The sequence below is a fragment of the Streptomyces sp. NPDC085944 genome, assembly GCF_040686295.1.
Taxonomy (GTDB): Bacteria; Actinomycetota; Actinomycetes; order Streptomycetales; family Streptomycetaceae; genus Streptomyces; species Streptomyces salinarius.
The window spans coordinates 110,937-166,333 of sequence record NZ_JBFBJX010000011.1; the positions used below are offsets into that span (position 1 = coordinate 110,937).

Annotated in this window: 54 protein-coding genes and 1 tRNA gene (1 of these 55 only partly in view); 18 read left to right on the forward strand and 37 right to left on the reverse strand. The window is 71.4% G+C overall.

Features of this window, described 5'->3' with window-relative positions; all coding sequences use genetic code 11:
* From topA to bldG, 7 genes are all read right to left on the reverse strand, one after another.
* A protein-coding gene (topA, locus tag AB0P07_RS22440) for a type I DNA topoisomerase (protein WP_365553108.1) crosses the window boundary here: on the reverse strand, positions 1–2,429 show its 5' portion. It extends 481 nt beyond the left edge of the window; only the first 2,429 of its 2,910 coding nucleotides appear in the window; the start codon lies at positions 2,427–2,429; its stop codon lies beyond the left edge, outside the window.
* 268 nt (positions 2,430–2,697) lie between these two features.
* Positions 2,698–2,895 carry a hypothetical protein gene (locus AB0P07_RS22445; RefSeq protein ID WP_365553110.1) on the reverse strand — a complete coding sequence of 66 codons (198 nt, stop codon included), beginning with the start codon at positions 2,893–2,895 and terminating at the stop codon, positions 2,698–2,700.
* A gap of 226 nt (positions 2,896–3,121) precedes the next feature.
* The gene (locus AB0P07_RS22450; RefSeq protein WP_365553112.1) at positions 3,122–4,639 is read right to left on the reverse strand and encodes a methyltransferase; all 1,518 of its coding nucleotides are present in this window, start codon (positions 4,637–4,639) and stop codon (positions 3,122–3,124) included.
* A gap of 61 nt (positions 4,640–4,700) precedes the next feature.
* The gene (locus tag AB0P07_RS22455) at positions 4,701–5,291 is read right to left on the reverse strand and encodes a small secreted protein (RefSeq protein WP_365553114.1); all 591 of its coding nucleotides are present in this window, start codon (positions 5,289–5,291) and stop codon (positions 4,701–4,703) included.
* 227 nt (positions 5,292–5,518) lie between these two features.
* Complete coding sequence (locus AB0P07_RS22460; protein WP_365553116.1) at positions 5,519–7,924, reverse strand: sodium-translocating pyrophosphatase; 2,406 nt, start codon at positions 7,922–7,924, stop codon at positions 5,519–5,521.
* A 302-nt stretch (positions 7,925–8,226) separates the two neighbouring features.
* Positions 8,227–8,658, reverse strand: coding sequence for an ATP-binding protein (locus AB0P07_RS22465; protein ID WP_164419823.1), 432 nt, complete (start codon positions 8,656–8,658; stop codon positions 8,227–8,229).
* 109 nt (positions 8,659–8,767) lie between these two features.
* A complete protein-coding gene (bldG, locus tag AB0P07_RS22470; protein ID WP_003975386.1) occupies positions 8,768–9,109 on the reverse strand; it encodes an anti-sigma factor antagonist BldG in 342 nt (113 codons plus the stop codon).
* A gap of 82 nt (positions 9,110–9,191) precedes the next feature.
* On the opposite strand from bldG, the gene AB0P07_RS22475 reads away from it, so the two are divergent.
* On the forward strand, positions 9,192–11,648 hold the full coding sequence (locus tag AB0P07_RS22475) for a DEAD/DEAH box helicase (RefSeq protein ID WP_365553118.1): 2,457 nt from the start codon (positions 9,192–9,194) through the stop codon (positions 11,646–11,648).
* Here AB0P07_RS22475 and AB0P07_RS22480 read toward each other — a convergent pair.
* From AB0P07_RS22480 to ssd, 7 genes are all read right to left on the reverse strand, one after another.
* The gene (locus tag AB0P07_RS22480; protein WP_365553365.1) at positions 11,611–12,072 is read right to left on the reverse strand and encodes an Rv3654c family TadE-like protein; all 462 of its coding nucleotides are present in this window, start codon (positions 12,070–12,072) and stop codon (positions 11,611–11,613) included. The genes AB0P07_RS22475 and AB0P07_RS22480 overlap by 38 nt on opposite strands.
* An 11-nt stretch (positions 12,073–12,083) precedes the next feature.
* Positions 12,084–12,542: a TadE family type IV pilus minor pilin gene (locus AB0P07_RS22485; RefSeq protein WP_365553120.1), complete on the reverse strand. Its 459-nt coding sequence runs from the start codon at positions 12,540–12,542 to the stop codon at positions 12,084–12,086.
* The gene (locus AB0P07_RS22490) at positions 12,529–12,768 is read right to left on the reverse strand and encodes a DUF4244 domain-containing protein (protein ID WP_365553122.1); all 240 of its coding nucleotides are present in this window, start codon (positions 12,766–12,768) and stop codon (positions 12,529–12,531) included. Before AB0P07_RS22490 ends, AB0P07_RS22485 begins: the two co-directional genes overlap by 14 nt.
* 105 nt (positions 12,769–12,873) lie before the next feature.
* Positions 12,874–13,671, reverse strand: coding sequence for a type II secretion system F family protein (locus AB0P07_RS22495; protein WP_365553124.1), 798 nt, complete (start codon positions 13,669–13,671; stop codon positions 12,874–12,876).
* Positions 13,668–14,633 carry a type II secretion system F family protein gene (locus tag AB0P07_RS22500; RefSeq protein WP_365553367.1) on the reverse strand — a complete coding sequence of 322 codons (966 nt, stop codon included), beginning with the start codon at positions 14,631–14,633 and terminating at the stop codon, positions 13,668–13,670. The genes AB0P07_RS22495 and AB0P07_RS22500 overlap by 4 nt, the downstream gene beginning before the upstream one ends.
* Before the next feature lie 20 nt (positions 14,634–14,653).
* The gene (locus tag AB0P07_RS22505) at positions 14,654–15,823 is read right to left on the reverse strand and encodes a TadA family conjugal transfer-associated ATPase (RefSeq protein ID WP_365553369.1); all 1,170 of its coding nucleotides are present in this window, start codon (positions 15,821–15,823) and stop codon (positions 14,654–14,656) included.
* A 473-nt stretch (positions 15,824–16,296) separates the two neighbouring features.
* Positions 16,297–17,490: a septum site-determining protein Ssd gene (gene ssd / locus AB0P07_RS22510; RefSeq protein WP_365553126.1), complete on the reverse strand. Its 1,194-nt coding sequence runs from the start codon at positions 17,488–17,490 to the stop codon at positions 16,297–16,299.
* A 710-nt stretch (positions 17,491–18,200) separates the two neighbouring features.
* On the opposite strand from ssd, the gene AB0P07_RS22515 reads away from it, so the two are divergent.
* On the forward strand, positions 18,201–19,058 hold the full coding sequence (locus AB0P07_RS22515) for an HAD-IB family hydrolase (protein WP_365553128.1): 858 nt from the start codon (positions 18,201–18,203) through the stop codon (positions 19,056–19,058).
* 388 nt (positions 19,059–19,446) lie between these two features.
* On the opposite strand, the gene AB0P07_RS22520 is transcribed toward AB0P07_RS22515, so the two are convergent.
* The gene (locus tag AB0P07_RS22520; RefSeq protein WP_365553129.1) at positions 19,447–20,271 is read right to left on the reverse strand and encodes an oxidoreductase; all 825 of its coding nucleotides are present in this window, start codon (positions 20,269–20,271) and stop codon (positions 19,447–19,449) included.
* Positions 20,272–20,382: 111 nt separating this feature from the next.
* Between AB0P07_RS22520 and AB0P07_RS22525 the strand changes: the two genes are divergently transcribed.
* Positions 20,383–21,363 (forward strand): ATP-binding protein, encoded by a 981-nt coding sequence (locus tag AB0P07_RS22525; protein WP_365553131.1) that lies wholly within the window; start codon positions 20,383–20,385, stop codon positions 21,361–21,363.
* A gap of 34 nt (positions 21,364–21,397) precedes the next feature.
* Here AB0P07_RS22525 and AB0P07_RS22530 read toward each other — a convergent pair whose 3' ends face one another.
* On the reverse strand, positions 21,398–22,693 hold the full coding sequence (locus AB0P07_RS22530; protein WP_365553133.1) for a hypothetical protein: 1,296 nt from the start codon (positions 22,691–22,693) through the stop codon (positions 21,398–21,400).
* A gap of 255 nt (positions 22,694–22,948) precedes the next feature.
* Between AB0P07_RS22530 and AB0P07_RS22535 the strand changes: the two genes are divergently transcribed.
* The 6 genes from AB0P07_RS22535 (at position 22,949) to AB0P07_RS22560 (ending at position 31,180) form a co-directional block, all read left to right on the forward strand.
* Complete coding sequence (locus AB0P07_RS22535; RefSeq protein WP_365553135.1) at positions 22,949–25,459, forward strand: SulP family inorganic anion transporter; 2,511 nt, start codon at positions 22,949–22,951, stop codon at positions 25,457–25,459.
* A 277-nt stretch (positions 25,460–25,736) separates the two neighbouring features.
* On the forward strand, positions 25,737–27,692 hold the full coding sequence (gene acs, locus AB0P07_RS22540; RefSeq protein ID WP_365553137.1) for an acetate--CoA ligase: 1,956 nt from the start codon (positions 25,737–25,739) through the stop codon (positions 27,690–27,692).
* Positions 27,693–27,896: 204 nt separating this feature from the next.
* Entirely contained in the window at positions 27,897–29,321 is a 1,425-nt protein-coding gene (nhaA, locus tag AB0P07_RS22545; RefSeq protein WP_365553139.1) for a Na+/H+ antiporter NhaA, read from the forward strand.
* A 64-nt stretch (positions 29,322–29,385) separates the two neighbouring features.
* Positions 29,386–29,874 (forward strand): phage holin family protein, encoded by a 489-nt coding sequence (locus tag AB0P07_RS22550; protein WP_365553141.1) that lies wholly within the window; start codon positions 29,386–29,388, stop codon positions 29,872–29,874.
* Entirely contained in the window at positions 29,871–30,845 is a 975-nt protein-coding gene (locus tag AB0P07_RS22555) for an alpha/beta hydrolase (protein ID WP_365553143.1), read from the forward strand. Before AB0P07_RS22550 ends, AB0P07_RS22555 begins: the two co-directional genes overlap by 4 nt.
* A gap of 149 nt (positions 30,846–30,994) precedes the next feature.
* Complete coding sequence (locus AB0P07_RS22560; protein WP_365553145.1) at positions 30,995–31,180, forward strand: hypothetical protein; 186 nt, start codon at positions 30,995–30,997, stop codon at positions 31,178–31,180.
* A 56-nt stretch (positions 31,181–31,236) separates the two neighbouring features.
* Here AB0P07_RS22560 and AB0P07_RS22565 read toward each other — a convergent pair whose 3' ends face one another.
* From AB0P07_RS22565 to nth, 3 genes are read right to left on the reverse strand one after another with little or no spacing between them, the layout of a single operon-like run.
* Positions 31,237–32,442, reverse strand: coding sequence for a MarP family serine protease (locus tag AB0P07_RS22565; RefSeq protein WP_365553147.1), 1,206 nt, complete (start codon positions 32,440–32,442; stop codon positions 31,237–31,239).
* Between the two features lie 45 nt (positions 32,443–32,487).
* Positions 32,488–33,237, reverse strand: coding sequence for a CoA pyrophosphatase (locus tag AB0P07_RS22570; RefSeq protein WP_365553149.1), 750 nt, complete (start codon positions 33,235–33,237; stop codon positions 32,488–32,490).
* 52 nt (positions 33,238–33,289) lie between these two features.
* Positions 33,290–34,171, reverse strand: a complete 882-nt coding sequence (nth, locus tag AB0P07_RS22575) for an endonuclease III (RefSeq protein WP_365553371.1) — start codon at positions 34,169–34,171, stop codon at positions 33,290–33,292.
* 498 nt (positions 34,172–34,669) lie between these two features.
* On the opposite strand from nth, the gene AB0P07_RS22580 reads away from it, so the two are divergent.
* The gene (locus AB0P07_RS22580; RefSeq protein ID WP_003975365.1) at positions 34,670–35,344 is read left to right on the forward strand and encodes a Crp/Fnr family transcriptional regulator; all 675 of its coding nucleotides are present in this window, start codon (positions 34,670–34,672) and stop codon (positions 35,342–35,344) included.
* 63 nt (positions 35,345–35,407) lie between these two features.
* On the opposite strand, the gene AB0P07_RS22585 is transcribed toward AB0P07_RS22580, so the two are convergent.
* The 5 genes from AB0P07_RS22585 to AB0P07_RS22605 form a co-directional block, all read right to left on the reverse strand.
* On the reverse strand, positions 35,408–36,250 hold the full coding sequence (locus AB0P07_RS22585; RefSeq protein ID WP_365553151.1) for an MBL fold metallo-hydrolase: 843 nt from the start codon (positions 36,248–36,250) through the stop codon (positions 35,408–35,410).
* Complete coding sequence (locus AB0P07_RS22590) at positions 36,247–37,176, reverse strand: NUDIX hydrolase (protein ID WP_365553153.1); 930 nt, start codon at positions 37,174–37,176, stop codon at positions 36,247–36,249. Before AB0P07_RS22590 ends, AB0P07_RS22585 begins: the two co-directional genes overlap by 4 nt.
* A gap of 59 nt (positions 37,177–37,235) precedes the next feature.
* Complete coding sequence (locus AB0P07_RS22595; RefSeq protein ID WP_365553154.1) at positions 37,236–38,255, reverse strand: alpha/beta hydrolase; 1,020 nt, start codon at positions 38,253–38,255, stop codon at positions 37,236–37,238.
* A gap of 164 nt (positions 38,256–38,419) precedes the next feature.
* Positions 38,420–38,887 carry a RidA family protein gene (locus AB0P07_RS22600; protein WP_365553156.1) on the reverse strand — a complete coding sequence of 156 codons (468 nt, stop codon included), beginning with the start codon at positions 38,885–38,887 and terminating at the stop codon, positions 38,420–38,422.
* On the reverse strand, positions 38,884–39,045 hold the full coding sequence (locus tag AB0P07_RS22605; RefSeq protein ID WP_003975360.1) for a DUF4177 domain-containing protein: 162 nt from the start codon (positions 39,043–39,045) through the stop codon (positions 38,884–38,886). The genes AB0P07_RS22600 and AB0P07_RS22605 overlap by 4 nt, the downstream gene beginning before the upstream one ends.
* Before the next feature lie 177 nt (positions 39,046–39,222).
* Here AB0P07_RS22605 and AB0P07_RS22610 point away from each other — a divergent pair, with 177 nt between their 5' ends.
* Both AB0P07_RS22610 and AB0P07_RS22615 read left to right on the forward strand, forming a co-directional pair.
* Entirely contained in the window at positions 39,223–40,200 is a 978-nt protein-coding gene (locus AB0P07_RS22610; protein WP_125629654.1) for an ArsA-related P-loop ATPase, read from the forward strand.
* On the forward strand, positions 40,197–41,567 hold the full coding sequence (locus tag AB0P07_RS22615; RefSeq protein ID WP_365553158.1) for an ArsA family ATPase: 1,371 nt from the start codon (positions 40,197–40,199) through the stop codon (positions 41,565–41,567). The genes AB0P07_RS22610 and AB0P07_RS22615 overlap by 4 nt, the downstream gene beginning before the upstream one ends.
* Positions 41,568–41,595: 28 nt before the next feature.
* On the opposite strand, the gene wblA is transcribed toward AB0P07_RS22615, so the two are convergent.
* On the reverse strand, positions 41,596–41,934 hold the full coding sequence (gene wblA, locus AB0P07_RS22620; RefSeq protein WP_176154443.1) for a transcriptional regulator WblA: 339 nt from the start codon (positions 41,932–41,934) through the stop codon (positions 41,596–41,598).
* Positions 41,935–42,393: 459 nt separating this feature from the next.
* Here wblA and AB0P07_RS22625 point away from each other — a divergent pair, with 459 nt between their 5' ends.
* The 3 genes from AB0P07_RS22625 (at position 42,394) to AB0P07_RS22635 (ending at position 45,827) form a co-directional block, all read left to right on the forward strand.
* The gene (locus tag AB0P07_RS22625) at positions 42,394–44,649 is read left to right on the forward strand and encodes a transglycosylase domain-containing protein (protein WP_365553160.1); all 2,256 of its coding nucleotides are present in this window, start codon (positions 42,394–42,396) and stop codon (positions 44,647–44,649) included.
* A gap of 204 nt (positions 44,650–44,853) precedes the next feature.
* Positions 44,854–45,360, forward strand: a complete 507-nt coding sequence (locus AB0P07_RS22630; protein WP_365553162.1) for a hypothetical protein — start codon at positions 44,854–44,856, stop codon at positions 45,358–45,360.
* Positions 45,361–45,536: 176 nt separating this feature from the next.
* Positions 45,537–45,827, forward strand: a complete 291-nt coding sequence (locus AB0P07_RS22635; RefSeq protein WP_365553164.1) for a LuxR C-terminal-related transcriptional regulator — start codon at positions 45,537–45,539, stop codon at positions 45,825–45,827.
* 84 nt (positions 45,828–45,911) lie between these two features.
* Here AB0P07_RS22635 and AB0P07_RS22640 read toward each other — a convergent pair whose 3' ends face one another.
* Positions 45,912–46,376 carry a GatB/YqeY domain-containing protein gene (locus AB0P07_RS22640; protein WP_365553166.1) on the reverse strand — a complete coding sequence of 155 codons (465 nt, stop codon included), beginning with the start codon at positions 46,374–46,376 and terminating at the stop codon, positions 45,912–45,914.
* A gap of 131 nt (positions 46,377–46,507) precedes the next feature.
* Between AB0P07_RS22640 and AB0P07_RS22645 the strand changes: the two genes are divergently transcribed.
* From AB0P07_RS22645 to AB0P07_RS22655, 3 genes are all read left to right on the forward strand, one after another.
* Positions 46,508–47,437 carry a metallophosphoesterase gene (locus AB0P07_RS22645; RefSeq protein ID WP_365553168.1) on the forward strand — a complete coding sequence of 310 codons (930 nt, stop codon included), beginning with the start codon at positions 46,508–46,510 and terminating at the stop codon, positions 47,435–47,437.
* A 154-nt stretch (positions 47,438–47,591) separates the two neighbouring features.
* A complete protein-coding gene (locus tag AB0P07_RS22650; protein ID WP_365553170.1) occupies positions 47,592–48,344 on the forward strand; it encodes a Pr6Pr family membrane protein in 753 nt (250 codons plus the stop codon).
* A 67-nt stretch (positions 48,345–48,411) separates the two neighbouring features.
* Positions 48,412–48,485: transfer RNA gene (locus AB0P07_RS22655), tRNA-Pro, on the forward strand.
* 77 nt (positions 48,486–48,562) lie between these two features.
* On the opposite strand, the gene AB0P07_RS22660 is transcribed toward AB0P07_RS22655, so the two are convergent.
* From AB0P07_RS22660 to AB0P07_RS22710, 11 genes are all read right to left on the reverse strand, one after another.
* Positions 48,563–49,729, reverse strand: coding sequence for a site-specific integrase (locus AB0P07_RS22660; protein WP_365553172.1), 1,167 nt, complete (start codon positions 49,727–49,729; stop codon positions 48,563–48,565).
* A complete protein-coding gene (locus AB0P07_RS22665) occupies positions 49,726–49,914 on the reverse strand; it encodes a helix-turn-helix domain-containing protein (protein ID WP_212730761.1) in 189 nt (62 codons plus the stop codon). The genes AB0P07_RS22660 and AB0P07_RS22665 overlap by 4 nt, the downstream gene beginning before the upstream one ends.
* Positions 49,911–51,290, reverse strand: coding sequence for a replication initiator protein RepSA (gene repSA / locus AB0P07_RS22670; RefSeq protein WP_365553174.1), 1,380 nt, complete (start codon positions 51,288–51,290; stop codon positions 49,911–49,913). The genes AB0P07_RS22665 and repSA overlap by 4 nt, the downstream gene beginning before the upstream one ends.
* Positions 51,283–51,465 (reverse strand): hypothetical protein, encoded by a 183-nt coding sequence (locus AB0P07_RS22675; protein WP_365553176.1) that lies wholly within the window; start codon positions 51,463–51,465, stop codon positions 51,283–51,285. The genes repSA and AB0P07_RS22675 overlap by 8 nt, the downstream gene beginning before the upstream one ends.
* Before the next feature lie 85 nt (positions 51,466–51,550).
* The gene (locus tag AB0P07_RS22680; RefSeq protein ID WP_365553178.1) at positions 51,551–52,102 is read right to left on the reverse strand and encodes a GGDEF domain-containing protein; all 552 of its coding nucleotides are present in this window, start codon (positions 52,100–52,102) and stop codon (positions 51,551–51,553) included.
* A gap of 97 nt (positions 52,103–52,199) precedes the next feature.
* On the reverse strand, positions 52,200–52,517 hold the full coding sequence (locus AB0P07_RS22685; RefSeq protein WP_109202812.1) for a SpdD-like protein: 318 nt from the start codon (positions 52,515–52,517) through the stop codon (positions 52,200–52,202).
* A gap of 12 nt (positions 52,518–52,529) precedes the next feature.
* On the reverse strand, positions 52,530–52,685 hold the full coding sequence (locus tag AB0P07_RS22690; protein ID WP_109202813.1) for a hypothetical protein: 156 nt from the start codon (positions 52,683–52,685) through the stop codon (positions 52,530–52,532).
* A 10-nt stretch (positions 52,686–52,695) separates the two neighbouring features.
* Positions 52,696–52,887 carry a mobile element transfer protein gene (locus AB0P07_RS22695; protein ID WP_053134673.1) on the reverse strand — a complete coding sequence of 64 codons (192 nt, stop codon included), beginning with the start codon at positions 52,885–52,887 and terminating at the stop codon, positions 52,696–52,698.
* A 22-nt stretch (positions 52,888–52,909) separates the two neighbouring features.
* Positions 52,910–53,584: a DUF2637 domain-containing protein gene (locus tag AB0P07_RS22700; RefSeq protein ID WP_365553181.1), complete on the reverse strand. Its 675-nt coding sequence runs from the start codon at positions 53,582–53,584 to the stop codon at positions 52,910–52,912.
* Positions 53,585–53,668: 84 nt separating this feature from the next.
* Positions 53,669–55,024, reverse strand: coding sequence for an FtsK/SpoIIIE domain-containing protein (locus AB0P07_RS22705; RefSeq protein ID WP_365553183.1), 1,356 nt, complete (start codon positions 55,022–55,024; stop codon positions 53,669–53,671).
* A gap of 2 nt (positions 55,025–55,026) precedes the next feature.
* On the reverse strand, positions 55,027–55,377 hold the full coding sequence (locus AB0P07_RS22710) for a hypothetical protein (RefSeq protein ID WP_107476561.1): 351 nt from the start codon (positions 55,375–55,377) through the stop codon (positions 55,027–55,029).
* Between the last annotated feature and the right edge of the window lie 20 nt (positions 55,378–55,397).

Genomic DNA, 55,397 nt, shown 5'->3' on the forward strand with positions numbered 1-55,397 from the left:
CGCGAGTCCGTGCCCTTCTTCAGGTACGGGCCGTAGCGGCCGTTCTGCGCGGTGATCTCGACGCCTTCGGCGTCGGTGCCGACGACGCGCGGCAGCGACATCAGCCGGAGGGCATCGTCGAGGGTCACCGTGTCGAGGGACATCGACTTGAACAGCGAGGCGGTGCGCGGCTTCACGGCGTTCTTGCCGGTCTTCGGGGTGCCCTCGGGGAGCACCTCGGTGACGTACGGGCCGTAGCGGCCGTCCTTGGCGACGACGGTGTGGCCGGTGGCCGGGTCGGTGCCCAGCTCGAAGTCGCCGCTCGGCTTGGCGAGCAGCTCCTCCGCCAGCTCCACGGACAGCTCGTCCGGGGCCAGGTCCTCGGGGACGTCGGCGCGCTGGTGGTTCTCGGCGTCCTTCTCGCCGCGCTCGACGTACGGGCCGTAGCGGCCGACGCGCAGCTTGATGTCGTTGCCGACGGGGAACGAGGACACCTCGCGGGCGTCGATCGCGCCGAGGTCGGTCACCAGCTCCTTGAGGCCGCCGAGGTGGTCGCCGTCGCCGTTGCCCGCGTCGGCCGCGCCGCCGCCTCCCGCGCCGTCGCCCTCGCCGAAGTAGAAGCGGCGCAGCCACGGCACCGCCTGGGCCTCGCCGCGGGCGATGGCGTCGAGGTCGTCCTCCATCTTGGCGGTGAAGTCGTAGTCGACGAGCCGCCCGAAGTGCTTCTCCAAGAGGTTCACCACGGCGAAGGAGAGGAACGACGGGACGAGTGCCGTGCCCTTCTTGAAGACGTAGCCGCGGTCCAGGATGGTGCCGATGATCGACGCGTACGTCGACGGGCGGCCGATCTCGCGCTCTTCCAGCTCCTTGACCAGCGACGCCTCGGTGTAGCGGGCCGGGGGCTTGGTGGCGTGGCCGTCGACCGTGATCTCCTCGGCCGTCAGCGCGTCGCCCTCGGTGACCTGCGGCAGGCGCCGCTCGCGGTCGTCCAGCTCGGCGTTCGGGTCGTCGGCGCCCTCGACGTAGGCCTTGAGGAAGCCGTGGAAGGTGATGGTCTTGCCGGAGGCGCTGAACTCGACGTCCCGGCCGTCCAAGGCGGCGCCGCCGATCTTCACGGTGACGCTGTTGCCGGTCGCGTCCTTCATCTGGGAGGCGACGGTCCGCTTCCAGATCAGCTCGTACAGCTTGAACTGGTCGCCGGTCAGTCCGGTCTCGGCGGGCGTGCGGAAGCGGTCGCCGGAGGGGCGGATCGCCTCGTGCGCCTCCTGCGCGTTCTTGACCTTGCCGGCGTACGTGCGCGGCTGGGGCGGCAGGTAGTCGGCGCCGTACAGCTGCGTCACCTGGGCGCGGGCGGCCGAGACGGCCGTGTCGCTCAGGGTCGTGGAGTCCGTACGCATGTAGGTGATGTAGCCGTTCTCGTACAGCTTCTGGGCCACCTGCATGGTCGACTTCGCACCGAAGCCGAGCTTGCGCGAGGCCTCCTGCTGCAGCGTCGTCGTACGGAACGGGGCGTACGGCGAGCGGCGGTACGGCTTGGACTCGACCGAGCGGACGGCGAAGCGCGTGTTCTCCAGCGCGGCGGCGAGCGCGCGGGCGTTCGCCTCGTCGAGGTGGAGGGTGTTCGCGCTCTTGAGCTGCCCCAGGGAGTCGAAGTCGCGGCCCTGTGCGACACGCCGTCCGTCCACCGTCTGGAGGCGGGCGACCAGCGACGACGGGTCGGAGGCGCCCCCTCGTCGCCCACCACCACCCTCAAACGAAGTCGCTTCGCTCCCCTTGAAATCCGCGCGGCCGGTGGCGAAGGTGCCGGTGAGGTCCCAGTACTCGGCGGAGCGGAACGCCATGCGCTCGCGTTCCCGCTCGACGACGAGGCGGGTGGCGACGGACTGGACGCGGCCGGCCGACAGGCGCGGCATGACCTTCTTCCACAGGACCGGCGAGACCTCGTAGCCGTAGAGGCGGTCGAGGATGCGGCGGGTCTCCTGGGCGTCGACGAGCTTCTGGTTCAGCTCGCGCGGGTTGGCGACGGCGGCGCGGATCGCGTCCTTGGTGATCTCGTGGAACACCATGCGCTTGACCGGGATCTTCGGCTTGAGGACTTCCTGCAGGTGCCAGGCGATGGCCTCGCCCTCGCGGTCCTCATCGGTGGCGAGGAAGAGTTCGTCGGACTCCTTCAGGAGGTCCTTGAGCTTCTTGACCTGGGACTTCTTGTCGGCGTTGACCACGTAGATGGGCTGGAAGTCGTGTTCGACGTCCACACCGAGGCGGCGGACCTCGCCGGTGTACTTCTCCGGCACCTCCGCCGCGCCGCTGGGAAGGTCGCGAATGTGCCCGACGCTCGCCTCGACGACGTAGCCAGGGCCGAGATAGCCCTTGATCGTCTTCGCCTTGGCAGGCGACTCGACGATGACGAGTCGGCGGCCGCCCTTCGCGGTCTCGCTGGTCGGGGACAACTTCGCTCTTCTCTCCGGTCGACGCTGGGCCTCCCCAGGGCGTGGTCCCGGGTCGGGTCGTTCTGTGTTTCGATCGTGACGCTGCGGAGTGTGACGGTACCTCCCGCCCCCGTGTCAAACGGGAAAAGCCCACAACGGCCACTCGAACGGTAACCCGACGAACCCTGTTCCTGCCGCCCGGAGTGCTCACCTGCCCCGACGCGGGTATCCGGAGCGCGATCCCCCGGTTACCCGGGCGGCGCTTCGGCGGAGGCCGCCAACCTGCTCTTCATGCCTGCGTCAGGCACCACGCCCCGACGCCCAGCGCGATCACCGCGGTGACGCTCGCGACGGTCGCGGATGCGACGGGGCTCACACCGAGCGCGACGGGCCGGCCGTGCCGCACCTGCGTCGTGGTCCACGCCAGCAGACCGGCCCCGAACAGGGCGAACACCAATCCCGCGAAGATCGCCGGCCCGCTCTCCATGGTCCCCGTCCCCCTTCTTCTCCGGCCCGCGCGAGCCGGTCCGCGTGTCCGGCCTCCCGGAGGCTGTCACCCACGGGAGGCGGGCAGGCGAACCCCAGGTGAACGGGGAGACGACGGGACTGCGGCACGCGTGCGGCACCGGCGACACGGGTGGGGCAGTACGGGCGGTACGGGGCGGCGCGCAGGGAAATGGGTGCGCGCACCCACACCCGGCGACCGGGCCGCCCTACGCCGGTTCGAGGAAGCCCTGCTCCACCAGCAGGCGGATCTGCGCGGGCGTGCGGTCGCGCAGGGCCACCGGGTCCTCGCCGACCAGCTGGGCGATGGCGTCCAGGATGCGGCCGGCACTCATGGTGCCGTCGCAGACGCCCGCGAAACCGGCGCCGACCGTGTCGACCCGGGTGGCCCGGCGCATGCCGCGGTTCTGGCGCAGGACGACGTGCTCCGGGTCCTCGGCGCCGGGCAGCCCGACCTGCTCCTGGACGACCTCGCCGGCGAGCGTGAAGTGGGCCTCCAGCAGTGCCGCGTCGTCGTGGGAGCGCAGGTAGTCGACCCGGTCGAAGTGCGCGCGCACGGTCTCGCCGAGCGGCTGCTCGATCGGGTGCGGCCACTCCTCGGCGACGACCGAGGGCTCGGCGGCCCCGGTCCGGCGCAGCGTGATCCAGCCGAAGCCGACGGCCTTGACCTTGCGCGCCTCGAACTCGTCCAGCCACGCGTCGTACCGCGCCTGGTACGTTGCCGGGTCGCCGCGGTGGTCGCCCGCGTCCCGCAGCCACAGCTCGGCGTACTGCGTGACGTCCTGCACCTCGCGCTGCACGATCCAGGCGTCGCAGCCGCGCGGCACCCAGGAGCGCAGCCGGTCCGTCCAGTCCTCCCCCTCCACGTGCTGCCAGTTGGCGAGGAAGTGCGCGAACCCGCCCTCGTTCAGGCGCTCCCCCGTCTGCTGAACGAGCGTGCGGCACAGATCGTCCCCGCTCATCCCGCCGTCGCGGTAGGTGAGCCGAGCGCCCGGTGAGATCACGAACGGCGGGTTGGAGACGATCAGGTCGTACGTCTCGTCGTCGGCGACCGGTTCGTAGAGGGAGCCCTCGCGCAGGTCGGCGGCCGGGGCCCCGGACAGGGCGAGGGTGAGCGCGGTGATGTGCAGCGCGCGCGGGTTGACGTCGGTGGCGGTCACGCGCGTGGCGTGCGCGGCGGCGTGCAGCGCCTGGATGCCGGAGCCGGTGCCGAGGTCGAGGGCGGCGGAGACGGGCGTGCGGACGGTGAGGCCCGCGAGGGTCGTGGAGGCGCCGCCGACGCCGAGGACGACGCCCTCGGCGTGGTTGCCGATTCCGCCCGCGCCGCCGACCGCGCAGCCGAGGTCGGAGACGATGAACCAGTCCTCGCCGCCGGGTCCGCCGTAGGGCCGCACGTCCACGGTGGCCGTGACCTCGTCGTCGCCCGCGCGCTCGAGCCATCCGCTTTCCAGGCAGGCGTCGGCGGGCAGCACGTCCGCCACGCGCGCGTGGGGCACGGGTTGCTGGAGCAGGAACAGCCGGACGAGCAGTTCCAGCGGCGTGTCGCCGCGGGTCGCCCGGAGCGCGGGCACGGTCTCGCTGCGCGACAGGGCCGCGTAGGCGGGGGCGCCGAGCAGCTCCAGCAGTCCGTCGGCGGTGAAGGACGCCCCGAGCAGGGCGTCCCGCAGCCGGGCGGTGACGTCGGGGCGGTCGGCGGCGGGCAGGGGGGACAGGCTGGCGTTACTCACACCCCCATTGTGGCCCGGCGGTCCGTGCTCCGCCCCGCGTCCGCGTGTTGGTGCCGCCCGGTCAGCCCTTGGCGGCCGACGGAGTCGCCGAGGCCGACTTGCAGCTGGGCTGCTTGGCCATCGCCTTGCCGACGTCGCCCTCCTCCAGGGTCTTGAGCGCGTCGTTGCCGCTCTTGCTGAGCTTGTTCAGCTCGGTGGCGATGTCCTTGAGGCCGTCGGCGAACTCGGCCTGGTCCTTGGTGTTGAGCTCCTCCACCTGCTTGCGCAGGGAGGCGTACGACGAGGAGAGGCCGTTCAGCTCGGTGACCGCGTCCTTCTGCTTCTTCTCGCCGTCGTCGACGTCCGGGGGGCCGGCCTTCTGGACGGTGGCGCCCATCGCCTTGTAGGCGTCGGACATGTCCTGGAACGCCTTCGCGTCGGTCTTCTGGACCTCGGCCGGCGTGCTGCTGTCCGAGGTCTCCTTCTGGATCGCCGCGTTGGCCGCCGCGATCTTCTTGGCCTGCGGCTGCACGCCCTCGCAGACCTCCTTGGCCCAGGAGTCCAGCTTCTCGTTGTCGTCGCTGCCGCCGCATCCCGTCAGCGCCAGTACCAGTACCGCACCGCCGGACAGTGCGACCGCGAGCTTCTTGTTCACCGGATGGGTCCCTTCCATGGCTCTCGGCCCCGGAACATACACGCCGGATGGGGGACATCCACCGGACGAACATCCGTTATGACGGTATTGAAGCCATTTGCACCAAGACGAACAAGGGAGAGAAGGCTCACGACCTGAGGGGCGCGCACACGCGAAACGGGCGGACGACGCGTCAACGCGCGCCGCCCGCCCGTCCTTTGCGTCCCGCCCCCGGCCAGGCCGTAGGGCGGTCCCGGGGCGGATGCCTACGAAACCACCGCCGGATCGGCCGACTTGGGCCTTTCGCCGGAGTCGTCCTCGTCGCCCATGGCGATCCCGCGCCGCTTGGACACGTAGACCGCCGCCGCGATGACGACGAACGCGACGACGGCGATCAGCACCCGTACGCCGACGCTCTTGTCGGCCCCGTACGAGAACTTGATGACCGCGGGCGCGATGAGCAGCGCCACCAGGTTCATGACCTTCAGCAGCGGGTTGATCGCCGGACCCGCGGTGTCCTTGAACGGGTCGCCGACCGTGTCGCCGATCACTGTGGCGGCGTGGGCCTCACTGCCCTTGCCGCCGTGGTGGCCGTCCTCGACGAGTTTCTTGGCGTTGTCCCAGGAACCGCCGGAGTTGGCGAGGAACACCGCCATCAGCGTGCCCGCGCCGATCGCGCCCGCCAGGAACGCGCCGAGCGCGCCCACACCGAGCGTGAAACCGATGAAGATGGGCGCCATCACGGCGAGCAGTCCGGGCGTGGCGAGCTCCCGCAGGGCGTCCCTGGTGCAGATGTCGACGACCTTGCCGTACTCGGGTTTCTCGGTGTGGTCCATGATTCCGGGCCGTTCCCGGAACTGCCGCCGTACCTCGAAGACGACCGCGCCCGCCGACCGCGACACCGCGTTGATCGCCAGCCCCGAGAAGAGGAAGACGACCGCCGCGCCGGCGATGAGCCCGACGAGGTTGTTGGGCTGTGAGATGTCCATCATCAGGTTCATCGGCGCGCCCTCGCCGCTGAGCTTTTCGCCCACGTCCGCCGCGCCGGTGGTGATGGCGTCGCGGTACGACCCGAACAGGGCCGCGGCGGCGAGTACGGCGGTGGCGATGGCGATGCCCTTGGTGATGGCCTTGGTGGTGTTGCCGACGGCGTCCAGGTCGGTGAGGACCTGCGCGCCGGCGCCCTCGACGTCGCCGGACATCTCGGCGATGCCCTGCGCGTTGTCGGAGACCGGACCGAAGGTGTCCATCGCGACGATCACACCGACCGTGGTGAGCAGCCCGGTGCCGGCCAGCGCCACCGCGAACAGCGCCAGCATGATCGACGTACCGCCGAGCAGGAAGGCCCCGTAGACGCCGAGGCCGATCAACAGGGCGGTGTAGACGGCCGATTCGAGGCCGAGGGAGATACCGGCGAGGACGACGGTGGCGGGACCGGTGAGCGAGGTCTTGCCGATGTCCTTGACGGGGCGCCGGGTGGTCTCGGTGAAGTAGCCGGTGAGCTGCTGGATCAGGGCGGCAAGCACGATGCCGATCGCCACCGCGACCAGCGCGAGGATCCGCGGGTCGCCGGCCTTGCCCGCGATCGCCGCGTCGGTGACGCCGTCCAGGTCGGCGTACGAGCCGGGCAGGTAGACGAAGACGGCGACCGCCACCAGCACCAGCGAGATCACGGCGGAGATGAAGAAGCCCCGGTTGATCGCGCTCATGCCGCTGCGGTCGGAGCGCCGGGGCGCCACCGCGAAGATGCCGATCATCGCCGTGATCACGCCGATCGCCGGGACCAGCAGCGGGAACGCCAGCCCCGAGTCGCCGAACGCGACCTTGCCCAGGATCAGCGCGGCCACCAGGGTGACCGCGTACGACTCGAAGAGGTCGGCGGCCATGCCCGCGCAGTCGCCGACGTTGTCGCCCACGTTGTCGGCGATGGTCGCGGCATTGCGCGGATCGTCCTCCGGAATGCCCTGCTCGACCTTGCCGACCAGGTCGGCGCCGACGTCGGCGGCCTTGGTGAAGATGCCGCCGCCGACCCGCATGAACATCGCGATCAGCGCCGCACCGAGGCCGAAGCCCTCCAGCACCTTCGGCGCGTCGGCCGCGTACACCAGCACCACGCAGCAGGCGCCCAGCAGGCCGAGCCCCACCGTGAACATGCCGACGACGCCGCCCGTACGAAATGCGATCTTCGTCGCCTTGTGTGCGACGAGAGTGAGATCCTTTTCCGGTTCGCCGGGCGCCGGTGTCGCTTCCCGCGCCGCCGCGGCGACGCGCACATTGCTGCGTACCGCGAGCCACATGCCGATATAGCCGGTGGCCGCCGAGAACGCCGCGCCGATCAGGAAGAAGATCGAACGTCCGGCACGTTGATTCCAGTCGTCCGCGGGCAGCAGCATGAGCAGGAAGAACACGACGACGGCGAATACGCCGAGCGTGCGCAACTGCCGGGCCAGGTAGGCGTTCGCACCTTCCTGAACGGCTGCCGCGATCTTCTTCATGCTGTCGGTTCCCTCGCCCGCCGCGAGCACTTGGCGCACCAGAACGCCCGCGAGCACCAGCGCGGCCAGCGCGACGACCGCGATGACCGCGACCAGGGCGCGGTTTCCGTCGGTCAGCACGGCGGCTGCGAGGTGGGAGGGATCGCCCAACTGATGAGGGGTGGAAAGCTCCGCCATTCGTCCTCCTTGACGCTTGGGCTGAGCTCAAGATGTGGACGGGATTGTAGGTACCGGAACCTGATCAAAACAGTGCACGACAAAAGGAATTGACCTGTCAACCACAAGGGAGCCGGAAGTAGTAATGCCCCTCCGGCATTAATGCCGCGATCCGTTTGCTGATCAATTTTCCATGCGATTGATCGTGAATGAATTCACTTAACGCCCGCACGGCACCAATGTATGTCCGCGCACGGCGAAGGGCCCCACCAGGTGGGGCCCTCCGGGTGACACAGGGGGTGACGCGGAAGTGACGCGGCGGGTCAGATCGGCGGCAGCACCGCCGGCGCGGTGGGCCAGGTCATGCGGATCAGCCCGCCGTCCTCGCCCGCCGAGACCTCCACGTCGTCGACGAGTCCGCTGATGACCGCGAGACCCATCTCGTCCTCCTCGGCCTCCAGCTCGTCGGCGGCGTCCCCGGAGGTCTTGACCCCTGGGACCGCGTGCGGCGCCTCGTCACCGACCTCGATGGAGAACTGCTTCTCCTCCTCGATCAGCGACACCTTGACCGGCGCCGTGATGCCGACGTGCTGATGCAAACCCACAGCCCGGGTGCAGGCCTCGCCGACGGCGAGCCTGACCTCGTCGAGGACGGCCTCGTCCACTCCGGCCCTGCGCGCCACCGCGGCCGCCACCAGACGGGCGGTGCGGACGTGCTCGGGCAGCGCGCTGAAGCGGAGTTCGACGGTGGCCATGCATCCCCCTCTGAACTACGGGCGTGCTTTCGAGGGTCCGGGCCGCCGACAGCCCGGACCCCCCTCGTTCTCCTTGCCGCTCCGGGCCCCGAGGGCCCGGAACCGGTCGTCAGTCGGTGGCCGCCACCGCTTCCTCGACCGAGGTGTGAATCGGGAACACCTTGGTGAGGCCGGTGATACGGAAGATCTTGAGAATGCGCTCCTGGTTGCAGACCAGCCGCAGCGAGCCCTCATGGGCACGCACCCGCTTCAGTCCACCGACCAGGACGCCGAGCCCAGTGGAGTCGAGGAAGTCCACGCCCTCCATGTCGACGACGAGATGGAAACTCCCGTCGTTCACCAGCTCGACCAGCTGCTCACGCAGCTTGGGCGCGGTGTATACGTCAATTTCGCCACCGACCTCGACGACCGTACGATCGCCGACGGTACGGGTCGACAGGGACAGGTCCACGGATCCTCCAGCACCTTGCTATCGAGCGGTCGTCCCTCGGGACACCTCGGCTTGAAGCCCCCAGGACGGTTCGCCAGCCGCGATGGCATTCAATCACTTACCGGCAGGCGTGCACGACGCCTTGGTCCCATTGTCCGTCACGCCAGTGACAGACTCGGTGCCGATGGCCAAGAATCACCGACCCGATCGATCCCCGGCGGAGCCCGGCTCCCGGCCGGAACCGGGCATGCTCCTGGACCGGCTCGCCGCGGGACCGAGCCGGGCTGCGCGCATCACTCATACGGAGCACTTGCCCCCGCGTGCGGGCCGTCATGCCGTCTGGCCGGACCGGATTCGGCCGGAGGTCCTCGCCGCGGTGCACGCCGCGGGGATCGAACATCCCTGGGCCCACCAGGCACGCGTGGCCGAGCACGCCCTCGACGGCGACTCGGTGGTCGTCGCCACGGGCACCGCGTCCGGCAAGTCCCTGGCCTATCTGGTGCCGGTCCTGTCGGCCCTCATGGACGGCTCCGAGGCCCCGAACGGGCGCGGCGCCACCGCTCTCTACCTGGCCCCCACCAAGGCTCTGGCGGCCGATCAGTGCCGGTCCGTGAAGGAACTTTCACAGCCCCTGGGCGCATCCGTCCGAACGGCTGTCTACGACGGCGACACGCCGTTCGAGGAACGCGAGTGGATCCGGCAGTACGGCACGTACGTCCTGACCAACCCGGACATGCTGCACCGCGGCATCCTGCCCTCCCACCCCCGCTGGTCGTCCTTCCTGAAGGCGCTGAAGTACGTCGTCATCGACGAGTGCCACACCTACCGCGGCGTCTTCGGCTCCCACGTCGCCCAGGTCCTGCGCAGACTGCGCAGACTGTGCGCCCGCTACGGCGCGTCGCCCGTCTTCCTGCTCGCCTCCGCCACCGCCGCCGAGCCCGCGGTAGCTGCCCGCCGGCTCACCGGGGTGCCGGTGATCGAGGTCGCCGACGACGCGTCACCGCGCGGGGAACTGGTGTTCGCCCTGTGGGAACCGCCGCTGACCGAACTGGAGGGCGAGAAGGGCGCGCCGGTCCGCCGTACGGCCACCGCCGAAGCCGCCGACCTGCTCACCGACCTCACCGTGCAGGGCATGCGCACGATCACCTTCGTACGTTCCCGGCGGGGTGCGGAGCTGATCTCGGTGATCGCCCAGGAACGCCTGGCCGAGGTCGACCGCTCCCTGGCCGGGCGCGTCGCGGCGTATCGCGGCGGTTACCTCCCCGAGGAACGCCGGGCCCTGGAACGCGCCCTGCACTCCGGCGACCTCCTCGGCCTCGCGGCGACGAACGCCCTGGAACTCGGCCTCGACATCTCCGGCCTGGACGCCGTGGTGATCGCCGGGTACCCGGGCACGCGCGCCTCGCTGTGGCAGCAGGCGGGCCGGGCCGGGCGGGCGGGTCAGGGGGCGCTGGCCGTGCTGGTCGCCCGTGACGACCCGCTGGACACCTTCCTCGTCCATCACCCGGAGGCCCTGTTCGACCAGCCGGTGGAGTCCACGGTCCTCGACCCCGACAATCCGTACGTCCTCGCCCCGCACCTGTGCGCGGCGGCGGCCGAACTGCCGCTGACCGAGGAGGACCTGAAGCTCTTCGGCCCCGCCTGCGAGGAACTGCTGCCCCAGCTGGAGGCGGCGAAGCTGCTGCGCCGGCGGACCCGGGCCTGGCACTGGACCCGCCGCGAGCGGGCCGCCGACCTCACGGACATCCGCGGCGAGGGCGGGAGCCCGGTCCAGGTCGTCGAGGCCGGCACGGGACGGCTGCTGGGCACGGTGGACGCCGGTGCCGCTCACACGACCGTGCACGAGGGCGCCGTCCACCTCCATCAGGGGCGCACGTATCTCGTCCGCTCCCTCGACCTGGAGGACTCCGTCGCGCTGGTCGAGCAGGCGACCCCCGCCTACTCGACCGTGGCCCGCGACACGACGGCGATCTCGGTCCTGGAGACCGACGTCGAGGTCCCCTGGGGCGACGGGCGCCTCTGCTACGGCTCCGTCGAGGTCACCAACCAGGTGGTCTCCTTCCTGCGTCGCCGCCTGATCACCGGCGAGGTGCTGGGCGAGACCAAGCTCGACCTTCCTCCCCGGACGCTGCGTACGCGCGCCGTGTGGTGGACGGTCACCGAGGACCAGCTGGACGCGGCCCGGATCAACCCGGAGATCCTCGGCGGGGCCCTGCACGCCGCCGAGCACGCCTCGATCGGCATGCTGCCCCTGTTCGCGACCTGCGACCGCTGGGACATCGGCGGCGTGTCGGTCCCCCTGCACCCGGACACGCTGCTGCCGACGGTCTTCGTGTACGACGGCCACCCCGGGGGCGCGGGGTTCGCCGAGCGCGCCTTCCACACCGCACGCGACTGGCTCACGGCCACCCGGGAGGCCATCGCCTCCTGCGAGTGCGACGCCGGCTGCCCGTCCTGCATCCAGTCCCCCAAGTGCGGCAACGGCAACGATCCGCTGCACAAGCGGGGAGCGGTGCGACTCCTCACGGTGCTGCTGCGGGGAGCGGCGGAAGCGGGGTAGGGGGTGCGAAGGACCTCGGCGGTGCCGGTGGCGCGGGTGGCGCCACCGGTCCCGGCGGTGCGAGTGGGACGATTGGCGTGGGGGGCATGGGCGAGGCCGGGCCCGCCCTGGCCCTGACCTCCGCCGTGAACGGCCCCGTGCCGGACGCCGCAGTCACGTCCGAGACCTGCCCGGTGAGCGCGCACCGCACCAACCGCACCCCTTGGGCCCGCGCGACCCGCTCCGCCCCGTCGCACGCCGCCGCGCCGCCCCCGGCCCAGCGGTCCGCCGCCGCGAGCGCCGCCAGATCGGCGCCACCGGCCGCACGATGACGGGCCACGACGGCCTGTCCCAGCGCGAGCACGACGCCGAACACCAGACACAGAACAGCGACGGCACCAACGCTCCACACGGTCGCCGAACCCCGGTCCGACGCGGCCCGCACGGCGTAGCGCCTCACGACTGCGCCCCCGCCGGCGCCGTCCCCACCGACTGCTCCACCGAAGCCACGGCCTCCTCGCGCACCTCGAAGGGCAGGCCGTGCAGCGCCGGCGGGTCGGCCACCACGACCACCCGGAGCAGGCCCGCCTCCCGGCTGATGGTGACCCGAGCTCCCCGGGGCGCCGCTTCGCGGGCGACCTTCACGACCGCGTCGGCCGGGTCCTGTCGTGCCGCCGCGCGGGCGCCCGTCCGGGCCGCGTCCACGCACTGGATCTGAGCGGCCACCACGAGCAGGCCCCACACCAACGCCATCGCGAACACCACCAGCACCGGAAGCACCACAGCCGTTTCCGCGGTCACGAAGCCGCCGTCCCGTCCACTGCGGGATTCGCCGTCCGGTCCGCTGCGCGGCCGGCGTCCGCGAACGCCCCGGGTCCACGCCTTCCTTCTCGCCGCCCGCTCACTTCCGCGCATCGAGCGCCTGCTTGACGATGCCCTGCAACTCCGCGCTGACCGCGTCGCTCGTCACGACCTTGTAGAGGATCACGGCGAAGCCCACCGCCGCGACGATCCCCATCGCGTACTCCGAGGTGACCATTCCCGCGTCCCGCTGGAGGGCCCGCCCCGCGGCGCGCCGCCGCAGTGCCGCACCCGCTCCGTTCACCAGGGCACGCAGCCGTGCCCGTACAACCTGATACATCACAACCCCCTTGAGGTTCGGTTCCGTTGCTCACTTGCTCGTCCGTCCGCCGCTCGTGCGTCGGACGCTCGCTCCCCGGTCCTGTCGCCGGTGTCTCCCGCTTCGTCAGCCACCACCTCCCCCGCGCGCCAGCACCCCTCCCGCCAGCCCGATGACCACCGGCAGCACGCCCACCGCGATGAACGCGGGCAGGAAGCACAGGCCCACCGGGGCGGTCACCATGACGGCCGCTCGACGGGCCCGGGCCGTCGTGGTGCGGGCCCAGTCGGCACGGGCCTGAGCGGCCAGCCGGGCAGCCGGCCCCGCCGCCGGCAGGCCGGACACCTCGGCCCGTTCCAGCAGCCGTGCCAGGGGCAACGCCCCCGGCACGGCCGCCAACCCTTTCCAGGCACCGTCCGGTTCACCACCGAGGCGCACTTCCGCGGCGCCGCGCCCCAGCGCGTCTCCGACCGGCCCGCCCAGGGCGTCGCCGACCGCCCGTGCGGCCGTGGCCGGGCTCGCGCCCGCCGCGATGCAGGCCGCGAGGAGGTCGGCTGCCAGCGGCAGTTGGCGGGAGGCCACCGCGGTGATCTCCTCCGCCGCCGATGTTCCAGCGGCCGAGCGACGGGCACTCCAACGCCACAGTGCTCCGGCGCCCACCAGGCCCATCAGGACTCCGGCCACACCGCCGATCAGGGCCCAGCCGGCGCCCACCGGGCCGAGCAGCGGCAACCACGGGCGGACGGTGCTCAGCACCTTGGTGTGGCGCGGGGCGGGAGGGGCCGGCTCCGGTGCCAGCAGGCCGGTGACCCTTCTGCGCAGCGCCCGCTCCCGCCGGGTGGCGGCGAGGCCGCGTGTCAGCCCGCCGACGAGCAACGCCGTCCCCACCACGATCCCGAGCCTGTGGACGAGGTCGCCGTTCACGACGCCGCCTCCGCTCCGCGCACGATCCGCGCCACCCACCAGACGCCCAGGCTCTCCAGCAGCCCGCCGGCCAGCAGGCAGCCCAACCCGGCCCCGGTGTGCAGCAGCACGTACAGGGGGTCGGCCCCGAGGGCGACGCCGAGCAGGAGGCCGAAGGCCGGAAGACCGGCGAGCATCACGGCTGTGGCCCGAGCCCCCGCCAGCTGGGCCCGCAAATCGGAGCGCTGGTCCCGCTCGGCGCGCAGCGCGCCCTCCAGCCGGTCCAGCCCGGCCGCGAGCCCCGCGCCCTGGTCGACCGCGACCCGCCAGCAGGCCGCGAGACCCCGCAGGCCCTCGGCACCGGGCTGCCCGGCGGCCGCCGCGAGCGCCCCGGGAACGTCCCCGCCGAAACGGGCCGCCGCCAGCACCGCCGCCTGCGCCTCACCGAGCCCGCCGGAGTCGTGCGCGGCGTGATGGTGCGTGACGGAATCGTGCACGGCGGAGTCCTGTACGGCACACAGCAGCGCCTCGCCCGGTTGCCGCCCCGACCGGACCTCCCCGGCGAGCGTCCCGCACAGCGCGATCGCCGCGTCCTGCCGGCGTTCCCCGGCCCGGCGCTGCCGGCCGGCCAGGCGGATCCGCCGCAGCATCGGCACCCCGGCCGCTCCCGCGACGATCGGCAGCACCGAGTCGCCCAGGAGCGCCAGGACCAGCCCGGCGGCCAGTGACGCCCACTCGGGCCTCAGCCGGCCACGGGCACGCCGCAGCCCGTCGGTCACCCGGCGCGCCGAAGACGGCGGCCCCGCACCGCCCCCACCGCCCCCACCGCCCGCTCCGGCGGTCCCAGCCGTCCGGCCGGTGCGGCTTTCGGCGAGCACCAGTCGCGCTCGCCGTACGCCGGAGTGCCATCCGCCGGCCAGCCACGCGGCCACGCCCAGGCACACCAGTGCCATACCCGTCGACGTCTCGCCCGTGCCCGTCATGAACGTCCCCGTCATGCCCGTCACCTCTGCGTCTCTCGTCCGGCGGCCCGCTCTTCGAGCCCTGCGGCGCGCAGCAGCTCCCGCAGCCGCGGCCAGCCGCGTTCGGCCACGAAGGCCTCCGTTCCCCAGCGCAGCGCCGGTACCGTCCGCACCAGCCCGGACGGGTCCCGTTCCAGTACGTGCACCTCGGCGATCCGGCGCCGGCCCGTGCGGTCACGGACCAGGTGGAGGACCACCGAGAGGGCCGCCGCGAGCTGGCTGTGCAGGGCCGCACGGTCCAGGCCGGCGGCCGTGCCGAGCGCCTCCAGCCGGGCCGGGACGTCGGCGGCCGCGTTGGCGTGCACGGTCCCGCACCCGCTGTGACCCGTGTTCAACGCGGCGAGCAGATGGGCCACTTCGGGGCCGCGGACCTCGCCCACGACGAGACGGTCCGGGCGCATGCGCAGTGCCTGCCGCACCAGGTCCTCGAGGGTGACCAGGCCCGCGCCCTCCTGGTTCGCCGGTCTGGCCTCCAGACGCACGACGTGCGCATGGTCGGGTCGCAGTTCCGCCGAGTCCTCGGCCAGCACGATGCGTTCGTCCGGTCCGACGAGCCCGAGCAGGGCGCTGAGCAGGGTCGTCTTGCCACTGCCGGTGCCGCCGCTGACGAGGAAGGACAGCCGGGCTCGCACCAGGGCGCACAGCACGCGGTCACCGCCGGGCGGCACCGTGCCCGCCGCCGCCAATTCGTCGAGCGTGAAGGCGCGCGGCCGCACCACCCGCAGCGACAGGCAGGTGCAGTCGACGGCGACCGGCGGCAGCACCGCGTGCAGCCGGGTGCCGTCGGGCAGCCTGGCGTCCACCCAGGGCCGGGCGTCGTCGAGCCGGCGCCCGGCAACGGTGGCGAGGCGCTGTGCGAGCCGTCGTACGGCCCCCGCGTCCGGGAAGGCGACCGGCGCCAGCTCCAGGCCACCGCCGCGGTCCACCCAGACCCGGTCCGGTGCGGACACCAGGACGTCCGTCACCGACGGGTCGGCGAGCAGCGGCTCGAGGGGGCCGCTGCCGACCAGTTCCGACCTGAGCTGCTCGGCGGCACCGAGGATCTCGGCGTCCCCGAGCACCCGCCCCTGTTCCCGCAGGGCCTGCGCCACACGCGCGGGTGTGGGGTCCGCTCCGCTCTCGGCGAGCCGGCGCCGCACGCCGTCGAGCATCCCGGCCACGGCCGGCGTTTCCGGCACGGCACCTTGGCGTCTCCGCACAGTCGCCGAGTTCGCCGAAGGGGTTGCAGGGGTTGAAGTCGTCGCCGAGGACCGCACGGGAGCCACGCCCAGCCCCAGCCCCGGCACCGGCCCCGGTGCCCGTCCTGAAGCCGCGCCCGGCAATCCGGCGGACGCCGGTCCCATCGACGGCCGGGCGACGCGGGGCGCAGCCCGCCCCGCAGACGCTCCGCCAGACAGGGCTCCGGACCGCCGAAAGGCCCAGCCCGGCGCCGCCCGCGCGGTCGGCTCCTCGCCCACCGCCGACGCCGTCTGCCCCACCGGCGTCCCGGGACTTGTCCCACCCGCTCCCTTCCCCGAAGTCGGCCCGGCGAGGACCCCCGACGCCCCGCCCGGCTCCCCCACACTCGTCACATCCATCTCGACCCGCCTTCCGTCCCTCGCGGCGACCACCCCGGCCATGTCCGTCATGCGGCGTTTCCTCCTCGCCCCTCGGTTTCCGCCAGCGCCCGCTCCCAGAACTCCCGGCAGAAGCGCGCCAGCGGGCCGCGGGAAGGCATGCCCGGGGGCCGTCTGCTCTCCGTGGCGCGCAGCAGCCCGGACTCGACCGGCACTTCACCCGCCAGGGGGAGGCCGAGCAGCCGGGCCACCTCGTGGTCGTCGAGTCCGGAGGCGTACGGCCCGCGTACCGCGACCCGGAGGTCGCGCAGGACCATGCCGACCGCGGCCGCCACCCGGCCCGCCGCCGCGACGGCCCGCAGTTCGGCGGGGACGACGAGGATCCCGACGTCGAGCTGCGCGAGGATCTCGGCGACGCCGTCGTCGATCCGGCGTGGCAGGTCCACCACGACCGTGCCGCCCCTTCGCCGGGCCGCCGCGAGCACCGCACGTACGGCCTGGGGCGGTACCGCGACACAGTCCCCCCGGTCCCAGCTGAGCACCCGGAGCGAATGCAGCTCGGGCAGCGACTCCTCCAGGGCGCCGCCGCCGACCCGTCCGCGGGAGGCCGCGAACGCCGGCCACCTCAACCCGTCCGCCGTCTCGCCGCCGAGAAGGACGTCGAGGCCGCCGCCCATCGGATCGGCGTCCACCAGCAGACTGCGCAGCCCCTCTCGCGCGGAGGTGACGGCCAGCGCGCAGGCCAGCGTGGACGCTCCGGCACCGCCCCGGCCGCCGATGACGCCGACGGTGAGGGCCGGGCAGCCGACGCCCTCGGCCACGTCGGCGATGCGGTCGACCAGCCACTGCTCGCCGTCGGGCAGCATCAGGACGTGGTCGGCGCCGATCTCGACCGCCCGCTGCCAGACACCCGAGTCGTCCTGGTCGCGGCCCACGAGGACCACGCCGCGTCTCCGGACGGCTCCGCGGACCCGGCGCGCCGCGTCGTCCCCGACGAGGACCAGTGGCGCGGCCTCCCAGCCGGCCGGCCGCGCGGACGCCGAGGGTGGCGGGGTCGTTGAGGACGTCGCCGCAGCGGTGAGCGCCGCGGGCGTCGAAGGAGACGCCCCGGGCAGCGAGTGGTACACCTCCGGCGTGGCGCCCGCGGCGGCGCACAGGCGCAGCAGGTCGTCGAGGAGGTCCGGGTCCTCGGTGACGATCAAGGGCCCGCCCTGTCGCCCTCCGGCGGCGGGCGGCGGGTCGTGCGTGATGGTTCCGGTCATGGTTCCAATCCCCCTTCGGCGCGACCCCCGCGGTCGCGCGGTGTCCGCGGCACCTCTTGATGCCGTGTCTCGTCGTCCCGTGATCTCGTGATCCCGTCGTCTCGTGATCTCGTCGTGTCCCGTCGCCGCGTCGGGCCCCGTCGTCTCTCGCTCAGGCGTGCGGCCCGCGAATCGCAGCCGTGTGAGGAACTCGAAACCGATCCCGCACGAGCGGCCGACATCACGCGTTCGGCAAACAGATCCGCCTGGAGAACTCGGCGCGGCCCGAACGCATGGGAATCACGGTGCAGCGATCCGGGAAATCGTGTGGATCTTGGTCAAAAACTGTGGACAACTCGATGGTTGTGAATATCGACTCACTCGAACCGGTGAGCCGTCCCCGGCCCCACTCCACTCCCCGTACGACTCCGCACGACCTCCGGAGAGCAGCCCGGCAGTCACACTGGGTAGTCGCACGCATCCGCGACGAGAGACGGGCCCCGCGCCGCAACGGCACGGGGCCCGATCATGGGAAGAACGCAGAAACCCACCCGGACATGCGACGACCCCCGCCGGGGGGGAGAGCGGGGGTCGTCTCCACGGCCGACTCGGGGGGGGAGGAGTCGGACCGGGTTAGCACGGTCGCGAACGATCCGTGACTTCCATGGTGTACCCGAGAGCCTTCTCAGGCAAACCCACGCGCCCCAGCTTACGCCGAATGGGCTGCGCCTATGCTCAGGCTTGTGGAAAACCACTCCTTGCCCCACTCCGCGCCCCACTCCATGCCCCGCACGGCGGCCTTCTTCGACCTGGACAAGACGGTCATTGCGAAGTCGAGCACGCTCACGTTCAGCAAGTCGTTCTACCAAGGCGGGCTGATCAACCGCAGGGCCGTGTTGCGCACCGCATATGCCCAGTTCGTGTTCCTCGCCGGCGGAGCCGACCACGACCAGATGGAGCGGATGCGGGAGTACCTCTCCGCGCTGTGCCGCGGCTGGAACGTCCAGTTGGTCAAGGAGCTGGTCGCCGAGACCCTGCACGACCTGATCGACCCGATCATCTACGACGAGGCGGCCTCCCTGATCGAGGAGCACCACACCGCCGGCCGCGACGTCGTGATCGTGTCCACGTCGGGTGCCGAGGTCGTCGAGCCGATCGGCGAGCTGCTCGGCGCGGACCGGGTGGTGGCGACCCGCATGATCGTGGGTGACGACGGCTGCTTCACCGGCGAAGTGGAGTACTACGCGTACGGACCGACCAAGGCGGAGGCCATCCGGGAGCTGGCCGGGTCCGAGGGGTACGACCTGGCTCGCTGCTACGCCTACAGCGACTCGGCGACCGACCTGCCGATGCTGGAGGCCGTCGGGCATCCGCACGCGGTCAACCCGGACCGGGCGCTGCGCCGGGAGGCCCTCGCGCGCGAGTGGCCCATTCTGGACTTCCATCGTCCGGTGCGGCTCAAGCAGCGGCTCGGGGGCTTGTCCGTGCCGCCGCGGCCCGCGCTCGTCGCCGCTGCCGCGATAGGCGCCGCGGCGGCCACCGCAGGCCTCGTCTGGTACGCGAGCCGACGCCGGTCCACGGCGGCCTGACGGCCTGACCCGCCGGGGCGGGCCCGACCCGGCCGCCAGCGGCCCGATCAGCCCTTTCACCGGCATATGAGCGCGAAGGTAAAGAAGTGCGGGGAAGCCTTCCGCTTCCTCGGGCCCAGGAGTAGAAAGGACTCAACGGCCCGCGAGACCAGGGACATCCGAAAGGATCACCCTAAACACGCATTTGGCCCCACGGACCGAGCACGGACACCGGGCACCCACGCGACGTCGACCCGTCGATTACGGGCCAGCCGCACCAGGTGACGGGCGAAGTTCCCGGCCTGATGGGCACATATCCGAGGACGCTTGGTAACCCGATGGTCGTGCCAGCGGCGGTACGAGCACTCGTACCGCCGCATTTCTGTCTGCCAGGCCTGCCCAGGGATCCCTAAGCCGCCCCGCGCTGGAGCGCCTCGCACACCGCCGTCGACTCGCGGGCACCCAGGGCGACCGCTTTGCCGCAGTGGGCGATCCAGGCGCCCATGCCCTCCGGGGTTCCGGACACGTAGCCGTGGAGCGCCGCGAGGTACGCCGCGCGTCCCAGCTCCGCGTACCCGACCTCGGCCGGGCACACCGACTTGGGGTCCAGTCCGCTGCCGACCAGGACGATGCGCTCGGCCGCGCGCGCGACCAGTCCGTTGTGGGAGGTGAAGGGACGCAGCGCCAGCAGTTCCCCGTGCACCACGGCGGCCGTCACCAGCGCCGGCGCGGAACCCCCGGCGGTGACGAGTCCGGCCAGGCCGTCCAGGCGGCCGTGCGCCTCCTCTGCGTCGGGCAGCGGCAGCTCGACGAGCGGTTCGTCCACCGGCTCACCCTTCCGGCGGGGCCGCCCCACCTCGTCGCCCTGGGCCGCGGCCGCCACCAGGTGCAGCCGTGCCAGCACCCGCAGCGGCGACTGGCGCCAGATGGACAGCAGCTGTCCCGCCTCGGCGGTGAGACGGAGCGCGGCGCCGACCGTGCGCGCCTCGGCGTCGCCGCTGAAGTCGCTGCGCCGCCGCACCTCCTCAAGGGCCCAGTCCGCCCCGGACAGCGCCGCCGAGCCCCGGGCGCCGCGCAGGGCCGCCTCGGAGGTGATCTCGTTGCTGCGACGCCGCATGATCCGGTGGCCGTAGACGCGGTCCACGGCCTTGCGTACGGACTCCACTGACTCGGCCACCCCGGGCAGGCCGCCCAGGGCCGCGAGCGGATCGGCGTTCGCGCCTGTCGTACTCATGGGTAAGACCCTACGCAAACCCGCGCCGCGCCCCACGAATGAGTGGTCTTCTTCACCCCGCACCACTCTCGTGTGCCACGTACAGCTATCAAACCACTACCGTTGGTGAACATGAAAATTGCTTTCGTCGGGAAGGGCGGCAGCGGCAAGACGACCCTGTCCTCCCTGTTCGTCCGCCATCTCGCCGCCACCGGCGCACCCGTCGTCGCGATCGACGCCGACATCAATCAGCACCTGGGGGCCGCGCTGGGCCTCGACGACGCGGACGCGGCCGCCCTGCCCGCGCTCGGCGAGCACCTGCCGCTGATCAAGGACCATCTGCGCGGCACCAACCCGCGCATCGCCTCCACCGAGCAGATGATCAAGACGACGCCGCCCGGCGAGGGCTCGCGCCTGCTGCGGGTGCGCGAGGACAACCCGGTCTACGACGCCTGCGCCCGGCCGGTGGAACTCGACGGCGGGGCCGTCCGTCTGATGGTCACCGGTCCCTTCACGGACGCCGACCTGGGGGTCGCCTGCTACCACTCCAAGACGGGAGCGGTGGAGTTGTGCCTGAACCACCTCGTCGACGGCCGTGACGAGTACGTCGTGGTGGACATGACCGCCGGTTCGGACTCGTTCGCATCCGGCATGTTCACCCGCTTCGACATCACGTTCCTCGTCGCCGAGCCGACCCGGAAGGGGGTCTCCGTCTACCGCCAGTACAAGGAGTACGCCCGGGACTACGGCGTCACCCTGAAGGTCGTCGGCAACAAGGTGCAGGGGCCGGACGACCTCGACTTCCTGCGCGACCAGGTCGGGGACGACCTGCTGGTCACCGTCGGGCACTCGGACTGGGTGCGCGCCATGGAGAAGGGCCGCCCGCCCCGGTTCGAGCTCCTGGAGGAGGTCAACGGCCAGGCGCTACACACCCTGCACACGGCCGCCGACGCGACGTACGAGCTGCGAGACTGGGCGCGTTACACGCGGCAGATGGTCCACTTCCACCTGAAGAACGCCCACAGCTGGGGCAACGAGCGCACCGGAGCCGACCTGGCGGCGCAGGTCGACCCCGGTTTCGTGCTCGGCGAGGAGGTCGCCGCCCCCGCGTGACCGTCCCCGCGTCCCTCACGGGACGCGGGCGGCGTTACTGCTTGGCGGCCGGCGCCCCGGGCACTCCCTTCGGCGCCGGTGCGGGCGCGGCGGAGAGGAACGACGCCCAGTCCTTCTTGGGAGCCTCCCCGACGCCGAGGGTGCGCAGCTTCTTCAGCACCTTCGGGTCCTGGGCGTCGAGCCAGTCCGCGAGTTGCCGGAAGGAGACACAGCGCACGTCCTTCTTGTTGCAGACCGTCTCGACGACCTCCTCGACGGCGCGCATGTAGGTGCCGCCGTTCCAGGACTCGAAGTGGTTGCCGATGATCAGGGGCGCACGGTTGCCGTCGTAGGCCCGTTCGAAGCCCTGGAGCAGGCTGTCACGCATCTGGTCGCCCCAGAACTCGCGCTTGTCGGGGTCGCCCTGGGTGGCGCTGCCCGACTGGTTGACCATGTAGTTGTAGTCCATGGTCAGCTGCTCGTAGGAGTGGCCGGGGAACGGCACGAGCTGCATCGACAGATCCCACAGGCCTTCCTTCTTCGACGGCCAGACCTGGTTGTTCACCCCACTGCTGTCGTAGCGGAAACCCATCTGGCTCGCGGCCTTGATGAAGTTCTTCTGGCCCTCCAGGCACGGGGTGCGGGCGCCGATCAGCTCCTTGTCGTAGTCGAAGGGGAGCGGCGCCGCGTTCTTCGTCCCGGTGTTGGTCTTCCAGGTCTTCACGAACTGCTTGGCCTGCTTGATCTCCTCCTTCCACTCCTCGACGGACCACTCTCCGACGCCCCCGTTCGCACCGCAGAAGTGGCCGTTGAAGTGGGTGCCGATCTCGTTGCCCTCCTGCCACGCCAACCGCAGCTGCTTGACGGTGTCGGCGATGCCCTGCTCGTCGTTGAAGCCGATGTCGGAGCGGCCCGGGGAGTGCTGGGGCGGGCTGTACAGGTCCCGCTTCTCGGTCGGCAGCATGTACACGCCGCTCAGGAAGTACGTCATGGTGGCGTTGTTCTCCTTGGCCACTTCGCGGAAGTGGGAGAACAGTTTCTGGCTGTCCTCGCCCGCGCCGTCCCACGAGAACACCACGAACTGCGGGGGCTTCTGGCCGGGCTTGAGGCGCTCGGGACGTGGCAGGTGCGGCTGGGCCCCGGTGTACGCGGTGGAACCGTCTCCGATCAGCCGGACCGCGTTCTTCGGCGCCGGCGCCGCTTTCCCCTTCTCCTTCTCCGGACCTTGCGTGCCTTCCCCGGAACCGGTGCCGTCGTCGATCGCGCAACCGGCGAGTGACGCGGCGCAGACCGCGGCGACCACGGCGCGCGCGGCCATCCTGCGGGAGGCCATTCTGCGGGTGGCGGCCATGTCCGCCCACCTTCTTCCTTCTCTCGGGCCAACGCCGACAAGGCGATGTCGGGTGCTGAGCCGGGCCGTTCCGTCAGCGCCGTCAAGGTGACACGAAAATGAGAAGGAATTAGTACGACAAGCCGATGAAATGCTCGATTCACTCGACTACGTGGGCCGTTACTCCATTCGCGCTAAAAGCCTATGCCTCCTCTTTACTCTGAATTACTCTCTATTTACTTGCTGTAATCGAACGAGCTCACAGGAGTCGGGAACATGTCAGCCTGCGTCCCCGCCCGCGCCGATTCGGCCCGGACCAAGCACGTCCACCCGCCCCACAGCCCGCCGCCCGGCGGCCGCCGGCGCTTCCGCGTCGCGGGCGCCGACGTCTCGGCCGCGATCGCGGTCTTCCTGATCGCCCTGCCCCTCTCGCTGGGCATCGCCCTGGCCACCGGCGCTCCCCTCCAGGCCGGCCTCGTCGCCGCCGCGGTGGGCGGGATCGTCGCCGGACGGATCGGCGGCTGCCCGCTCCAGGTCAGCGGTCCCGCCGCCGGACTCACCGTGGTCACCGCCGACCTCATCCAGCAGTACGGCTGGCGTACGACCTGCGCCATCACCGTGCTCGCCGGGCTGGCCCAACTCGGTCTCGGCTGCCTGCGCGTGGCCCGCTCGGCGCTCGCCGTCAGCCCCGCCATCGTGCACGGCATGCTCGCCGGCATCGGCGTCACCATCGCCGTCGCACAGCTGCACATCGTCCTCGGCGGCACCCCCCAGAGCTCGGTGCCGGACAACCTGGTCGCGCTGCCCGCCCAGTTGGCGAACGTCCACCCCGCCGACCTGGCCGTGAGCGTGCTGACCCTGGCCCTGCTGCTCCTCTGGCCCCGCATCCCCGGCCGGGCCGGGCAGTTGCTGGGCAAGCTGCCCGCCGCCCTGATCGCCGTCGCCGGCGCCACCGCGGTCGCCGCCCTCACCGGGCTCCTCCTGCCCAAGGTCGACCTGCCGTCCTGGAGCAGCCACGCCCTGGCCACCCTGCCCGACGGTCCGGTGCTGGGCCTCGTCGCCGCCGTTCTCACCACCACGCTGGTGTGCAGCGTTCAGTCCCTGCTCGGCGCCGTCGCCGTGGACAAACTGGTCGCCGCCCGGCCCGCCGCGACCGGTCACGTCAAGCGTTCCAACCTCGACCGCGAACTACTGGGTCAGGGTGCCGCCAACGTCGTCTCCGGGTCGCTGGGCGGGCTGCCCGTCGCCGGTGTGGCCGTGCGCAGTTCCGCGAACGTGGCGGCGGGCGCCGTCAGCCGGAACTCCACGATGCTGCACGGCGTTCTCGTAGTGATCGCCGCACTGCTGCTGGTCCCGGCCCTGGAGCTCATCCCGCTCGCCTCGCTCGCCGCCCTGGTCATGACCGTCGGCTTCAAGATGATCTCGCTGAACCACATTCGCACGGTGACCCGCCACCGTGAGGTGCTCGTCTACGCGGTCACCACCTGCGGCGTGGTGTTCCTCGGCGTCCTGGAAGGCGTCGCCCTGGGCATCGCCGTAGCCGTCGGTGTCGCCCTGCACCGCCTCACCCGCACCCGGATCACCCACGCCGACGCGGATGGAGTCCATCACGTACACGTGCGCGGCCAGTTGACGTTCCTCGCCGTGCCGCGGCTCAGCCGGGTCCTGCACCAGGTGCCCCAGGGGGCGGACGCGGTCGTGGAGCTGGACGGGTCGTTCATGGACCACGCGGCGTACGAGGCGCTGCAGGACTGGCAGAAGACGCACACCGCTCAGGGCGGCGCCGTCGACATCACCGGCCGCCGTCCCGGCACCCGCATCTCCGAACCGGCCGAGGTGGACGGCTGCCGCTGCCGTCCTTGGACGCCGTGGCGCAACCACCAGTGCGAGCGCCCCTCGACAGCACCTCCACCCGACACGGACCGGCAGCCCACCACCGACGGTCCCCACGGCGCGTCCTCCGGCCCGACGACCGGCGGGGGGACAGGCAGGACGACCGGCCCGACGACCACCCCGGCCACCGCCCAGGGCACACCCGGCGCACCCGACGGGTCCGCCCGTGTCACGAGAGCCACCGGACGTGAACTCGCCCGAGGCATCAGCGCGTTCCATCGCAACACCGCACCGCTGATGCGTCGTGAGCTGGCCCGGCTGGCGCGAGAGGGGCAGCAGCCCTCCCAGCTGTTCCTGACCTGCGCGGACTCCCGGGTGGTCACCTCGATGATCACGTCCAGTGGCCCCGGCGACCTCTTCGTCGTGCGCAACGTCGGCAACTTCGTACCGCTGCCCGGCGAGGAGAGCGGCGACGACTCGGTGGCCGCCGCGATCGAGTACGCCGTGGACGTACTGAAGGTGCGGTCCATCACCGTGTGCGGGCACTCCGGGTGCGGGGCCATGCAGGCGCTGCTCGGCTCCGGGCCGGGAGACACGCGCACCCCCCTCCAGCGCTGGCTGCGGCACGGACTGCCGAGCCTGGACCGCATCCCCGCGGAGACGCACGCGGACGAGGACGAGGACGCGACCGGCCACCGCCCTGCCCGGCCGTCCCTGCCCCGGCTGGCCGGACGCGCACCCGCCGACGCGGCCGAACGGCTGTGCCTGGCCAACGTGGTCCAGCAGTTGGAGCACCTGCGCGCCCACGAGTCGGTGGCCCGCGCGCTGGGCGCCGGGAACCTGGAGCTGCACGGCATGTACTTCCACGTCGGCGAGGCCCAGTCGTACCTGCTGTCCGAGGACGCGGAGGGCGGCGTGTTCCAGCTGGTGCTGGAGACCGACCTGACCGCGTGACCGCCTGCCCGCCTGACGGTCCGGCCGTCCGAGCGGCGGTCCCGGCAGGGCCGAGGCGCGGGCCGGTGTGAGCGGCGCTACGCACACTGAACCCCGCGCCTCCGGCGTCCGTGGGTACGGGTGACCACGGACCACGAAGCCACGAAGGAGACACACCGGGCAGACGGCGACCAGAACAGGTCTAAACCATTTGCCCGTCGACCCTTGTCATCGGCCCCCCGGGTCTGATGAGCTGTGGCCTGGGACACAACGGACAACCCTGAGAAAGGGAGATGTCGTGAGCAACGAATCCTTGGCCAACCTGCTCAAGGAAGAACGCAGGTTCGCACCCCCCGTCGACCTGGCCGCGAACGCCAACGTCACGGCGGAGGCGTACGAACGGGCCAAGGCTGACAGGCTCGGCTTCTGGGCCGAGCAGGCCCGCCGGCTGACCTGGGCGAAGGAGCCGACCGAGACGCTCGACTGGTCGAACCCGCCGTTCGCCAAGTGGTTCAAGGACGGCACGCTGAACGTCGCCTACAACTGTGTGGACCGGCACGTGGAGGCCGGCAACGGCGACCGCGTCGCCATCCACTTCGAGGGGGAGCCCGGCGACGGCCGCGCCATCACCTACGCACAGCTCAAGGACGAGGTCTCCAAGGCCGCCAACGCCCTGCTCGAGCTGGGCGTGCGGAAGGGCGACCGGGTCGCCATCTACATGCCGATGATCCCCGAGACCGCGATCGCGATGCTGGCCTGCGCCCGCATCGGCGCCGCGCACTCGGTCGTCTTCGGCGGCTTCTCCTCGGACGCGCTGGCCACCCGCATCCAGGACGCCGACGCCCGTGTCGTCATCACCGCCGACGGCGGCTACCGGCGCGGCAAGCCGTCCGCGCTCAAGCCGGCCGTCGACGAGGCCGTCGAGCGCGCCGGGATCGTCGAGCACGTGCTCGTCGTCCGCCGCACCGGCCAGGAGGTCGCCTGGGACGACTCCCGCGACAAGTGGTGGCACGAGACCGTCGACGGCCAGTCCGCCGAGCACACGCCCGAGGCGTTCGAGGCCGAGCACCCGCTGTTCATCCTGTACACGTCCGGCACGACGGGTAAGCCCAAGGGCATCCTGCACACCTCCGGCGGCTACCTCACCCAGACGGCGTACACGCACTGGGCCGTCTTCGACCTGAAGCCGGAGACCGACGTCTTCTGGTGCACCGCCGACGTCGGCTGGGTCACCGGGCACTCGTACATCGTCTACGGCCCGCTCGCCAACGGCGCCACCCAGGTCATGTACGAGGGCACCCCGGACACCCCGCACCAGGGCAGGTTCTGGGAGATCGTGCAGAAGTACGGCGTCACGACCCTCTACACGGCGCCCACCGCGATCCGGACGTTCATGAAGTGGGGCGACGACATCCCCGCGAAGTTCGACCTGTCGTCCCTGCGCGTCCTCGGCTCGGTCGGCGAGCCGATCAACCCCGAGGCGTGGATCTGGTACCGCAAGAACATCGGCACGGACGCCACCCCGGTCGTCGACACCTGGTGGCAGACCGAGACCGGCTCGATGATGATCACCCCGCTGCCGGGCGTCACCCACGCCAAGCCGGGCTCCGCCCAGCGCCCGCTGCCCGGCATCTCGGCCACCGTCGTCGACGACGAGGCGGGCGAGGTGCCGAACGGCGGCGGCGGGTATCTGGTCCTCACCGAGCCGTGGCCGTCGATGCTGCGCACCATCTGGGGCGACGACCAGCGGTTCATCGACACCTACTGGTCGCGCTTCGAGGGCAAGTACTTCGCGGGCGACGGAGCCAAGAAGGACGACGACGGCGACATCTGGCTCCTCGGCCGCGTCGACGACGTGATGCTCGTCTCCGGGCACAACATCTCCACCACCGAGGTCGAGTCGGCCCTCGTCTCCCACCCGTCGGTCGCCGAGGCGGCCGTGGTCGGCGCCGCGGACGAGACCACCGGCCAGGCCATCGTCGCCTTCGTGATCCTGCGCGGCGCGGCGGCGGAGAGCGAGGACCTGGTCGCCGAGCTGCGCAACCACGTCGGCGCCACCCTCGGCCCGATCGCCAAGCCCAAGCGGATCCTGCCGGTGGCGGAGCTGCCGAAGACCCGCTCCGGCAAGATCATGCGCCGCCTGCTGCGCGACGTCGCGGAGAACCGGCAGCTCGGGGACGTCACGACCCTGACGGACTCGACGGTCATGGACCTCATCCAGTCCAAGCTCCCGGCAGCGCCCAGCGAGGACTGAGCCGAGGACCGAGCCACGCACACCGAGGGCATCCGGCGCGTCGCGCATGCGCCGGATGCCCTCGCCCTGTGTGAGGCCCGGGGCCCAGGTAGGCTGGGGAGAACGTAAGAGACTCATCAAGATCCCCTTCGGGATCCTCATGGTGCGCCGGGAAGTCTGGTCGGCACATGTTCCGTGCTGCCCACCGACTGGAGGTTCTTCCCCGTGACCGCGCCCCGCACCCCCCGCAAAGCCTTCGGACGGCTGTCCCTCCCGGAGCGCACCTACCTCGCGGACGCGCTGCGCACCGAGACCGTCGGCGGCGTCCTGCTGCTGGCCGCAGCGGTCGCCGCCCTGGTATGGGCGAACATACCGGCACTGCACGACAGCTACGAGAGCGTCAGCCACTTCCACTTCGGCCCCGAGTCCCTCGGACTCAACCTGTCGGTGGCGCACTGGGCGGCCGACGGACTCCTCGCGATCTTCTTCTTCGTGGCCGGCATCGAACTCAAACGCGAACTCGTCGCCGGTGACCTCAAGGACCCCAAGGCCGCCGCGCTCCCGGTGGTGGCGGCGCTGTGCGGCATGGCCGTACCGGCGATCGTCTACGCCGTCACCGCCTCCGCCGGCGGAGGCTCGCTGTCCGGCTGGGCCGTGCCGACCGCCACCGACATCGCGTTCGCGCTCGCCGTGCTCGCCGTCATCGGTACGTCGCTGCCGAGCGCCCTGCGCGCCTTCCTGCTGACGCTCGCCGTCGTGGACGACCTGTTCGCCATCCTGATCATCGCGGTCTTCTTCACCGACACCCTGAACTTCGCCGCGCTGGGCGGCGCGGTCGTCGGCCTCGTCGTGTTCTGGTTCCTGCTCCGCAAGGGCGTACGCGGCTGGTACGTGTACGTGCCGCTCGCCCTGGTGATCTGGGGCCTGATGTACAACAGCGGCATCCACGCCACCATCGCCGGTGTCGCGATGGGCCTGATGCTGCGCTGCCACACGCGCGAAGGCGAGGACCACTCCCCCGGCGAGCACATCGAGCATCTCGTGCGTCCTCTGTCGGCGGGCCTGGCCGTGCCGCTGTTCGCGCTGTTCAGCGCGGGAGTGGCCGTCTCCGGCGGGGCGCTCGCCGACGTGTTCACCAAGCCGGAGACCCTCGGCGTGGTGCTCGGGCTCGTCGTCGGCAAGACGCTGGGCATCTTCGGCGGCACCTGGCTGACGTCGCGCTTCACCAAGGCCTCGCTCAGCGACGACCTGGAATGGGCCGACGTGTTCGCGGTGGCGACCCTGGCCGGCATCGGGTTCACCGTCTCGCTGCTGATCGGCGAGCTGGCCTTCGAGGGCGACGCGACCATGACCGACGAGGTCAAGGCCGCCGTGCTGTCCGGCTCGCTGATCGCGGCGGCCCTGGCGACGGTGCTGCTGAAGGTACGGAACGCGAGATATCGGGGGATGGTCGCGGAGGAGGAGCGCGACGACGACCTCAGCGGCATACCGGACGTCTACGAGGAGGACGACCCGGCGTATCACCTGCGGATGGCCGCCATCTACGAGAAGAAGGCCGCCGAGCACCGCCGGATCGCCGAGGAGATGGAGTCGGCGCGGCTTGCCGAAGTGACGGGCGGGGCAGGCGAGGAGGACGACCGTCCGGCATGATCTGACGAGACGGTACAAAAGACGGAACCGTACTCAGAAGAGCCAGCAGAAGAGGGAGACCGCGATGAGCGCACCCGACGGCAGCCCGGTCGGCACCGAACGCAGCATCGGCCAGCTGTTCGCCTCGGCGACCACCGACATGTCGGCGCTCGTGCACGACGAGATCGCACTGGCGAAGGCGCAGCTCAAGACGGACGTCAAGCGTGGGCTGACGAGCGGCGGCGCGTTGTCGCTCGCAGGCCTGGTGCTGCTCTTCTCGCTGCCGATGCTGAGCTTCGCCCTCGCCTACGGCATCCGGACCTGGAGCCACTGGAACCTCGCGGTCTGCTTCCTGCTGTCCTTCCTGGCGAACGTCATCGTCGCCGGCCTCCTGGCGCTGATCGGGGTCGTCTTCGCGAAGAAGGCCAAGAAGGGCCGCGGCCCGCAGAAGGTCGCCTCCTCGGTGAAGCAGTCGGCGGGCGTGCTCCAGAACGCCAAGCCGCACCCGCGTCCGGAGGTGCCCGCGGACCGGTCCCCCGAAGCGATCGAGGCTGTGGCACGCTCGTCCTCATGACGGGCTCCACCACCCCTTCGGGGCATTCCCCCTCGCCGCAGCACCCCAACCCCACCTCGGTCGTACGCCTCGGCATCCCGGGCGGACCCGAGGTGACCCACCGGGACGTCGCGGCCAACGGCGCCCGTTTCCACATCGCCGAGCTGGGCGACGGACCGCTGGTGCTGCTGCTGCACGGCTTCCCGCAGTTCTGGTGGACCTGGCGGCACCAGCTGGTGGCGCTCGCCGACGCCGGTTTCCGCGCCGTCGCGATGGACCTGCGCGGCGTCGGCGGCAGCGACCGCACCCCGCGCGGTTACGACCCGGCGGGGCTCGCCCTCGACATCACCGGCGTGATCCGCTCCCTCGGCGAGCCGGACGCCGCGCTGGTCGGCCACGACCTCGGCGGGTACCTGGCCTGGACGGCCGCCGCGATGCGCCCCAAGCTCGTACGGCGGCTCGCGGTGTCCTCGATGCCGCACCCCCGGCGCTGGCGCTCGGCCATGCTCGGGGACGTCCGCCAGAGCCGGGCGGGCTCGTACATCTGGGGCTTCCAGCGCCCTTGGGTGCCGGAGCGTCAACTGACCGCGGACGACGGCGCGCTGGTGGGGCGGCTGCTCCACGACTGGTCCGGGCCGCGGCTGCTGGACGACGCGGCGGTGGCGGCCTACCGCCGCGCCATGTGCATCCCCTCCACGGCGCACTGCTCGGTCGAGCCGTACCGCTGGCTGGTGCGCTCCCTGGCCCGCCCGGACGGCATCCAGTTCTACCGCCGCATGAAGCGGCCGGTGCGTGTGCCGACCCTGCACCTGCACGGCTCCCTCGACCCCGTGATGCGGACGCGGAGCGCCGCAGGTTCGGGGCAGTACGTCGAGGCGCCCTACCGCTGGCGGCTGTTCGACGGGCTCGGGCACTTCCCGCACGAAGAGGATCCGGTCGCGTTCTCCACCGAACTGATCAATTGGCTGAAGGACCCCGAACCCGATCGGTGACCGTTTCATGAGCGATCGGTCACCCAACGGACGCACCCGGTATCCAACCCGGAACGCTTGTCCTATGAACGGCCACTTGCCCGGCGCATAGGCCAATTGGCGGCCATGGAAGCGGTTATCGACCTTGGGGCGGGGGCACACGTCCCGGTATGGGCTGGACGCACGACTACAGTGACGTAGCACGCGACGGCCGCTCCACGAGCGGCGCGAGCATCACCCACCGACGCGGCGGCACCCCGCAACTCGCGGGTGCGGAGCTGCGGGTGGGCATTCCGCGCATTCTGCGCCGCCGGGCCCGCTGGGTATCCGTACGCCTGCGCCACCCACGGACCTGAGACCCGGGACACCGCACCGACGCCCCGGCGCGCAGGCGGTCCTGGAACGGGCGGGTCTAGAGCGCGCAGCTGTCGCTGTCCACCTGCTGGTCGGCCGCGCGGCCCTTGGCGATGTCGTCGCGGATCTCGTCCGCGGTGAGCGCGTACCCGGTGTCGGGGTCGTCCAGGGACTTGGCGAAGACCACGCCGTAGACCTCGCCCTCCGGGGTCAGCAGCGGGCCGCCCGAGTTGCCCTGACGGACGGTCGCGTACAGGGAGTAGACGTCCCGGCGGACGGTGTCGCGGTGGTAGATGTCCGGGCCGTTGGCCGTGATGCGCCCGCGCACCCGGGCGGCACGGACGTCGTACGCCCCGTTCTCCGGGAAGCCCGCGACGATCGCGCCGTCGTTGCGTTCGGCGTCCTGGTCGTCGTCCGTGAACCGCAGCGCGGGCGCGTCCAGTTCCGGCACGTCCAGTACGGCGATGTCGCGCCGCCAGTCGTAGAGGACGACCGTCGCGTCGTACTTGCGGCCCTCGCCCCCGATCTGCACCGTGGGTTCGTCGACGCCGCCCACGACGTGGGCGTTGGTCATGACGCGGCGGTCGGCGAAGACGAAGCCGGTGCCCTCGAGGACCTTGCCGCAGTCGGGTGCGGTGCCCATGACCTTGACGATGGAGCGCTTGGCGTTGACGGCGACCGGGCTGTTCGCCAGCGCCGGGTCGGGTGACGGCGTGTCGAGGACCGGCTCGTTGGAGAACGGGCTGAAGACCTGCGGGAAGCCGTTCTTGTCGAGGACCGAGGTGAAGTTGTCGAACCAGTTGTCCGCGCCGGCGGGCAGCACCTCCTGTATGCCCGCCAGCACCGTGGACTGCCGCACCTCCTTGCCGACCGTCGGCATCGTGGTCCGCGCCAGGGCGGAACCGAGCAGCCAGGCGACCAGGAGCATGGCGACGACGTTGACCAGGGCGCCGCCGGTGGCGTCCAGGGCGCGGGCCGGGGACCACGTGATGTAGCGGCGCAGCTTGTTGCCCAGATGGGTCGTCAGGGCCTGGCCGACCGAGGCGCACACGATGACGACGACGATCGCGACGACGGCGGCGGTGGTGCTGACCTCCGCGTCGTCCGTCAACGCGTCCCAGATCACCGGAAGCAGGTAGACGGCGACGAGACCGCCGCCGAGGAAGCCGATCACCGACAGGATGCCGACGACGAAGCCCTGCCGGAAGCCGACGATCGCGAACCAGACGGCGGCCAGCAGCAACAGGATGTCCAGCACGTTCACCGATTCAGGCCTCGTCTTGTCGTCTGCGGTACGCAGGCCACCCTGTCATGCGCGCCAGTCCAGCGGGACCTGCTTCTCCCGGTCCCAGGGCCGCTCCCAGCCCGCGAAGTGCAGCAACCGGTCGATGATGCCGGCGGTGAAGCCCCACACGAGCGCCGATTCGACCAGGAATGCCGGGCCTCGGTGACCGCTGGGGTGAAGGGTGGTCACCCGGTTGGCGGGGTCCGTGAGATCCGCCACGGGGACCTTGAAGACGCGCGCGGTCTCGGCCGGATCGACGACACCGACCGGGGTGGGCTCGCGCCACCAGGCCAGCACCGGCGTGACGACGAAGCCGCTCACCGGGATGTAGAGCTTCGGCAGGACCCCGAAGAGCTGGACGCCGGACGGGTCCAGCCCGGTCTCCTCCTCGGCCTCGCGCAAAGCGGCCCGCAGCGGCCCGTCACCACGCGGATCCCCGTCCTCGGGGTCGAGGGCGCCGCCCGGGAAGGCGGGCTGGCCCGGGTGGGAGCGCAGGGAGCCGGCCCGCTCCATGAGCAGCAGCTCGGGCCCGCGGCCGGCCTCCTCGCCGTCCGGGCCCTCGCTCCTGCCGTCGCCGAAGAGGATCAGGACGGCGGACTGGCGGCCGGCGCCGTCCGCCGGCGGCAGGAAGCGGCTGAGCTGGGTGGGCCGGACCGTCTCGGCCGCCCGCACCACCGGGTCCAGCCAGCCGGGCAGACCCTCCTTGCTGAGCATGAGCATCGCGTCCCGAGCGTGGTCCCGCGTGGGCCCCTGCGTGTCGCTCACCCGTGTCATCTCCACCCCCGTCCTGCAGACTCCAACGCCAGACGCCCCCGAGATCGTTCCGTCACCCGGCCCCCAGCGGCGGTGCCGGCTTCCCGCCCGCGTCCAGGTACGCCTGCGGGGGCTTCAGCCGCTGCCCCGGCAAGCCGCCCTTCTCGTACTTGAGCAGCTTCTTCGCCCTCTCCGGGTCCGTCTCGCCCTCCCCGTACGCCGGGCACAGCGGGGCGATGGGGCAGGCACCGCAGGCGGGCTTGCGGGCGTGGCAGATGCGGCGGCCGTGCCAGATCACGTGGTGGGAGAGGTCGGTCCAGTCACTCTTGGGGAAGAGCGCGCCGACGGCGGCCTCGATCTTGTCCGGGTCGGTCTCCTCGGTCCACCGCCAGCGCCGCACCAGACGCTGGAAGTGCGTGTCCACGGTGATGCCGGGGCGGCCGAACGCGTTGCCGAGCACGACGAAGGCGGTCTTGCGGCCCACGCCCGGCAGCTTGACGAGGTCCTCGAGGCGTCCGGGGACCTCGCCGCCGAAGTCCTCCGCCAGGGCCCTGGACAGCCCTATGACCGACCTGGTCTTGGCCCGGAAGAAGCCGGTCGGGCGCAGGATCTCCTCCACCTCCTCGGGGACGGCGGCTGCCAGGTCCTCCGGGGTGGGGTACTTGGCGAAGAGGGCGGGCGTCGTCTGGTTGACGCGCAGGTCGGTGGTCTGGGCGGACAGCACCGTGGCCACGACCAGCTGGAACGGGTTCTCGAAGTCCAGCTCCGGGTGGGCGTACGGGTAGACCTCGGCCAGCTCGCGGTCGATACGGCGGGCGCGGCGCACCAGCGCGGTGCGCGACTCGCCGCGCGGCGGCTTCGCGGCGACGGTCTTCGCCGGGGCGACGCCCTTGACGGCCGCGGCGGCCTTCTTCGGCGCGACGGCGGGCTTCTTCGCGGGCGCCTGTCGCTTCATGGGCGCGGCGTTCTTGGCAGCGGCCTTCTTGGCAGCGGGCTTTTCGGCAGCGGCCTTCGCTACGGCGGTCTTCTCTGCGGAGGCCCCCTTGGCCGGGGCCGTCTTCTTGCTCGCGGAGGACTTCTTCACGGCACCCTTCTCCGCAGTCACCCTCTTGGCAGGCACTGCCTTCTTCGTCGCTTTTGCCGTTTTCCTACCGCCATCGGAGCCCCGTTCGCCCACAGCGGAATCGCGCCGTGCACTCACCCTCGCATCCCCCTGAGCCTGTGCTCTCACCGGCGATTTGGACACCCGGCCAGCCTACGGCCCGCCACCGACATCCGCCCCGGACCTCGAAGATCGGCGCCCAATTGGACCCCTGCCGCGTACCCCGGGACATCGGTGCGGCATCCTTGTGACAGATCACACTGTTTGGACTGTCCGGCAAAATGGGCACCACGGACCCCTGGTACACCGGGGGAACAAGATCCTCTGAGCCGGTCGACAAGGAGAGAACTCGTGGACGACGTTCTGCGGCGCAACCCGCTCTTCGCGGCGCTCGACGACGAGCAATCCGCGGAGCTCCGCGCCTCCATGAGTGAGGTGACCCTCGCCCGCGGCGACACCCTGTTCCACGAGGGGGACCCCGGAGACCGCCTCTACGTGGTCACGGAAGGCAAGGTCAAGCTCCACCGCACGTCCCCCGACGGACGCGAGAACATGCTGGCCGTCGTCGGTCCCAGCGAGCTGATCGGCGAGCTGTCGCTCTTCGACCCGGGCCCGCGCACGGCGACCGGCACGGCGCTGACCGAGGTCAAGCTGCTCGCCCTCGGCCACGGCGACCTCCAGCCCTGGCTGAACGTCCGCCCCGAGGTCGCCACCGCCCTGCTGCGCGCCGTCGCGCGCCGCCTGCGCAAGACCAACGACGCCATGTCCGACCTGGTCTTCTCGGACGTTCCCGGCCGTGTCGCCCGTGCCCTGCTGGACCTCTCGCGCCGCTTCGGCGTGCAGTCCGAGGAGGGCATCCACGTGGTGCACGACCTGACGCAGGAGGAGCTGGCCCAGCTGGTCGGCGCGTCCCGCGAGACGGTCAACAAGGCGCTGGCGGACTTCGCCCAGCGCGGCTGGCTCCGTCTGGAGGCCCGCGCGGTGATCCTGCTGGACGTGGAGCGGCTGGCCAAGCGCTCCCGCTGACACCGGGAGCGCCCGGGGAAGCCGGGTGGAACCCGGACGCCCCCGGGGGAGGCCCTGGGGGAGCTATTCGGGCCGCCGGATGAGCCCGTGCTCGCCCAGGTACTCCAGCTGCGCCCGCACCGACAGCTCCGCCGCAGGCCACAACGAGCGGTCGACGTCCGCGTACACGTGGGCGACGACCTCGCCCGGCGTGCGGTGGCCGTCCTCCACCGCCGTCTCGACCTGAGCGAGGCGGTGGGCCCGGTGGGCCAGGTAGTACTCCACGACGCCCTGCGCGTCCTCCAGGACGGGCCCGTGCCCCGGAAGCACCGTGTGCACCCCGTCGTCGGCCGTGAGCGACCTGAGCCTGCGCAGCGAGTCCAGGTAGTCGCCGAGACGGCCGTCGGGATGGGCCACGACCGTCGTACCGCGGCCGAGGATGGTGTCGCCCGTCAGGACGGCCCGGTCGGCCGGGAGATGGAAGCACAGCGAGTCGGCCGTGTGCCCCGGCGTCGGTACGACCCTCAGTTCCAGGCCGCCCACCCCGATCACGTCCCCCGCGGCCAGCCCCTCGTCGCCCAGCCGCAGCGCCGGGTCCAGCGCACGCACGTGCGTGCGCGTCAGCTCGGCGAAACGCGCGGCGCCCTCCGCATGGTCCGGATGACCGTGCGTCAGCAGCGTCAGCGCGACCCGTTTGCCGGCCCGCTCGGCCGTGTCGACGACGCGCCGCAGGTGGGTGTCGTCCAGCGGGCCCGGGTCGACGACGACGGCCAGGTCGGAGTCGGGTTCGGCGAGGATCCAGGTGTTGGTGCCGTCCAGGGTCATCGCCGAGGCGTTGGGCGCGAGAACGTTCACCGCGCGCGCGGTGGCCGGTCCCGACAGGACACCGCCGCGCGGCTGTCCGGGCAGTGCTGCTGCGTCGGTCATGCGCAGGCTCCCCCGGTCGGGTCCGAAGGGGTCGGCGCCGAAGCCGGGTCCGTGCCCGGGACGTGCTTGGTGAACTCGTCGTGCCCAGGCCAGGACAGGACGACCTCGTCGCCGGAGAGCCGGGCGCGGGCCAGCACCGGCGTCAGGTCGCGGCCGGGCGCCGACGCCAGCGCCTCGGCCGCCGTACCGAACTCCGCGAGAGCGCGCAGGGTCGCGACGGTGGGCGGCATCATCAGCAGCTCGCCCCGGTCGTACCCGGCGGTCGCGTCCGCCGGTGTGATCCACACCGTGCGGTCGGCCTCCGTGGAGGCGTTGCGGGTGCGCTGGCCCACGGGGAGCGCGGCCACGAAGAACCAGGTGTCGTAGCGCCGGGACTCGAACTCCGGGGTGATCCAGCGCGCCCAGGCGCCCAGCAGGTCGGAGCGCAGGACGAGGCCCCGCCGGTCCAGGAACTCCGCGAAGGACAGCTCGCGGTCGACCAGGGCGGCCCGGTCGGCCTCCCAGTCGTCACCGGTCGTGTCGCCGACCACGGAGTCGCCCGTCGGTCCCGCGAGCAGGACGCCGGCCTCCTCGTACGTCTCCCGTACGGCCGCGCAGACGATCGCCTGGGCGCCCGCCTCGTCGACGCCGAGCCGGTCCGCCCACCACGCGCGTGTGGGGCCCGCCCAGCCGATGGCGCGGTCGTCGTCGCGCGGGTCGACCCCGCCGCCCGGATAGGCGTACGCGCCGCCCGCGAACGCCATGGAGGTGCGCCGGCGCAGCATGTGCACGGCGGGGCCGGACCCGGTGGTGCCGGTGTCCCTGAGGAGCATGACGGTGGCCGCGCGCTTCGGGGTGACCGGGGTGAGGGTGCCGGCCGCCAGCGCGCGGATGCGGTCCGGCCACTCCGGTGGGTACCACTGACCATTCGCCTGACCATTCGCCATGGCCGGAGGCTATCCGGTGACGGGCGGATGTTCGAGTGGCCCCCGGGACCGGGTGTGGGTCAGGCGGGCAGGCCGGTCAGCCACTCGGTGAGCAGCCGGTTCGTCTCCTCGGGGCGCTCCTGCTGGAGCCAGTGGCCGCAGCCGTCGAGGATGTGGGAGCCGCTCAGGCCGGGCAGGGTGACCGAATACGCCTCGATCGCCTCGGACAGCCAGGTGGTGGAGGCGTCCAGGCCGCCGCCGAGGAAGAGCGACGGCTGAGTGATCGGGGCCCCCTGGTAGGCGGCCAGGTCGGCCCAGTCGCGGTCCATGTTCCGGTAGCGGTTGAGGGCGCCGGTCAGGCCGGTGCGCTCGAACTCCCCGGCGTAGACGTCCAGGTCCTGCTCGGACAGCCAGGAGGGCAGCCTCCCGCCGGCCGGGAACCGGTCGCGCATCCTGCCGCCGGGGGCGACGAGGTGCGGGTCGGGTGCCTCCGGGCCGGGCATGGTGTCGGCGGACAGGGCGGCGTAGAGGCCGGCGAGCCAGCCGCGTACGTCGGGCTCGATCTCCGCCTCGGCGCGGCCGGGCCGCTGGAAGTAGGAGACGTAGAACTCCTGCCCGGCGAAGGGCCCGGCGGGGTCGCTCATGCCGGCGAAGACCTCGCTGGGCTTCGGCCCGCCCGGCGGCGTGTACGGCACGCTGAGCAGGCCCACCGCGCGGAACACGTCCGGCCGCAGCAGCGCGGAGTGCGAGGCGATGTTCGAACCCCAGTCGTGGCCGACGATCACGGCGGAGCTCTCCCCCAGGGCCTCCACCACGGCGACGTTGTCCGCCACCAGGTCGAGCATCCGGTACGCCTCGACGGCGTCGGGCCGGGAGGAGCGCCCGTAGCCGCGTACGTCGACGGCGACGGCGCGGAACCCGGCGGCGGCCAGGGCGGGCAGCTGGTGGCGCCAGGAGTACCAGGACTCCGGGAAGCCGTGCACGAGCAGGACCAGCGGCCCGCTGCCCTGCTCCACCAGGTGGATCCGGCCGGCGGGCGAGGGCACCAGACGGTGAACGGGCTGGTCGGCCGGCTGGGCGGTCACGGGCGGCTGCGGCATGGTTCCTCCTGGCGCATACGGTCGGTAGGGCCCCGGTACGGGCCGGGCCACCGACCGGGGCCGGCGCCCGCTCCGTGCGGGGCACGGAACCGATCCTGCGAGGTCCGAGCGGCGGGTGCGAGCTTTGTTGCCGGCCTGGCAACGCGTGCCGCACCCGGCGTCCGCTACGGCTGGACGAGCTCCACCTGGATCTCGACCTCCACCGGCGCGTCCAGCGGGAGGACCGCCACGCCGACGGCGCTGCGGGCGTGCACGCCCTTGTCGCCCAGGACCTCGCCCAGGAGTTCGCTGGCGCCGTTGACCACACCGGGCTGGCCGGTGAAGTCGGCCGCCGACGCGACGAAGCCGACGACCTTGACGACCCTCGCGACCCGGTCCAGGTCGCCGGCGACGGACTTCACGGCGGCCAGGGCGTTCAGCGCGCAGGTGCGGGCCAGCTCCTTGGCCTCGTCCGGGGTGACCTCGGCACCGACCTTGCCGGTGACGGGGAGCTTGCCCCCGAGCATCGGCAGCTGGCCGGAGGTGTAGACGTACGGGCCGGACCGCACGGCCGGCTGGTAGGCGGCCAGCGGCGGGACGACCTCGGGCAGCGCCAGGCCCAGCTCGGCGAGCTTCGCCTCGACGGCGCTCATGCCTGCTTCTCCCGCTTCAGATAGGCCACGAGCTGCTCGGGGTTGTTCGGCCCGGGCACGACCTGGACGAGCTCCCAGCCGTCCTCGCCCCAGGTGTCCAGAATCTGCTTCGTGGCATGGACGAGCAGCGGCACGGTTGCGTATTCCCACTTGGTCATGCGGCCGACTCTAGCCGTTGGCCGGGGCACCTCCACGACCGCTGTCCGGGGGCCGTCCGCGGCCTCGGTCCGGGGGCCGTCCGCAGCCTCGCTCCGGGCTCCTCGGCGGGCCGGCCGGGGCGACGTTGTCCACAGCCACCGGCGTACTCCGCGCGCGGACTGGTTACGCTCGAATACGTGAGCAGGCTCCAGGTCGTCAGCGGCAAGGGCGGTACCGGTAAGACCACGGTGGCCGCGGCCCTCGCGCTGGCCCTGGCCACCGAGGGGAAGCGCGCGCTTCTCGTCGAGGTCGAGGGCCGCCAGGGCATCGCGCAGCTCTTCGAAACGGAAGCGCTGCCCTATGAGGAGCGGAAGATCGCCGTCGCTCCTGGTGGCGGGGAGGTGTACGCCCTCGCCATCGACGCCGAACTGGCCCTTCTGGACTACCTCCAGATGTTCTACAAACTGGGCAGCGCCGGACGGGCCCTGAAGAAGCTCGGCGCCATCGACTTCGCGACGACCATCGCGCCGGGAGTCAGGGACGTCCTGCTGACCGGCAAGGCGTGCGAGGCGGTCCGGCGCAAGGACAAGAAGGGGCGGTTCGTGTACGACTACGTCGTCATGGACGCCCCGCCGACCGGCCGGATCACGCGCTTCCTCAACGTCAACGACGAGGTGGCCGGGCTCGCGAAGGTCGGCCCGATACACAATCAGGCGCAGGCGGTGATGCGGGTGCTGAAGTCGCGGGAGACCGCGGTGCACCTGGTGACGCTGCTGGAGGAGATGCCGGTCCAGGAGACCGTGGACGGCATCGCCGAGCTGCGCACGGCACGGCTCCCGGTGGGCCGGGTCGTCGTCAACATGGTCCGGCCCCAGGTCCTGGACGCCACCGACCTGGAGCTCGTACGGGACACCCCGCGTACGGCGCTGGCCCGGTCGCTGTCCGGGGCCGGGCTGGGCGGGGCGCGGCGGGGCGGGCACGCCGAGCGTCTCGTGGACCCGCTGCTCGCGCAGGCCGGGGAGTACGCGGAGCGGTACGCGCTGGAGCAGGAGCAGCGGGCGGTCCTCGGCGAGCTGGGCCTGCCGACGCACGAACTGCCCCTGCTCGCGGAGGGCATGGACCTGGCGGGCCTGTACGAACTGGCCACCGAGCTGCGGAAGCAGGGGATCGCATGAGTCCCGAGGACCCGGCCCGTCACCGGGAGGGCGCGCGGCCCCTGACGGCCGCGCGCGTGCTCGACGTCGACCACCTGCTGGAGGATCCGCAGACCCGCATCGTCGTGTGCTGCGGTTCGGGCGGGGTGGGCAAGACGACCACGGCGGCGGCCCTCGGCCTGCGCGCGGCGGAGCGCGGCCGCAAGGTGGTCGTCCTCACCATCGACCCGGCACGGCGGCTCGCCCAGTCCATGGGCATCGACTCGCTCGACAACACCCCGCGCCGGGTGAAGGGCGTCGACGACGCGGCGGGTGGCGAACTGCACGCCATGATGCTCGACATGAAGCGGACCTTCGACGAGATCGTCGAGTCCCACGCGGACCCCGAGCGGGCCGCGGCGATCCTGGGCAACCCCTTCTACCAGTCGCTCTCGGCGGGCTTCGCGGGCACGCAGGAGTACATGGCGATGGAGAAGCTGGGGCAGCTGCGGGCGAAGGACGAGTGGGACCTCATCGTCGTCGACACGCCGCCGTCCCGCTCGGCGCTGGACTTCCTCGACGCGCCCAAGCGCCTCGGCTCCTTCCTGGACGGCAAGCTGATCCGCGTCCTGCTGGCCCCGGCGAAGGTCGGCGGCCGGGCGGGCATGAAGTTCCTGAACGTCGGCATGTCGATGATGACCGGCGTCCTGGGAAAGGTGCTGGGCGGGCAGTTCCTCAAGGACGTGCAGACCTTCGTGGCCGCGATGGACTCGATGTTCGGCGGGTTCCGCACGCGCGCGGACGCGACGTACAAGCTGCTCCAGGCGCCCGGGACGGCGTTCCTGGTGGTCGCGGCCCCGGAGCGGGACGCGCTGCGCGAGGCCGCGTACTTCGTGCAGCGGCTGGCGGCCGAGGACATGCCGCTGGCCGGTCTGGTGCTCAACCGGGTCCACGGCAGCGGCGCCGACCGGCTGTCGGCCGAGCGGGCACTCGCCGCCGCGGAAAATCTTGAGGATTCCCGCATTGTGGATCAGGACGACGGGAAAGCTGGAGTTCGTACCTCCCCCGGCAACTCTCCCGAGACTGACGGCAGTTCAGGATCGGCCGACTCAGGACCCGGCGACCCGTCTCCCGACACCACAGGTGATGCACCGGCCGAAGGACCGACCGACACACCGGAGCGCTCCGTCGACGCGCTCGCCGCCGGACTGCTGCGGCTGCACGCGGAGCGCATGCACCTGCTCGCCCGAGAGCAGCGCACACGTGACCGCTTCACCGCGCGTCACCCCGAGGTGGCGGTCACCGAGGTGGCCGCGCTCCCCGGCGACGTGCACGACCTCGCGGGACTGCGGGACATCGGGGCACGCCTGGCGACCGGCCGGCCCGAGCTGCCCGAGCCGGGCGCCTGATCCGTCCCTGGGGAAGCCCTGGCCGGGCTCAGCCCACGGCCGCGTAGTTCTCGTACACCTCGTCGTCCTCGAGGGGCACGATGCCGGCCCCTCGTTCGTACTCCGTCCGCGCCGTCTCGAGGAGCCGGCGCCAGGAGGTCACGGTGGGCCGCCTGCGCAGCAGCGCGCGGCGTTCCCGCTCCGTCATGCCTCCCCACACGCCGAACTCGACGCGGTTGTCGAGCGCGTCGGCCAGGCACTCGGTCCGCACCGGACATCCGGTGCACACCGCCTTGGCCCTGTTCTGCGCTGCTCCCTGAACGAACAGTTCGTCCGGATCGGTAGTGCGGCAGGCGGCCTGCGCACTCCAGTCGGTTACCCAGCCCATACCGGCGCCGTCCTCTCCCGAATCGAGGCTCCCCCACGGCGGCAGCGGCATATTCACCGCCGCCAGTTGAGGACGTTACGGAAGGTGGGCACAGCGCAACACCCCCTTCGGGCCCAATCTTGAATGGCCCGAACGGACTATGGGTAAGCGGCAGATCACCCGGGGGAGTGAGCTGGCGACATGCGCGACTATCCCGGCATACAGGTCATCTCTGTTTCGCCACAAGGGACACCGATTGACACACAAGGCGGATTCGGACACGCATCCCACACGCCATGGCACGCGCCGGTACACACCGACGCGCCCCCCAGCGGGGCCCCTCGAAAAAAATCGAGCAGATCCGGAACGATTCGGGGTCTCCGGACGTATTGATACATGGCCTCACTGCTGTGACAGTTGAGTGCAGCTTAGGCCAAGGCATATACGCGTGTCCGGCGAATGAGAACGTAGGCTGCCTCCATGCCAAAGAAGCGCTCGGGCGGTGGTCTGTCGCCAACGCAACAGGCCGCCAAGTTCCTCGGTGTCAGTGTGCTCGCGGGAGCAGTGCTGGCCGGCATCGCGTTGCCCGCCGTGGGCGCGCTGGGGCTGGCCGCCAAGGGGTCGGTGGAGGGCTTCGACGCCCTCCCGGCCAACCTGAAGACTCCCCCGCTGAGCCAGCGCACCACCATCCTCGACGCCGAGGGCGGGACCATCGCCACGGTCTACTCGCGCGACCGGACGGTGGTCGACCTCAAGGACATCTCGCCGTACATGCAGAAGGCGATCGTCGCCATCGAGGACTCGCGCTTCTACGAGCACGGCGCCATCGACCTCAAGGGCGTCCTGCGCGCCCTCAACAAGAACGCGCGCAGCGGCGAGGTCTCCGAGGGCGCCTCCACGCTCACCCAGCAGTACGTGAAGAACGTCTTCGTGGAGGAGGCCGGCGACGACCCGACGAAGGTCGCCCAGGCCACCCAGCAGACCATCGGCCGTAAGATCCAGGAGCTGAAGCTCGCGATCCAGGTCGAGGAGGAGCTGGGCAAGAAGAAGATCCTCGAGAACTACCTGAACATCACGTTCTTCGGCCAGCAGGCCTACGGCGTCGAGGCCGCCTCCCAGCGGTACTTCTCCAAGCACGCCAAGGACCTCAACGTCCAGGAGGCCGCCCTCCTGGCCGGCATCGTCCAGTCGCCCAGCCGCTACGACCCGGTCAACGACGAGGCCGAGGCCACCAAGCGGCGCAACGTCGTACTGAACCGCATGGCCCAGGTCGGCGACATCTCCACGGCCGAGGCCGAGAAGGCGAAGAAGGCACCGCTCGGGCTGAAGGTCAGCAAGCCCAAGAACGGCTGCATCACGGCCGTGAAGAACGCCAGCTTCTTCTGCGACTACGTGCGCGAGGTGTTCCTGAGCGACAAGGTCTTCGGCAAGACCCGCAAGGACCGGGCCAAGGTCTGGAACCAGGGCGGCCTGACCGTCCGCACCACGCTCGACCCGCAGGCCCAGGCATCGGTGCAGCAGTCGCTCAAGGACCACGTGAACCAGTCGGACTCGGTCGCGGCCGCGAGCACCCTGGTCGAGCCCGGCACCGGCAAGGTCCTCGCGATGGGCCAGACGAAGCCGTACGGCTACGGCAAGAACGAGACCGAGATCAACTACTCGGTCGGCCACGGCATGGGCGGCTCCAACTACGGCTTCCCGACCGGCTCCACGTTCAAGCCGTTCGTCGCGGCGGCCGCGCTGGAGGAAGGGCGCCCGGCCACGCAGGAGTACTCGTCGCCGTACGAGATGCCCTACCCCGAGCCCGTGCAGACGTGCAGCGGGAAGCCCTGGATGAACACGGCCGGCGAGAAGGTCCCCAACGAGAGCGAGTCGGAGGTCGGGCCGTACCGGCTGAAGGAGGCGATGGCCCTCTCGGTCAACACCTACTTCGTCCAGATGGTGGCGGACATCGGCCTGTGCCCGGTGATGAAGATGACGGACGCCCTGCACGTCGTGCAGGGCAGCGGCGACAAGCTCCCGGAAGTCCCCGCCGTCTCCCTCGGCTCCAAGGGCGTGGCCCCGCTGACGATGGCGAGCGCGTACGCCGCCTTCGCCTCCCGGGGCATGTACTGCACGCCGATCGTGATCGAGTCGATCACCCAGAAGATCGGCAACAAGCAGAAGTCGCTCGACGTGCCGAAGTCGACCTGCTCGCGCGCGATGAGCGAGAAGACCGCGGACACGGTGAACACCCTGCTGCAGGGCGTGGTCGACTCCGGCACCGGTAAGGCGGCCGGTCTCACCGACCGCGCCAACGCGGGCAAGACGGGTACGACCGACGAGCGCAAGAACGCCTGGTTCGTCGGCTACACGCCGAACCTGTCGGGTGCCGTCTGGGTGGGCAGCGCCTCGCAGCAGGTGCAGATGAGGGACATCACCATCGGCGGGCAGTACCACGAGCTGGTCTTCGGTGGCGCGGTCCCGGGCCCCATCTGGAAGGACGCCATGACGGGCGCCCTCGCGGGCAAGGACTCGCCCTCGTTCAACCTCGTCAACATCCCGGACAAGGACAAGGACAAAAACAAGGACAAGGACAAGGACCGCGACAAGGAGAAGCCCGACGACGGGAACAACGGCGACGACGGCTTCATCGGCGGCCTGACCGACGGCGGCACCGGCGACGGCGGACCGGGCGGCCTCCCCGGCGGCAACCTGATCCAGGGCCCGGGCAACGGGCCGGGCGGACGGCGCTGACCCACCCCGGCGACACCCACACGGCCCGGACGAAACGGTCCTTTCCCCAAATCCGGGGAGGGACCGTTTCCTTTTGTTTTCAAACCTATTCGACGTGATTACGCCAGCCGACGAGAGAGCCATTCCGTCCGCGTGACGCCGTGACATAGTCACGTCTGGCCCCGCCACCGGGTGCCTTTTATCGCCGATGCCCATGGAGGGGAAATGAAACTCGGCTCACGGATCGGGGCCGTGCTCGGCGCACTGCTCAGCGCACTCACGCTAGTGCTCATGCTCCCCGGCTCGGCGCAGGCGCGAGCCCAGGCGTGCTACGGATTCGGCTGCGACGGCCACGACCCGAACATCCAGACGTGGCAGACGGGACCGGTCAGCCCCTACGGGCCCTACCAACTCGGCGGCTCCTTCCTGTACGAGCTGCGCTGGGGCAAGACCGACGGCGACCAGTACAGCTGGGCCCGGCTGCACTACATCAGCGGCTCCAACGAACATGACTGGAGCGTGTACGTCCAGCGCTGCACCAAGGACCAGTCCGAGTGCTACTGGCGGCTCGGCCTGAAGGAGGGCGGCGCCTCGGGCTGGACCGCCAAGATTCCGGGTGGGACCAACTACTACTGGACGCGCACCCCGATGTACTACAACCCCTCGACCCACATGATGCGGGCCTGCGTGGAGGACCCGTCGGGCGACCAGAGCTGCACTCCCTGGTACTGAGCCGGCCCGGTCGCCGCGACCACGGCACCCCGCCGCGGGCGGAATGATGGAATTCCATCATTCCGCCCTTTTGTCACCCATCTTTCATTTGTTCATCTTCCCCGCGCGACAGCGTTCATTTAAAATGGATCATGCCGAACAGGCGTATAACTGCCGCACATCACATCGGGGTTCTTTTGACCGCCAGACCGGAGCCTTGCGCCGACCTTTCCGCCGTCGGCGACGACGACCGAAAAATTCTGCACCTGTTGTACGCGGGCTTCAGCGATGCCTCTATCGCCCGGCGACTCGGCATGGGGCACCGCACGGTACAGCGCAGGATCCAGCGGCTCATGGAGCGGCTGCGGGCCAACGGACGAGTGGCGCTGGGCGCGCGGGCGCAGGAGCTGGGCCTGCTCCGCGCCCTGCGTCCGCCGTACGAATCGGGAGGGCGTCCGCCGCGGCGGACGCCCTCCCGAAAGCCGTGAGGAACCGGCCGGGACGGCCGAGCGACCGTGCGCGGACGGCCGGGATCCTGTTCGTTCCCGGCCGTCGGACGCCGGTCGTCGGGCTCAGCCGGCCAGCAGCTTCTTGACCGCCGCGGCGACCCGGCCACCCTCGGCCTGCCCGGCCACCTTCGGGTTCACGATCTTCATCACGGCGCCCATGGCCCGCGGCCCCTCGGCACCGGCCGCCTTCGCCTCCTCGACGGCCTGCGCCACGATCGCGTTCAGCTCGTCGTCGGAGAGCTGCTTCGGCAGGTAGGCGGCGAGCACCTCGCCCTCCGCCTTCTCCCGCTCGGCCTGCTCGGGGCGGCCGCCCTGGGCGAAGGCCTCGGCGGCCTCACGGCGCTTCTTCGCCTCGCGGGTGATCACCTTCTGCACCTCGTCGTCGGAGAGCTCCCGCTTCTCCTTCCCCGCGACCTCCTCCTTGGTGATCGCGGCGAGCGTCAGCCGGAGCGTCGAGGAGCGGAGCTCGTCGCGCTCCCGGATCGCGGAGTTGAGGTCGTCGTGCAGCTTCGACTTGAGCGTGGTCATGGACCTGATTGTCGCAGGTAAGCGGGGACCGGCGCCCGCCGATTTGCACGCCCCCGGCGAAGTGCGCCCGCGCACCCTGGGCCACGTACGCCCGTCCGTCGGTTGCCCACCGCTTCTGACACGATGGACGTATGCGCGCGCGATACGGAGTACCCCTGGGAATCACGGCGGTTGGCGCCGCCGGTCTGATCTACGCGGCAGGGATCGAGCCCCGCTCCTTCCGCCTCCGGCGGGTGACGGTCCCCGTCCTCCCGTCCGGCATGCGCCCCCTGCGCGTACTCCAGGTCTCCGACATCCACATGGTCGGCGGTCAGCGGGGGAAGCAGCGCTGGCTGCGCTCGCTGGCCGGGCTGCGCCCCGACTTCGTACTCAACACCGGCGACAACCTGTCCGACCCGGAGGGCGTCCCCGAGGTGCTGGACGCCCTGGGCCCCCTGATGGAGTTCCCGGGCGCCTACGTCTTCGGCTCCAACGACTACTACGGCCCCCGGCCCCGCAACCCCGCCCGGTACCTGCTCGAGAAGGTCCAGGGCCGCCACGGACTGAACGGCAACCCGCCGGTCGTGGGCGCCGTCCACAACCCGTGGGAGGACCTGCGTAACGGCTTCGACGCCGCGGGCTGGCAGAACCTCACGAACACCCGCGGCACGCTCAAGATCGAGGGCGTGTCGGTCGAGCTGACGGGACTGGACGACCCGCACATCAAGCGGGACCGGTACACGGAGGTGGCCGGCGGTCCCTCCGGCACGGCCGACTTCTCGATGGGCGTCGTCCACGCCCCGTACCTGCGCGTCCTGGACGCCTACGCGGCGGACGGCTACCCCCTGATCGTCGCCGGCCACACCCACGGCGGCCAGCTGTGCATCCCCTTCTACGGCGCCCTGGTCACCAACTGCGACCTGGACACGGACCGCGTGAAGGGCCTGTCCACGCACACGTCCGGCGGCCGCACCTCCTACCTCCACGTCTCGGCGGGCTGCGGCGCGAACCGCTACACCCCGTTCCGCTTCGCCTGCCCACCGGAGGCGACCCTGCTGACACTGGTGGGCCGGGACGACTGAACGGTCCTGGGAGGGCGGGGAGGCCGGGGACGGGGACCGGGGACGGGGACCGGGGACCGAGGACGGGGACCGGGGACGGGCGGCTGCCAGGGGAGGGTAACCCACACGGCGCACCCACATGGCCCGCTATGTCCGGTCTGTCTACGTTGAGGTCATGACAGCCCCGATACCCAGGGACATCCCGGACCTCCCCCCGATCCCGGGTCACGTCGTCCTGCCGCCCACCGTCGTACCGGCCCGCGCCGTACTGATCCCGGCCCGCCGCCGCCTGGTGGCCGCCTACCGCGGCGCGATCGCCCTGCTGGCCCTGACCGGCGTGACGATCACACTCCTCACCGCCGGCGGCCCGCCCACGACGCCCCTGAGCCACTTCACCGTCCAGAGCGGCATCCTGCTGGCCCTGGTCATGCTCGCCTCCGCCCGGTGCGCCTGGTCCGCCCACCATCCCCTGCCGGGCGCCCTCACCGGAGCGGCCCTCTTCTACGTCGCCGCCGCGGGCCTGGTCCACCACCTGCTCCCGGAAGGCGCGTCGCCCCTGTTCACGACGCCGGACGCGGCCGACCCGACCTGGCAGGCCGCCGCGACCCACATCCTCCACACGGCGGTACCGCTGGCCGCGGCCCTGGACTGGCTCCTCTTCACCGCCCCCGGCCACCTGCACCTGCGCCAGGCCCCCGCGTGGCTCCTGTACCCCCTGGCCTACCTGGCCTTCGCCCTGACCCGCGGCGCGCTGCTCCCGTCCGGCTCCCAGGACCGCTATCTCTACCCCTTCCTCGACGTCGACCAGCACGGTTACAAGGGGGTCCTCGGCAACGCCCTCCTCGTGGGCCTCGCCCTGTACGCCCTGGCCGTCCTCCTGGTGGCCCTGGACCACGCCCGCCCGAGCCCGTTCCGCCGCCCACGCTAAACCGGATTTCGTCTCCGGCCACCGGTGGGCTAAAGTAAACGACGTCGCCGCGACGAGCAGCGACAATCGGGGTGTGGCGCAGCTTGGTAGCGCGCTTCGTTCGGGACGAAGAGGTCGTGGGTTCAAATCCCGCCACCCCGACAGAGAAACACCAGGTGAGGCACCTACTGATTTCAGTAGGTGCCTCACCTGTTTCGTGTGCGTGTCTATCTGCGTGACTACCGTTCTGGAGCGCGCTTGAAGATGCCGTCCATGACCACGGCGCCGGTCTGGATCACGGGTCGGATCTGCTTCCGGTAGACCTCCTCTGTGACGGCCGTGCCGGAGTGGCCGACCAGGCGGGAGATCTCCTCCAGCGGGACGCCACGGTCGGAGAGCAGGGACACGAAGCTGTGCCGGAGCTCCCGAGGGGTCCACTCGTCAGCGTTGATGCCCTCGGCATCCTTGAGCGCCTGGCGGAAGGCGCGGCGGACGTTCGTGGCATCGAGCAGCTTGCCCAGGGCCGACGAGAAGACGAGCCCGTGCTCCTCCCACTTGTCACCAGCGGCGAGACGATCCCAGCCCTGATCCTCGAAGTGCTGCCAGAGGACTTCCACGCAGCGCGCCGGCAGGGCGAGGGTGCGCCGGGACTTCCGGGTCTTCGTGTCCCCACCGCGCCGGACCGAGCGCCAGACGGCGATGTGCGGAGGCTGCGGCGGGTCGGCGTCCGGTTTTCCCTTGAGGAAGACGTGGTCCCAGGTCAGCGCCCGTAGCTCCTCGGTACGCGCACCGGTCAGCAGGGCAACGACGATATAGGCGTGCATCGAGGTGCCCTCGGCAGCCTTCAGCACCGCCTCGGCCTGGGCGAAGCTGAGCGCCTTGGACGGCCGGCCAGGCTGGCCCTGGGGCACGGAGCACAGCTCCACCACGTTGCGCTTCACCTTGTCCCGCGCCATGGCCCGCTTGACCGCCCGGTTCAGGCACGAGTGGACCGCCTGAAGGCTGCGCGTGCTCAGAGTCCGAGCCTTGACGGCCAGCCAACGGTCGACGTCCTCTGCGCTTAGGTCACGCAGCTTCCGGGCACCCAGCCCCGGTATGACGTGCTTCCGGCTCAGGTTGGTGCAGTTCTCGACGGTGCGCTGATCACGGCCCGCAAGACCATACGCAAGCCAGTCATTCACCGCGTCGGCGACGGTGTACCCCGTGGGTGCCATCGCGAGACCGTCTTCGTGGTCGCGCAGAACCTCTTTGAGCTTGTTCTTGGCTTCCGTCTTGGTCTTGCCACTCCCCCGCTTGACGATCCGCTTACCGCTCGGATCGAAGCCGAGGTTCGCCGTGGCGATCCAACGCTGTCTCTTCTCGTCCCAGTGCAGGCCGCCGTCACCCCGGCTACGTCGCTTACTCATCCGACCTCTCCCAACTGGCCCTGGATGAAGTCGCGTACGGCATCGGCGGGTACTCGACGCGCCCCATCGATCTTGATGGAGGCAAGCCGACGGGTGCGGATGAGGTCGTAAACCTTGCTGCGTCCGACCTTCAGTCGCGCCATGACTTCCGGCACGGTCAGCAGCTCTGGAGTAACGGTGGTCATGCTGCGACTCCTTCCTGGACGAGTTGGTCGCGTAGGGCCTCGCGAGCTGTCTCGCGGTTGAGCTGGAGGTCCCGGGCGATGGACGCGGCGAGGACGGATTCGCCGGGGGTGTGGCCGTGGCCGGCGTACTGCCAGTCGGCGAGGACAAGGACGGTGTCCGGTTCGCGGTCGTCCAGGGCGAGGGCGGCGTGTTCCTGCGCGGCGCGGTAGTCGGCGCGTGCCTGGCGGAGGGCGCCGAGGGTGGTCGAGTAGCGGCGCGACTTGGAGGAGAAGTGGCCGCGGAAGCCGAGCATGTGCGCCCAGGCCCACAGACGGCGTTCGGGGTACAGAGGGTCGAGCACCTTGCAGGCTTCGACCAGGCGGCGGGTGTGGTCGGGGACGTCGTGCCGGTCGAGTTCGGCGAGTTCGCCGATGCGGCGGTCGAGGGTGCCGGTGGTCTCGGCAGCTTTGGTGGCGTACTTGGCGACGTAGGAGGCGACGGCCTGTTCGGTGATGTCGGAGCCGTCCCCGAACGCCTTCACGGGCCGGACGTCGAGTTGGGTGCCCCAGCGGAAGGTACGGGCCGGTTGGTCCTCGGCGGCCGGGACGGAGACGGAGGTGTAGGAGTGGGCGGCGGCAGCGCGGGTCGCATCGGTGAGGAGGTCGACGGTCGCCCAGGCCGGTGGCGCGGTGTCGGGCCCATCCGGACCGTCGAGCCTGATCACAGCATGGAAGTGCAGGGCACCACGCTTCTGGAACTCGGCCACCTTGCCGTAAGACACTCGAAGGTGGTCGGGGAGCTCCCGGCGGGAAAGGCCGGCGCGGACGGCGATCTCGCGGCGCAGTCGTGTGGTGAAGCGCTGCCAGAGCTGTCCGGCGTGGTTGTTGAAGAGCACGGCGCCCGCGTAGTCGTACGTGGTCGGGTCGAGAGCGGTGCCCAGCTCCGGCGCGTCCGGGGCATGGTGTGTGCCGCAGCGGCAGGTGCCTCGGTCGGGTCGGTTATGGACCGGACCGAAAGAGGGGGCGGTGAGAGTGGCGAACACGCGCGGGTGGTCCCGGACCGAGGCGGGAATGTCGCGGCGGTCGTCTCCGGCCAGGCCCGCGCGGATGAGGTGGTAAGTGTCGCCCGCGTAAGTCCAGGCGCAGGAGGGGCAGCGGGAGGCGCGGCGGTTGCCGCAGGCCACCCGGAGCCGCCCGCCTGGCTCGTTCTCGGTCGAGTAGTGGTGCAGGGTCTCGCCGGTGGTCTTGTCCTTGTGGAGGGTCCAGCCGGTGAGGTGGATGGGGTTGGCGCAGCCGCCGGTGCGGCGGATTTGGTCTTCCCAGCGGGCGTAGTCAGGGGCCGAAGCCACCCTCAGCAGGTCGCCGAGGGTGGTCGGGTCGAGCAGGGTGTCAGGCACGGGCGCCCTCCCGCGTGGGGCGGGTGGTGGTGCCGGTGCCGTGGCAGGTCGGGCAGTGGGCGGTGATGGTGCGGAGGTGGCCGCGGGCGTTGCGGCCGCCGGTGGTGATGTGGACGGAGGCGAAGCCGTCGCAGGCCGGGCAGATCCTCGGCGGGGGCGGGGTGTGGTGGGCCATGATGGTGGTTCCTTTCGATTGCGGTTGGAAAGGACGGCCCCGGGTGGCGGCGTGCTTGGCGGCTTGTGCGCCACCCGGTGGCCGGTCAGCGAGCGGTGTGCGAGCCCCGGCGGCTGCGGCCCTTGGCGGCGTACATGGCCGCGTCGGCGGCGGCGAGGGCATCGGTGAGTGCGGGCACCGGCAGCTCGACGAGGCGGCAGACACCGACCGAGGCGGCCAGCGGCAGGGCCGAGCCCTCGTAGTTCGTGGGCTGGTGGAGTGCGGTGGTGAGGGCGTCGAGGTCGACGGCGTCCAGGTCGCGGATGACGGCGACGAATTCGTCTCCGCCGAGTCGGCCGGCGGTTCCATGGCGTCCGCACCAGCTGCTCAGCCGGTGGGCGGTGGCGGTGAGGGCGGCGTCTCCGGCGGCGTGGCCGTGGGTGTCGTTGAGGGTCTTGAAGTGGTCGAGGTCGACCAGGAGCACGGCCGCGCGGGGGTGGCGGCGGATGCAGTGTTCGGCGCGGGCGGTCCATCCGGCGCGGGTGTGAAGGCCGGTGAGGGGGTCGCGGCGGGCGGAGGCGAGGCGGCGGGTGAGGACGCCTCCGTGCAGGGCCCAGCCGAGTAACGGCAGGAGGGTCGCGGCTGTCTGCGGGTCCACGGTGTTCTCCCTTTGGCGATGGCGGTTGGTTTGGCGGGACGGTCAGCCCGGCGGCGGTGGCGTGCTTGGCGGCTTGTGCGTCGCCCCGGTGGTCCGTTCAGCGGCGATGCTGGGCGTTGACGAGTGAGCGGATGACCAGGGCGCAGATGGCCAGCGAGGCGGCGGTGACGGTGACCGCGAGGAGCATGGAGACCAGGACGGCGCCGACGACCAGGACGACGGCGGTGCCGCCGCCGACGAGGGCGAGCGCGGTGCCCGGGGTGAGCTGGACGACCGGGCGCGACGGAGGAGCCGGGGCCGTGGGGGCCGGCGGCGGGGCCGGGGTGCCGGGCGTGATGGCCGTCGGCTCGACGACGGCGGGCGGGGTGACCGTGCCGGTGGGCTGGGGCATGGTCGGGTGCTTGGGCCGGAACATGGACGGATCTCCTTACTTGACGGCGGTGTCGATGACCGGGGCCAGGACGCTGTCGGCGAGGAGGTAGCCGCCGAGGAGGAGTACGGCGATGAGCCACCAGGGCGGGCGGATGAGCTTGACGCCGAGGACTCCGACGCAGAGCAGGGCGAACCAGAGCGGGACGTCCACGGGTGGCCTCCTAGCTGACCTTGCAGCGGTGGGTGCGGGCGGCGAGCTGGGCAGCGGACTGGGCGGTGTAGTCGGCGGACCAGCCGCAGCGGTCGTTGGTGCACACGGCGGCGTGCTTGGTGCGGCCGTGGCGGTCGCGGTGGGTGCCGATCTGCACCGGGCCGATCCGCATCACGGAGTGGAAGTGGTCGCGGGCAGGCATGAGGCGTCGTTCTCCTTTCGGGTCAGGCGAGCTGGGCGGCGATGGCGTCGGCGAGTTGGGGCGGGACGCCGAGGCGGGTGCGGAGGGTGTCGGTGTCGATGGGGTGGCCGGTGCGGTGTTCGTGGTCGGCGGCGACCTTGCGGGCGTGGTCGACCAGCGCGGCCGGGACCGTCGGAGCGGGAACCGCGGGCGGAGCCGGGGCCTGCTCGGGTTCGGGCGCAGGGAGTTCCGGGGTTTCCTCGGTGTCGTCCACGCGCACGAGGTCGTGATCGTCCGTGAACGCCGGGGGTTCGGGCGCCGGTTGGGTGGGTGCCGGCGCTTCCGGCTCGTGGTGGGCGGCGGTGTGGGCGAGGAGGGTGCCGCCCATGAAGGCCAGGGCAGGCCAGGCGGCGACGAGGATGCGCAGCCAGGCCGGGACGTTGTTCAGGTCGAGGAGTCCGGCGGTGGCGACGTTGGCGCCGAGCGAGGCGACCAGGGCGATGACGAACCAGCACCAGGCCAGCCGGGACGGCCCATCGACGCGCAGCCGTCGCCACGCGGCGACCAGGAGCAGGTCCACCGAGACGGGGTAGGCCCAGGCCTTCCAGCCGTCCTGTCCGGCAGCGGCGGCCAGGTCGTGGAGGTGGGCGAAGGACAGTGCCCCGGCGATGACGGCCTGGACGAGCACGGCGTCGATGCGGAGAGCGGGGCGGGCCATCACAGCTCCTTCCTGTCTTCAGGCATGGGAGGGGTAGGGACCTGGCGCGAAGGGCGGTCGCGCCGACCGTGAATGCGGGGAGGGTCAGGCGGTGGCGGGGGCTGTCTTGGACAGCGGCACCCGGGCCTTGGGCAGCGGAGCGAGGGCGGGCCGGAAGGCAGCCAGCGCGGGCACGTCGGGGGTGCGATCGGCGTGCTTGTTGCAGGTATTTACGGCCTCGCGCAGCGTGGTGTGCGGGGCGCGGATACGGGCCCAGCCACCGGTCGAGTCACCCGTGACGGCGACGCCGGGGGTATCGGTCGGGATCTGGATTGCGGCCAGGACGGCATCGGGTGACACGTCACCGAACGCCATGTTCGCGGACGTTTCGTCGTTGACGCGGTGGGCGGTGCGGCCGGTGAGCTGGGCACGGAGCATGGTGATGCCCTTGCCGAGTTCGGAGCCGAAGCGCTGCCCGCAGATTTCGAGGTAGATGCCGGCGGCACGGCCGAGCTGAGCGAGACGGACCAAGGCAGTGATGATGCGGTCGCGGCGCTTCTCCTCCTCCTTGCTCGCGAAGAGGGCGAGTTCGGCGACCTCGTCGACCAGGACCACGACCGGCACCGGCCGCAGATCCTCGCGCAGGTCCCAGATATCGGCGGCGATCTCCGCATCCGGCACGGCGACGCTGATGCGCTGCTCGGCCCGGATGAGCTGGTAGACGTCCTCCATGTGTCCGACGAGCGCTTCGAGGAGATCGAGGGCGGTGTCGGGGTTGTCGGCGAGCGCGGAGAACCGGCGGGCCAGCGGGAACAGTTCCACGCCTTGCTTGCAGTCGATGCCGACCAGGGCAACATGGTGCGGAGCGAGCCCGGCGACCAGATTGCGCTGGTAGACGGACTTCCCGGACTCCGTGGCCCCCAGGGTCAGACCGTGCGGGACGGCACGGTAGTCGCGGTAGTGCACCGCACCGTCCTCCCGCAGCGCCACAGGGATGCGCATCGGCCGCGTCTCGGCCATGGCGGGCATCTGCACCCGCTGGAGGACGTCGTAGCCGGTCATCCGCACCTCGACCACGCCCGAGCGCAGCTCGCGGGAGGTGACGCCGTAAACGCCGAAGGAGTGGCGGAGCCGGTCGGTAGCGGCAGCCACGTCGAAGGCATCCTGTCCCGGCCGGAGCTTGAGCCGCAGGACCAGGCCGGTACGGGTGAACCGTAACCGCAAGATGCGCGGCGGCCGGGACTCAGGCGCCGGCCGATTCGCCATCCGGGCCAGAGCCAGCCGCCAGCGTGAGGGCGGGACCGTCAGCCCGCACGCTTCCATGACCGAGGCGTAGCGGACCAGGACCCGCACCGTCGCGACCAGGGCCCCGAAGGTGAGCCAGTACCAGGCGGGGCGCCGCCACCGCAGGAGACCCGCAGCAGCGACGACCACAACCACAGCGACCATGAACCACGTCATGATCAGGCAGCCTTCGAGCCCGCAGCGGCCAGCGACGTGACAGCGACCGCCCGGAACGCGATGCCGTGGCGCTTCTGGCCGTTGAACTCGTTCTCCCACGGCCGGGCGATCAGACCCGTCAGCGCGACCGGGGTACCCATGGCCAGCTCACCGGAGATACCGGTCTCCGGGACGGTCACGGACAGAATCTCGACTTCGTCGTTGGCCGCGAACATCACGTTCACGGTCATGAGCTTGGCACCGGTCTCGGCGTCGACGGCCAGCTCACCGGTCCGGCGGTCCTTCACCTTCGGCTCCGGAGTCTTGGCGACCATCACGGTCGCGGCGGAGGTGTCGACGGGGATCTGACGCACAGCGGATCACTCCTCTATAG

Bases quoted from the DNA above. Each gene is read 5' to 3' on its own strand.
- AB0P07_RS22445 (WP_365553110.1), bottom strand. From the start codon at position 2,895: ATGGAGAGCGGGCCGGCGATCTTCGCGGGATTGGTGTTCGCCCTGTTC.
- AB0P07_RS22455 (WP_365553114.1), bottom strand. From the start codon at position 5,291: ATGGAAGGGACCCATCCGGTGAACAAGAAGCTCGCGGTCGCACTGTCC.
- AB0P07_RS22460 (WP_365553116.1), bottom strand. From the start codon at position 7,924: ATGGCGGAGCTTTCCACCCCTCATCAGTTGGGCGATCCCTCCCACCTC.
- AB0P07_RS22465 (WP_164419823.1), bottom strand. From the start codon at position 8,658: ATGGCCACCGTCGAACTCCGCTTCAGCGCGCTGCCCGAGCACGTCCGC.
- AB0P07_RS22475 (WP_365553118.1), top strand. From the start codon at position 9,192: ATGGCATTCAATCACTTACCGGCAGGCGTGCACGACGCCTTGGTCCCA.
- AB0P07_RS22485 (WP_365553120.1), bottom strand. From the start codon at position 12,542: ATGCGCGGAAGTGAGCGGGCGGCGAGAAGGAAGGCGTGGACCCGGGGC.
- AB0P07_RS22490 (WP_365553122.1), bottom strand. From the start codon at position 12,768: ATGTATCAGGTTGTACGGGCACGGCTGCGTGCCCTGGTGAACGGAGCG.
- AB0P07_RS22500 (WP_365553367.1), bottom strand. From the start codon at position 14,633: ATGACGGGCACGGGCGAGACGTCGACGGGTATGGCACTGGTGTGCCTG.
- AB0P07_RS22505 (WP_365553369.1), bottom strand. From the start codon at position 15,823: ATGCTCGACGGCGTGCGGCGCCGGCTCGCCGAGAGCGGAGCGGACCCC.
- ssd (WP_365553126.1), bottom strand. From the start codon at position 17,490: ATGACCGGAACCATCACGCACGACCCGCCGCCCGCCGCCGGAGGGCGA.
- AB0P07_RS22515 (WP_365553128.1), top strand. From the start codon at position 18,201: ATGCTCAGGCTTGTGGAAAACCACTCCTTGCCCCACTCCGCGCCCCAC.
- AB0P07_RS22520 (WP_365553129.1), bottom strand. From the start codon at position 20,271: ATGAGTACGACAGGCGCGAACGCCGATCCGCTCGCGGCCCTGGGCGGC.
- AB0P07_RS22525 (WP_365553131.1), top strand. From the start codon at position 20,383: ATGAAAATTGCTTTCGTCGGGAAGGGCGGCAGCGGCAAGACGACCCTG.
- AB0P07_RS22530 (WP_365553133.1), bottom strand. From the start codon at position 22,693: ATGGCCGCCACCCGCAGAATGGCCTCCCGCAGGATGGCCGCGCGCGCC.
- AB0P07_RS22535 (WP_365553135.1), top strand. From the start codon at position 22,949: ATGTCAGCCTGCGTCCCCGCCCGCGCCGATTCGGCCCGGACCAAGCAC.
- AB0P07_RS22550 (WP_365553141.1), top strand. From the start codon at position 29,386: ATGAGCGCACCCGACGGCAGCCCGGTCGGCACCGAACGCAGCATCGGC.
- AB0P07_RS22555 (WP_365553143.1), top strand. From the start codon at position 29,871: ATGACGGGCTCCACCACCCCTTCGGGGCATTCCCCCTCGCCGCAGCAC.
- AB0P07_RS22560 (WP_365553145.1), top strand. From the start codon at position 30,995: ATGGGCTGGACGCACGACTACAGTGACGTAGCACGCGACGGCCGCTCC.
- AB0P07_RS22570 (WP_365553149.1), bottom strand. From the start codon at position 33,237: ATGACACGGGTGAGCGACACGCAGGGGCCCACGCGGGACCACGCTCGG.
- nth (WP_365553371.1), bottom strand. From the start codon at position 34,171: ATGAAGCGACAGGCGCCCGCGAAGAAGCCCGCCGTCGCGCCGAAGAAG.
- AB0P07_RS22585 (WP_365553151.1), bottom strand. From the start codon at position 36,250: ATGACCGACGCAGCAGCACTGCCCGGACAGCCGCGCGGCGGTGTCCTG.
- AB0P07_RS22590 (WP_365553153.1), bottom strand. From the start codon at position 37,176: ATGGCGAATGGTCAGGCGAATGGTCAGTGGTACCCACCGGAGTGGCCG.
- AB0P07_RS22595 (WP_365553154.1), bottom strand. From the start codon at position 38,255: ATGCCGCAGCCGCCCGTGACCGCCCAGCCGGCCGACCAGCCCGTTCAC.
- AB0P07_RS22600 (WP_365553156.1), bottom strand. From the start codon at position 38,887: ATGAGCGCCGTCGAGGCGAAGCTCGCCGAGCTGGGCCTGGCGCTGCCC.
- AB0P07_RS22605 (WP_003975360.1), bottom strand. From the start codon at position 39,045: ATGACCAAGTGGGAATACGCAACCGTGCCGCTGCTCGTCCATGCCACG.
- AB0P07_RS22615 (WP_365553158.1), top strand. From the start codon at position 40,197: ATGAGTCCCGAGGACCCGGCCCGTCACCGGGAGGGCGCGCGGCCCCTG.
- wblA (WP_176154443.1), bottom strand. From the start codon at position 41,934: ATGGGCTGGGTAACCGACTGGAGTGCGCAGGCCGCCTGCCGCACTACC.
- AB0P07_RS22625 (WP_365553160.1), top strand. From the start codon at position 42,394: ATGCCAAAGAAGCGCTCGGGCGGTGGTCTGTCGCCAACGCAACAGGCC.
- AB0P07_RS22630 (WP_365553162.1), top strand. From the start codon at position 44,854: ATGAAACTCGGCTCACGGATCGGGGCCGTGCTCGGCGCACTGCTCAGC.
- AB0P07_RS22640 (WP_365553166.1), bottom strand. From the start codon at position 46,376: ATGACCACGCTCAAGTCGAAGCTGCACGACGACCTCAACTCCGCGATC.
- AB0P07_RS22645 (WP_365553168.1), top strand. From the start codon at position 46,508: ATGCGCGCGCGATACGGAGTACCCCTGGGAATCACGGCGGTTGGCGCC.
- AB0P07_RS22650 (WP_365553170.1), top strand. From the start codon at position 47,592: ATGACAGCCCCGATACCCAGGGACATCCCGGACCTCCCCCCGATCCCG.
- AB0P07_RS22660 (WP_365553172.1), bottom strand. From the start codon at position 49,729: ATGAGTAAGCGACGTAGCCGGGGTGACGGCGGCCTGCACTGGGACGAG.
- AB0P07_RS22665 (WP_212730761.1), bottom strand. From the start codon at position 49,914: ATGACCACCGTTACTCCAGAGCTGCTGACCGTGCCGGAAGTCATGGCG.
- AB0P07_RS22675 (WP_365553176.1), bottom strand. From the start codon at position 51,465: ATGGCCCACCACACCCCGCCCCCGCCGAGGATCTGCCCGGCCTGCGAC.
- AB0P07_RS22685 (WP_109202812.1), bottom strand. From the start codon at position 52,517: ATGTTCCGGCCCAAGCACCCGACCATGCCCCAGCCCACCGGCACGGTC.
- AB0P07_RS22695 (WP_053134673.1), bottom strand. From the start codon at position 52,887: ATGCCTGCCCGCGACCACTTCCACTCCGTGATGCGGATCGGCCCGGTG.
- AB0P07_RS22700 (WP_365553181.1), bottom strand. From the start codon at position 53,584: ATGGCCCGCCCCGCTCTCCGCATCGACGCCGTGCTCGTCCAGGCCGTC.
- AB0P07_RS22705 (WP_365553183.1), bottom strand. From the start codon at position 55,024: ATGACGTGGTTCATGGTCGCTGTGGTTGTGGTCGTCGCTGCTGCGGGT.